The organism is Arsenicibacter sp. R0_47 (assembly GCF_057652235.1).
Genome location: NZ_JBYFCJ010000035.1, coordinates 1 through 56,396 on the forward strand (window position 1 = coordinate 1; position 56,396 = coordinate 56,396).

Consider the following 56,396-nt stretch of genomic DNA (forward strand, 5'->3'; position numbering starts at 1 on the left):
GTTTTAGGTCTGCTTAGTTGCTGCATGATCTTGCGAAGTTAAGCAAGTTCACTGTGCCGATAAATTAGACCATCTCAAGCTTTCAAATTATTTAGGATTGTATTGGCTTTACAATGGTAAAGAGGTGACCTACAGTATAATTTATTATCTAAACCAGCTCCGTTTAGCATGGTTCCAATATTCAATGAATGATAGCCATCCTGTCACTCTTAACCTGGTTAACCGTATCATATCAACCACCGGTAAATTTGAAAACCACCGTATTAGTGCATCAGATGTGACAGAAGGTATTCAAACGGCCTTAATCCTGCGGGATGAAAAAGCGCTGGCCTATCTGGCAAATATACCTGTTTCATTTACGGAACAAAGCAGTCAGGATGACCTGATTCTTGAGATTATGATGACTTTTTATCAGATGCTGGCGAAGGGTAAAGGCAACTCCGACGAGGCACAGGCTACTTTCCAGGCTATTTCAGAGCAACTGGACTGGGAAACGTATAAGCGGTATATCAAGGTTGAAGGGTTTAATCAACTATGGGTATGGGAACGAATTTTTACAGCACGAAAAGAGTATGTAGAAGCGGTCACATTGCCGGTAATTACTATTTACTATCAGATATTTGAAGCCAGTCAAACCGGCTTTGAGGATGCCGTAAGGTTAGCCCTCCATCAATGGAAGACATAATATACCCGTATCCGCATTGATGAAAATCAGGAGGAAGAAGATCGTACGCTTTGGGGGCAAGGATTTCTTTCGTTGCCAATTACGGCGGCTTGCGCATTTGGTTATGAACGAGGATTAACGCTGAGCTCTCTGGAGTCTGATTATATTCCTCAATGGCTTATTGAAGGTGATTTCAACGGTGTAGATTTACTAGTAAAGTAAGTAAAATAAGCGTTCCTCCCGCTCGTCGGGATTTAAAATCCCGACGCCCATAATCGCGGATGTATACATCCGCAGTCAGTAACATCCGGATTTACAAATCCGGATGAGCGGGAACCACCAATATACAAAAGCCCCGCTCGCAGATGCGGGCGGGGCTTATATGAGAAAGCTCAGCTCGTCGGGATTTCCGAATCCCGACGTACATAATCGCGGATGTATACATCCGCAGTCAGCAGCATCCGGATTTACAAATCCGGATGAGCGGCCTTACAGCTGCTCCAGAATCCGCTCCATCGAAACGGCATGGCCGATTTTGGCCTTCAGCTCGCTGATGTGTACGCGTTCCTGCTCGGTTGTGTCGCGGTGACGGATCGTAACCGTGTCGTCTTCCAGCGTCTGGTAATCCACGGCAATACAGTACGGGGTTCCGATCAGATCCTGACGCGTATACCGCTTACCGATGGCGTCGCGCTCTTCCATGATCACGCGGAACTCGCTCCGCAGCGACTTCACGATCTGCTCGGCTTTTTCCGGCAAACCATCCTTACGTACCAGCGGGAACACGGCCGCCTTGATCGGTGCCAGGGCCGGATGCAGTTTCAGGTATGTCCGCTCTTTCTGAGTTTCGCCTTCGCCAACGGTTTCTTTCGTAAACGCATTGCAGAACGTAGCCAGGAACAGACGGTCGGCCCCTACCGATGTTTCCACCACATACGGAATGTAGTTCCCGTATGGCTTACCCGTTTCAGGGTTAATGTCGTTGTCGAAATACTGCTGCTTTTTCTTGCTCAGCTCCTGATGGCTTTTCAGGTCAAAGTCGGTCCGGGAGTGGATACCTTCCATCTCGCGGAAGCCAAACGGGAATTCATATTCAATATCCACGGCCGCGTTAGCATAGTGCGCCAGCTTTTCGTGGATGTGGAACTTCAGCTTTGCGGCCGGCAGACCAATGGCCTTGTGGAACGCCAGACGCGTATCGCGCCATTTTTCGTACCACTCCATTTCAGTGCCGGGGCGTACGAAATACTGCATTTCCATCTGCTCAAACTCCCGCATCCGGAACGTAAACTGACGGGCAACGATCTCGTTCCGGAACGCCTTACCGATCTGGGCAATGCCAAACGGGACCTTCATCCGGCCGGTTTTCTGCACGTTCAGGAAGTTCACGAAAATACCCTGAGCCGTCTCCGGACGCAGATAAATCAGGCTGGCATCTTCGGCCACCGAACCCACCTGCGTGGAGAACATCAGGTTAAACTGGCGCACTTCCGTCCAGTTCGATGTACCGGAGATCGGGCAGACAATGCCTTCGGCAATGATCAGGTCACGAAGACCTTCCATGTCTTCGGCGCCTTGCAAGCGGCCCAGCTCATTGCGTAATGCCTGGCCACGGGCTTCGTCACCGGCTTTCTCGTATTGTTCGGCTTTGCCCTCAAGGAGCTGGTCAGCGCGGTAGCGTTTTTTCGAGTCCTTGTTATCAATCATCGGATCGTTGAACGAGTCAACGTGGCCCGACGCTTTCCACGTCAGCGGGTGCATGAAAATCGACGCATCGATACCCACTACCTCATCGTGCAGCTGGGTCATGGCCTTCCACCAGGCCGTTTTCAGGTTATTTTTCAGTTCAACGCCGTTCTGACCATAGTCGTAAACCGCCTGTAAACCATCATAAATTTCCGAAGAAGGGAACACAAAACCGTATTCTTTCGCGTGCGCGATGATGTCCTGCAACGAGGTTGCCGGTGTCGCTGCTGCCTGCGTCTCTTTGTTATCTGACATGAGGGACTTTCTTTCCGCTGGTTATTGTCAATACATTTCACCGGGCCGAAACCCGAATTGAGCCGCAAAGATAACCGTTGCATTGATAAAGACAGAAATTGCCTGAGTTTCGGTATCTATTTTTCTGTAGCCGGTAATTGTGTGTCATTTATCTTCCAGGAAGTTTTGAACTTCCTGGAAGATAAATGACACACAATTACAACTTCGCCACCATCCGGTCGAATACCTCGCGCTGGGCTTTCATGGACGCGATTTTGTCGGCGGGGTTCGTGTGGCATTCGAGCAGCACCCAGCCATCGTACTTCATGTTGGCCAGATTGGTCAGCAGGGCGGCGTAGGGATAATCCGTGCGGTCAAGCTCACGGACGTGGCAGGTATCACCGAACCGGTCTTTTACCAGATTGAAATTATACTCGAATCCCTGTCCGTTCAGGTCCTGCGGGTTGCAGTTCCAGCAGATAACGGCGTTTTTGTTCGGAGCCGCATCCATGATCTGTTTCGTGGCCGGTAGTTCCTGCGTGGCTTCGCCGTGCACTTCCAGCCGGATTTTCTGCCCGAAATCAGCTGCGTAAATCGCCAGCTCGTTTAACGCTTTTCCGATCTGTTCGAGCGTCTGTTCGGCCGGCACTTCCTTGTGCAACGCGTTCGGCTTCACCTTCACACCGGTTCCGCCCACATCGGCACTCAACCGGATAAACTCCTTTGTACGCTCAATCGATGCCTTTACGCGGTCAGGTTCGATGAAATCATACTGCTGATTGGTACCCAGACCGACCAGTTTCACGGGGCTATCGGCAAACCGCCTCCTGACCTCCTGCCGGGCGGCAGCGCTTAGCTCAGGCATCACCTTGTGAGCATGTTCTACCCGCAATTCAACGCCGAGGATATTGGTGTCCGTACAGTTTTTGATAATCGTCGGCACGTCCCAGTCCTTTCCCCACAGGTAGGTTACGAGTCCGAGTTTCATCTTTGTTTTTTTCCACGATGAAGCATGCGCAACGCTGCTACCAGCGAGGATAGATCCGCCCGCCAGCAGGGAAAGTTCTTTCAGGAATGTTTTTCGGTTAATGGTAGACATACGTAGTCTGGATAAGGGGTTGGAGGAGTTAATACGTTGTACTCCAACAAAGAACCTCCGGCCGGTTTGCTACTGCGACCCTTATCCCTTTATGGCATGATCGGCCTTGACATCCTGCCCCGACCAGATTTTTTTCGCCGTCCAGTCTTCGGCCGGTGCGGTCCAGAAGGGGTCGTCGGCACCGAGGCCGAGCGGCAGGAAGGCTTCGGTGCATAAATACAGGCTTCCGGTCGAGATATAGCCTTCGCCAATCGACGGCTGATGCCCGCACAAGCCGATCTGGAGCCAGCCTTTGGCGTCGAAGGTGCCCGGTGCGTCCATCGTCCGGCGGATTACGGCCGACAGGGCGGCCTTCACCTGTCCGGCGGTTAATTCGGCGGGCAGCTGTTTCTGGTAAGCCATTTGCGCCAGGAGCTGAAACGCGCCGCACCGGTAGGCCAGCGACCGGCCATAGGCCGCAAACGACCCGTCGGGCGCAATCATCCGCTCCTGAATCATGGCGTAGCGTTGTGCTCGTTCCCGCAAAGTTGCCAGCAGGTTCTTGTCGCCTTTTTTCGCATCAACCAGCGTCTGCACCACATCCAGCAGCATCGGCTGAATCACGTAACTGTTGTAATAATCCCAGTGAAAGTCAGGGCCATCACCATAGGCGCCGTCGCCTTTGTACCAGTTCTGGTGTTGCCGGATGGCATAATCCATCCGCATTTCGTCGCACTCGCCCGTAAATTTCAGGAGCGCCGCTTCGACCATCGCGCTGAACAGCAGCCAGTTGTTATAACCCGGCTTAATCACGCGGCTTGCTTTCAGGGCCGCGATCAGGCGGGTTTGGGTTTCTTTATCGAGTTGTTTCCAGAGTTGATCGGGAGCCCGCAGCAGCCCGTGCGCCAGAAAAGCCGCATCCACCAGCGGCTGCCCGCCCTGTGTAAAGTTCAGGAAATCCGGCGACTGCGGATTCACGCCGTTGGCAATGGCCCTGCGCGCCAGATCGCCGTATTTCTGCTGCTGTGCCTTTTCCGCGCCGGTTGCCGGGGCATCGAGCCACGGGGCCAGTCCGGCCAGTGTGCGGCCCAGTGCTTCCAGATGCGAAACACGCCGGCGACCTTCCTCCTGCCCCGGTGCCGATTCGACCGGCATCGTCGCTTTTAACTGGCCTTTTGCCAGGGCATTCAGCACCGGATCGGCCACTTTCAGGAGGGTTTGCAGCCAGTAGGCGCGGTCTGTTTCGGCCAGAATAGCCGGCGCGGTATTCGTGGCAGCGAAACTATGTGTCGTGGTAAATCCGGCCAGCGGAAGCGCCGAAAAAAGGCGGGTAAAATAGCGTCGGTTCATCGGAAACGTTGTCAGATTTTACTTAACAAAGCGGTTCCGGGCCGGAATTCTACTTTTTGAGTCCGTTTAGCCCGTTCCTTGACGGCCATCCGCTCGCCGGCCACGGAAAATCAACACATCTTCCTTTAAAATTCTATTTTTCAATATCTTTACCTTACCTAAGCCGATTGGTATGAAGCCTTCGCTCCTCTTACTCTGTCTGATCTTTTTCCGTTTTCTTACACCGGATGTTCTGGCCCAGTCCGGCACACCGACCACCGTGCTGACGGGTAAAGTCGTTGATGAAGCGACGGGTAATCCGCTGCCTTTTGCCAACGTCTTTATCAATAACACCACACGCGGTACGTCAACCGATGAAAACGGAAACTACCGGCTGCCTAACGTACCGATCGGCACCATCGAAATTGTCGCTTCATTTGTCGGTTACTCAACCATCCGGCAGTACCTGCGGCTGGATGACCGGCCGGCCTACTCAGTGCAGATCAAGCTGAAAGCCGACGCCAGCCAGCTGACGGGGGTTACCGTATCCGCAAAACGCAGCAAGTTCTGGGAGCGCCGCTTCCGTCTCTTCCGTGAAGCACTCCTCGGCGACTCGCCGTTTCAGAGTCAGTGCGTTATCGTCAATTCCGGCGTTGTGCAGTTGTCAGAGGAAGACGGTCACCTCAAAGCCAGTGTCACCGAACCATTGATCATTGAAAACAAAGCCCTCGGCTACCGGATCACCTACGACCTGTCGTATTTCGATCTGTATCAGATGGCTACGTTTTATGCCGGGACCGCCCGCTTCGAAGAGCTGAAAGCAGCCAATCCGGATCAGACCGAACGCTGGCAGCGGCACCGCAAACAGGCGTATGACGGATCGACCCGACACCTGCTGGCCAGTATGATTGCCGGCACCACCGAACGGGAAGGCTTTATGGTATACGAAAGCAGTATCAACGTACCGTCGATGGCGTCAACCCGTGTTCTGCTTAACGACAATCAGTTCCGTTCGAAACCAGTTAAGTCCGACACGCTGTTCAAGCCCGGTGAATTATCGTTCGAGCGGATTATGACAACCAACAAACCGCTCGAAATCTTCTACGCACATCGTTTTTCGAAAACATCGCCGTACCGTGATATGCCCTACGCCTATTCGCTGATGATGCTGCCGAAAGGAACTTGCCAGGTAAACGTTGACGGTACCATTACGCAGGCGCAAGGCATGGAAATCCGTGGTTATCTCGGCAACGACCGGCTGGCCAATATGCTGCCTGCCGACTGGTACCCACCGGTCAAAGGTGCCTCACTGGCGGCGCAGGTACCCAGTGCCGGAACCATTATGAAGGCCGATAAACGCCTTGATTCCCTCACCCGTGCCTGGGAACAGCAGCATACCCGGCAAACACCCGCCGTTTTCCTGCACACCGATAAGGCCCTCTATGCCACCGGTGACCGGCTCTGGTTCAGCGCCTTCTACCTCCATGCCTCCAGCCTGCAACTGATTCCGAACACGTTTTCAGACCTGGACCCATCCATTCATGTGGCCCTTATCGGCCCCGACGGAAAAATCGTCCGCCACGAATGGGTTGCCTTGCACGATGGCCGTGGCAACGGGGACTTTTTCCTGCCGGATACCCTGCGGACAGGGCTCTATCACCTCTATGCCTACACCGAAAGCCAGCGGGTTGACTCATTGCCTGCTTTTCAGCGTACTCTGTCGGTTTATAATTTCTTTCCGGCAGCACAGGCCTCTACCCCACCGGCAGCGCCCGTTAATCCGGCTATACAAACAGGAGCCCCGGTTGCATTGGCTGGTCGCCCGACGATTGATGTACAATTTTTGCCGGAAGGCGGACGATGGGTTACCGGCCTGACCAGCCGGCTGGCTATCCGCGCGGTGGACCGGCATGGCAAAGGCATTGCCCTCCGCGGACGGGTACAGCCAACGCAGGGAGGAGAACCCGTCCGGTTTGAAACGGGCGCGAATGGCATGGGGTTGATTGCGGTAACTCCCGCAGACAACCAGACATTTGTGGCGCACTGGCAAACCGAAAGCGACTCGGGTATCGTTATGCTCCGGCAACCCGATCCCGCAGGACTAACCCTGAAAGCTGACGTCACCACCGACAGCAGCCGGCTGGCCATTTATATCCGCGGCTCAGCGGCCTATGCTAAACAGGTTATTTACCTGACTATTCAAAGCCGTGGCCAGTTGCTGCAGCAGAATAAAATCCAGCTGGAAGACGGCAAGGCCAATCTGGATTTGCTCGTGGCCAAACTGCCGCCCGGCTTGTGCCAGATCACGCTGTTTGATGCGCATGCACGGCCGTGGGCCGAACGGCTGGTATTTATTCCGGAACATTTGCCCCCCGTGCAGCTCAGTATGCAGATGGATCAGACCCGCTACCAGCCACGGCAGCAGGTGCAGCTTACCATGACCCTTACCGATGGCGGCGGGTTTCCGCTGAATGCCAACCTGTCGGCCACTATTACGGATGCCGATCAGTTACCCCCTGACACCCTGTCGACCGATATTTACAGTCATCTGCTGCTTACCGGCGAACTCCGGCGCCCGATGGCTGGCCTGGCGTCGGCACTACGCAGTAATGCCCATGCAGACAAGGTAGTACTCGATCAGGCCCTTATGACAGCTGGCTGGCGACGCGTCAACTGGCAACAGACGCAGTCCGCCGCCACGGAAGACGCCGACACGCTGGGAGGCATTGTCATCAGCGGCCGCGTCATAGACAAAAAAGGGAAACCGGTGCCTAATGCCGAAATCATGTTTACCTCACGTACATCGGGCCGGCCCTTCAACCGGTCAGCCGGCGCTGATAATCAGGGTCGTTTCCGGCTGGGCGGCCTCATGATTACGGATACGCTGACGTTGATGGCACAAGTGTTTGACTATAAACTACAAGCCATCAATGCCACCATTTTGTTCGACAAACCAACGGCATCAATGCCGGTAGATCCGAAAGCGCGCTTTGTGAACGACAGTACACTGGTCGATTGGGTAGCGCTGGCGTCAGCCTTACGGGCTGCAAGGGCCCGGCAGGAAGCAACACCGCAGTTTTACCGCCAGCGAAACGCCAAACTCTTGACCGAAGTGACAGTCCGGGCCGAAAAGCCAAGGGATGTGGAAAGACCGCGCACCACTTCATTGGGGACGCCGGATTATAGCCTCGTCATTGATGAACGGCTATCACAGTATGCCAACGTCTATGAGATGATGATGGGGCGCGTGCCGGGCGTGCAGGTATCACGGGTCTCGCAATCCACCAACGGATACAGCGTTGTCATCCGCGGGGTTGGCACACTCACGGGCAGTGTCCAGCCACTGTATATTGTTGACGGGGTTTATCTGACGGAAAACGAAGAAGGGAGTATCCTGCTCACCCTTGACCCCAATTCCATTGAGCGTATCGACATCATCAAAAATGCCGGTGCAGCAGCCTACGGAGCACGCGGGGCTAACGGCGTCATTATTATTTACACAAAAAAGACAACGGTGAAAGCAAAAACTTCCTCACCCGATGCCGTGGCAACCGAACTGACGGTTATCGGATTTCCGACCGTCCGTGAGTTTTATATACCGGCGTTTGAGGCTATGCCTGACGGCACCAAACCGATTGACCGCAGGGATGTGATTTACTGGAAACCCGTTTTACAAACCGACGCACAGGGACAGGTAAAACTGAATTTCCCGATTTCGGATGTTGTCCGGTACCTGCGGGTATCCGTGCAGGGTGTTACCAATTATGGCCGTCCGGTCAGCGTTGAGCAACTTATCCGGGTGCAGTAAGCTGACAAATCTGCCCGTTTCAGGGCTGCATTCATTTGCCCGGACACGCTCCGTTCGCTATATTCACACGTTCTAGAAGTGAATATTGACGTTTGTGTAATGAAATCAGCTCCTTTACCGGCCAACGAATCCGATCGGCTCAAGGCTCTTGCCTCCTATAATATACTCGATACGCTCCCGGAAGACGTTTTTGATGACGTTGTTCGCCTTGCCTCTGAAATATGCCGTACTCCCATTTCAAGTATCGCGTTTATAGACAAGGACAGGCAATGGTTTAAGGCCAAAAAACGGCTGGCAGATACTGAAACGCCGCGTGATCACGCGTTTTGCGCCCATGCCATCGTTGAGCCCGATAACCTGATGATTGTTCCTGACGCACGGCTTGACGAACGCTTTGCCGACAATCCCTTAACCACTGGCACGCCCTATGTAATCTTTTATGCGGGCGTTCCGCTCGTTGATGAGGATGGCTTTGCGCTGGGTACACTTTGTGTGATCGACAACCGGCCAAGGACACTAACGGACAATCAGCTGCTTTCACTGAAAGCGCTGGCAAAGCTCGCGAATACACACCTCACACTGCGTCGTACCCGGCTGGAACTCGCCGAACACCAGCGTCAGATTGAAACCGTAAAAGAACGGAAAGCCCGTTTCCGGACGTTCATTGCTGATACGCTCGAACCAAACATTCTGTCCATTCAGGCCAACACACAGCGCATGGTCAAACTCGTGACCCGTGAAGACCAGTTATCGCCACTGAACAACATTAAGGAAGCCTGCGAGCAGATTAAAAAAGGGGCCGGCCTGCTACCCTAACCCATCAGCAGTGATTCGCCGCCGTCGATCCAGATCGGTGTGCCGGTGATATGGCTGGCGCGGTCCGAGGCCAGAAACAGCGCCAGTTCAGCTACCTGTTCGCTCGTGCCTGGTTCTCCGTCGGTTAGCGGAATGTTGCCTTCCGGAAACTCAACCGGCTCTTTCTCCGCTTCGATACCCCGTTTTTCGGTGCTTTCGTCGATTTCGGTGGTGATGGCTCCGGGGCAGATGACATTGACCCGGATTTTGTACTTAGCCAGTTCCAGGGCCGCCATTTTTGTAAAGGCCACCTGAGCGGCTTTGGTACTTGAGTAGGCCGTGGCGCCCGTATTGCTGAAGATGCGGGTGCCGTTGACCGAGGCGGTGATGATGATTGACCCGCCTACTTTTTTGAGCAGCGGTATGGCGTACTTGACCGTCAGGAAGGTGCCCGTCAGGTTAATCTGAATTGTTTTTTCCCATTCATCGGGCTCCAGTTCTTCGAGCGGCGCCCAGACGCCGTTGACGCCGGCATTCGCAAAGACAATATCGAGCTGTCCCCAGGCATCTTCGATATCAGCGACCGCCCGCTGCATGTCATCTGGTTTGGCAATATCGGCCAGAATCATGCGGGCAACTCCGCCCCCCTTTTCGATTTCGCCGACCGTTTTGGCCAGCTCGTCTTCTGTCCGGCCGAGTGCGGCCACTTTGGCACCCTCCTGTGCGAAGCGCAGCGCCGCTGCCTTCCCGATTCCTGAACCTGCGCCGGTTACCAGTGCCACCTTGCCGACCAGATCGCCTCGTCCCATTGTATGTATCATACACCTGTAACCCGGAACGAGGTGCCTTGCTGCAAAAAGTTATTTTCTGCCCACGAAATATCATTCCGTGTTACAAACAAAAAAGCCCCGATTGCTCAGGGCTTTTGTAGTTGAATGCTGTATGATTATACCATGTTATGGTACACGTTCTGCACATCGTCGTCGTCTTCGAGCTTATCAATAAGCTTCTCTACGTCGGCCATTTGTTCTTCGCTCAGCTCTTTGGTTATCGTCGGAATACGCTCAAATTCAGCGCGTTTCAGCTCATACCCTTTTCCTTCAAGGTATTTCTGAATGCCGCCGAATGCCGTAAAGCCGCCGTAGATGACGATTTCATTCGCTTCTTCGTCAAACTCAAACTCTTCAGCGCCGAAGTCAATCAGTTCCAGTTCAAGCTCGTCCGCATCAACGCCATCAGCCGAAATCTGGAATACGCTTTTCCGGTTAAACAAAAAGTCATTCATCCCGGAAGTACCCAGCGTTCCGCCAACTTTATTGAAGTAGCTGCGCACATTGGCAACTGTCCGGTTCTGGTTATCGGTAGCGGTTTCAATCACAAAGGCAATGCCGTGAGGGCCGGTGCCTTCGTAGGTAAGCTCCTTGTAATCCTCCTGCTCTTTCGACGATGCTTTTTTAATCGCCCGCTCCACGTTTTCTTTCGGCATGTTTGCCGCTTTGGCGTTCTGGATTACCGCCCGCAAACGACCGTTGGTGTCAGGGTCCGGTCCGCCGCTTTTTACCGCGATAACGATATCTTTACCAATACGGGTGAAGGTTTTTGCCATCTGCCCCCACCGCTTCATTTTCCGTGCTTTACGGTATTCAAATGCTCTTCCCATTTTGTAAAATGAAAAAATTATAAGTCAATTGATGATACGCAAACCTGGACGCGACGAGTTTTTACTCACCGGCCACAGTCGCAGCTTCATTCAGTACAGATAAATTTACTTGTCCGCGCAGGATGTCGTCAAACGTTTCGCGCTGACGAACCAGATACGGCTTGCCGTCGTAGACCAATACCTCGGCCGGACGGGGCCGCGAGTTGTAGTTTGATGCCATGGAGAACCCGTAAGCGCCCGCATTTTTAAACGCCAGCACATCGTTGGTCCGTACTTCCGGCAGATCCCGATCAGTAGCAAACGTGTCGGTTTCGCAGATATAGCCAACCACGTTGTAGCGATGGTGGTCTCCCGCCGGATTCGATACGTTTACGATATCGTGCCATGCGTCGTACATCATCGGCCGGATCAGGTGGTTCAACCCTGAATCGACCTGAACAAAAGTCCGGTTCGGGTTTTGTTTCACCACGTTTACGTTCACGAGCAGATGCCCTGATTCACTCACGAGGAATTTGCCAGGCTCGAAGCAAAGCTCCAGCTCACGGCCGTATCCGGCGCAGAACGCCTGAAATGCCGCCGAGACCTTGGCGCCCAGATCGGCCACATCGGTAAAGTGATCGCCCTCCTTGTAAGCCACCTTAAACCCGCTGCCGAAATCCAGAAACTGGAGGTCCGGAAAATCCGACGCCAGTTCAAACAGCACATCAGCGCCTTTCAGGAATGCATCGGCATTTTTGAAATCAGAGCCCGTATGGATATGCAGCCCGATTACCGACATGCCATACTGCATCACGACGGCCTGAATATCCGCCCGCTGCAACACCGAAATACCAAATTTAGAATCAACGTGGCCGGTCTGAATTTTTACGTTACCGCCTTCCGTGATGTGCGGGTTAATCCGGAGACCAACCGCAACCGAACCGCCGTATACCTCACCGATCTGCTGTAGCAGCGGGATGCTGTCGACGTTCAGCTTCAGCCCCATCCCGATCGCTTCCTGAATTTCGGCGAAGGCGTTGCCGCTGGGGGTAAACATGATCTGCGCCGGTTCGAAACCCGCCAGTAAGGCCAGCCGCGCCTCGTTAACCGACACCACTTCAATGTCGGTCCCCTGCATACGCATCAGCTTCAGAATCGACAGGTTGGTCAGCGCTTTGGCTGCGTACTTTATCTTTAGGTTAACGCCGGTAAAGGACGACCGGAGTACACCGATTTTTTCAATAATTTTGTCGGCGTCGTACACGTACAATGGCAGGCCAAACTCTTCGGCAATTTCCAGTACATCAACGCCCTGAATGGTATAACGGTTTTGTGCTAACTGCATCGACTTGCGGTGTCTTTTCAAAAAGAAGTGCAAATATAATCGTTAAATATTCCTTTTGCTTTGACGGACCGGAAATGCTGACCTGTACATCAACAAATTTGCCGGTTCACTACACTGATGTGACGAACCGGCCGCTAAATCAATTTTTATGAAACAAACGATTCTCCTCTTCCTGTGCCAGCTGCTGCTGGTGGCGGCTCATGCTCAATCCCCGCTGCAATCGGGTCCGATGGTCGGTTATTCCGAGATGCGCGAGGTCATGCTCTGGGCGCAAACCAAAGAACCTGCCCGTGTGCAGATCCGGTACTGGGACCAGGCCGCCCCGAAACAAACCTTCCTGACCGACGAAGTGCAGACCGCCAAACAAACGGCGTTTACCGCCCATTTGCTGGCCGATCAGGTGCAGCCCGGCAAAAAATACGACTACGAAGTGCTGATCAACGGCAAGAAAGTGGCGCTCAACTACCCGACCTCGTTCCAGACACAGACGCTCTGGCAGTGGCGTACCGATCCGCCGGCGTTTCAGTTTGCTGTCGGCAGCTGCGCGTACGTGAACGAGCCGGACGTTGACCGCCCCGGCACGCCCTACGGCGGCAATTACGAAATCTTTACCAGCATTGCCGCCAAAAAACCGGATTTCATGCTCTGGACCGGCGACAACACCTACCTCCGCGAGGTTGACTGGAATACCCGTTCGGGTGTGTTAAAACGGTATACCCACACGCGCTCCCTGCCCGAAATGCAGCCGCTGCTGGGTTCAACGCATAACTACGCCATGTGGGACGACCATGATTTCGGGCCTAACGACTCCGACCGTGCCTACTGGTTTAAGCCGATCACCCTCGAAGCATTTAAGCTGTTCTGGGCCAATCCGAACTATATTTTTAACGAAGGCTGCACCGGGACCTTTTTCTGGAACGACTGCCAGTTTTTCCTGCTCGATGACCGGACCTACCGCACCCCGAATGACCTGAAAACCATGGAGCGCACCATGCTTGGCCAGAAGCAGTTCGACTGGCTGATTGATGCACTGAGCAGCAGCCAGGCACCGTTTAAGTTTGTGATCATCGGCGGGCAGGTTATTAACCCGATGGCGGTCTATGAAACCTACGCTACGTTTGGCGATGAGCGCAACCGGCTGATCAACGCCATTACCGATGCGAAGATTCCGGGTGTTATCTTTATCACGGGCGACCGTCACCACTCGATTGTACACAAACTAGACCGGCCGGGCACCTATCCGCTCTACGATTTCACCATTTCGCCGCTCACGTCAGGGCCGGCCAAACCACTGGCCGAAGAGTTGAAACAGCCGACCGTAATCAACGGAACGCTGGTGACCGAACGCAACTTTGCCATGATGAGCGTCACCGGCCCCATGAAAGACAGAACGCTGAAAGTCACCGTCTACGATAGTAACGGCAAAGAAAAATGGGTGCAGGAGATTAAAGCCAGTCAATTGAAATAGCTTTTTTTCGTTGTATCTGTACTGTTTCCTGACAACCTTACAGAAATTTACCAAGCATCGAGCCGTATGCAACAACTGAAAACTACTACGTTCCTTTCCTTTGTTTTTCTGTTTCTGCTTACTTCATGCAGTCTGTTCCGGTCTAAACCGGAGCCGGTCGTTTACCGGAACCCCGCCCCGAAACCCGGCAGCCGCCCCGGTGCGGTGAAACCGGCGGGTAAGGTTGTCGATGCATCTACCTACCAGCGGCAGTATGCAAAAGACGTTGTGAGTATTGCCCGCACCTATACCGGGACTCCCTACCGGTCGGGTGGTACGTCTACGTCAGGCATCGACTGTTCGGGGCTGCTCTTCGCCGCCTTTACCACAGTCGGGTTGCAGATGCCGCGCATTTCGTGGCAGCAGTCGGAGATTGGTTACGAAGTAGAAGTTGACAAAGTGCGCCCCGGCGACCTGCTCTTTTTTGTGCCGGACAAGGGGAAAGCGGGCTATATTTCCCATACCGGCATTGTCACGGAAGTGCGCGGCCGGAGCGATATCCGGTTTATTCACGCTTCCTCATCGCGGGGGGTGCGTGAAGACAACCTGTTCACCGATTATTTTAAAGGCCGGTTTGTGAAGGCAGTCCGGCCTTTCTGAGCCTCAGTACCTGCCAGCTTATGCCTGGCGGGCACTGAGCCACTTTTTCACCCACTGTAACGTTTCCCGATACGTATGATGCGGCGGGGTAAACCGCAGGGAAGGTGTTTCGCTGTCCATATCCGCCATTACCGCATCCATAGACACCCATTTCAGGTCGGCAACTTCATCCGGCTGCATCTGCAACGCCTCAAGTGGCACATCCACCCGCCAGACAAACACGCCGGCATGTTCACGGTCAATCAGCTGGCAGGCCGGATCAATAGCGACCACATCCATAACGCCCAGGTAAACCAGTTCGCCGTCGGCAGGTTTGATCCCGATTTCCTCCTCCAGTTCCCGGCAGGCCGCCGATTCGTAGCTTTCGCCCGGATCGAGGTGACCGCCCAGACAAACGTCCCAGAAGTTGGGCAGGTATTTTTTGTCCGGGTGCCGGAGGCTCAGCAAAATATCGTTTTGTGGGTTAATGACCACGATTTCCGACGTACGGTGCCAGTCACCGTCGGTATGCACAGCGGCTTTTTCTTTGGTAATGCCAAGCGGCTGATTGGCTTCATCGAATACTTCCAGGAGAACCATAGGCAAAAAAAAATGCCACCTTCCGATGGCAATTGTGTGCTGATGTGTTACTGACCCACGGCAGCCGACTGTATCAACTCCTCCCAAAACTCGCGGTTCCGGTGTTTGAGTTTCATTTCCAGGCTTTGGGCTTCTTTACGTGTTTCAAAACTTTTCGAGAATTTCAGCACCCAGGGCTTCCCGTCGGCCGTAGCCGGAACTGCTTTTGCATTATGCTGCCAAAGCGCGATTTGCAGATCACGAGCCAGACCAATATGATAATTGTCAAGCGACTCGCTGTAAATGATATAGACAGTATGCATGTATCTGACACACGAGAAGTTTCAACCCTTACTCGCTAATTACGTACTTGTAGTTTGCTAAAATACGACTTATCGGGATTTTTTTACAGCAAGATAAACAAAAAAGCCGCTAATCGTAGCGGCTTTTTATTGACTGTATTTGTGGAGATAGTCGGACTTTTTACCGCTGTACTCCACCACTTGCAACGCGGGGCTTATCTTATCCCCTAAAAAACAGCTACTTACCTTTCTGTTTTCCAACGGTTTCATTATCGTTTATACCAAGGCCATACCCCTGCCCTGTGTGTATACCGGTTGTGTTGCACTCGGAAAAAAACGTTTCGTCAACTCTAAAAAATCTGCTTGAAGCTTTATATAAGCGGCTTGTTGATCCATAAACTTCTGCTGAAGCTCTATGTATAATTCCATAGGAACCATAGAACCGTTATCTCTGTCACTCTCAATGTCGGGTTGCTTTATGGGTGAGTCATAGAACTCATCAACATCAAACTTCAATATTTTAGCATACTTATTGAGTACAAGTCTAGATATTTTTTTGGATCGTAATTGCTTGTCTACCGAGTTTCGATGGACCCCTAGTTTTTCAGCTATTCCCCTGATAGAAAAGCCTTTGTCTCTAATGATTGTTTCAAGTTTCTCCCCGTGATTCTCCATACCCAATGAATCAAGTAAAATAAGTTTGACAAAAAGTTTGACAAAAAGGATTGTTTTTGGTTATCATTGTGCGTTCGATATAACGAAAATAAAACACGACACATCGAAAACAGCGTACAAGACCATTTATTTATTATGAAAACAAAAGCGACTCCACAAAAAAGCTCCCTTGGCACTGCTTACGAAACTGCTCAGAAACAACAGAAAATGCGATTTAGCGCGGAATTGCTTGAAGCGCAATTCGCTGATGGTGTAAACTATCTGAAACGATTTCAGCAAACATGGCAATACAAATCAAATACCGGTGAAACGCCATATAAAATTGTAATAGCGGCCATAAAACACTTAGGCTTCAACCCTAACCCTTAACCTTTCTGTCACACCGGCAGCACCGCTATGATTTGTATAAAAGAGATTGATTTAATCACGACTACAACTATTAAGCACATTTTTAGGCAATGAGCAAGGCAGGGGATAAAGTGCCAAAATTCGTACTGATTCGGGATTACTTATCGAGTAGGTACGATTTCAGATTCAACACCGTAGCGGTGGATCTGGAGTATAAGGCCAAGGCAGCTACTGACTATAAACCGTTAGACCCTGCTGTACTTGAATGCGAGCTATTTGAGCAGGGATTCACAGGTTTTGAAAAGCAACTTACCGCGATGCTTAAAAACCCTGATTTTGTCGAGCGTTACAACCCGATCACACATTACTTTGAATCGCTGTCGGCATGGGACGAACAAACAGACTTTATAAACCTGCTGGCTTCTTACGTAAGAACTACCGACGATGGATTTTGGCAAGCACAATTTAAAAAGATGCTTGTACGTATGATTGCACAGGTATACGGCACCATATCTTTTAATAAGCAATGCCTAACGTTGTTTTCGAATCAGAACGATGGGAAAACATACTTCTGGGAGTTTTTGGTACATAGCACACCACTTTGGGACTACTACAAAAAGAATCCTGACATCATCGGCAAAGAATCTAAACGGGCCTTAGCGGAGAATTTTCTACTGAACCTTGATGAACTGTCTGCACTAACAAAACAAGACGTTAACCAGGTCAAAGCCACGTTCTCTGAGTCACAAATTAAAGTTCGTTTACCATACGACAAAAAAGACTCGCTGATGCTCAGAAAAGCGTCATTTGTTGGCTCCACCAATAAGCGTGAATTTCTTGTCGATGAAACCGGAAATGTCAGATGGGTAGTATTTGAAGTACTTCACATAAACCACAACAACGGGGAGCCGGGGGGCTACGTAGATGTTGATATTAACAAAGTTTGGGCGCAAGCCTTTTTCTTGTTTCAGAATAATTATCCCGTTCAGCTCAGCAAAGAAGAACTTGCACATTCTGAACAGAATAATGAGAAATACGGCCAAAGGACTGTTGAATATCAAATGCTACTTCAACACTTCATACCATGCGAAAAAAGCGATGGTGGCGAGTTTTACCAGCCTTACCAATTAGCGCAAATACTCACCATAGAGTCTGGGAACACTATTCGCATTAGCTCAGAACAAGTCGGACGGGCATTAACCAAAATGAAGGTCGAACGAAAGTCGCACAGAATAGGACAAAGTGTAGCTTACGGTTATTGGTTAAGACGATTACTTCTGAATCAGGAAAACCAACCAGCAACCCCAATTTTAGTGCCATTTTAAAAAATACTCTTTCTGATATTTTTACTTACAACACTTACAACATTCAACAAAACATACTATATATCAGTGATTTACATGTTGTAAGTATTTCTTTTTTCTCTTACAACAACATACAACAAATTACAACATTTAAGGGTGTAGGTTTGAAAGTGTTGTAGGTTGTTTTTATGTGATAGTAGTTGGTAAGAGGGAGCAAATCAGTCTGTTGTAGTCAAATGTTGTAAGTAGTAAGTGTTGTACGATGTTTTTTGAAAACTTTTAAAAAGATCTTTTCTTGAACCGTCGCTTTTTCTTTAGCGGCTAAAATAAAATTGTATTATGCCGCTAAAGAAAAAGCACAAAACCAAAAATTAAATGATTGATCAAACTATAATAGAGCAGGTTAAACAAGTGCCTATAACCTCTTATTTACTGTCAAAAAACTTCTTTCCCGCAGCCAAGCAGGACGGCAAGAATCAGTATTCGTATTGCTCTCCAATTACGAACGAAAGCACCGCTTCGTTTTTCGTCAACGAAAAAGAAAATGTATTCAATGACTATTCTTCAGGTGAGAAAGGCGATATAATCAGGTTGGCAATGATACTTGAACGTATCAATTTTCCCACGGCCATTAAGCGATTGCAATCCTTTATGGGTTCTGCATTGGTTAATTTTGACACCGCCAAACCGGCTGGCGCCACAATTAACGATACTTACGACACAACTGTGATAACGTTCATTCGAACACTTCAACACCCTGCATTATTGAACTATGCCGAACTAACCCGTAAAATTCCGTTCTCGTTTATCTCTCCTTATTGCCGGCAAATCCACTTTCAACGGGCCGATAAGAAAACCGGCATGTCAAAGAATTACTTCGGCATTGGATTCCGAACTGATGCCGGTAGCTGGGCGGTACGATCTGAAAATTATAAGTCTTGGGTAGGTCAAGCCACCATTAGCACCTTACCGATTGAAGGCTCTACATGTATCAATCTTTTTGAAGGATTCTTTTCCTTCCTGTCGGCTTGTGTATGGTTTAAGACAACCAAAATGCACAATACTACCATTGTCTTAAACTCAGTTTCACATCTTAACCATGCTCTACCGGCGCTTAAAAACGCTCACACTGTATTTTCCTTTCTGGATAATGACAGCGCCGGACGTAAAGCTTTGGACCGACTACGAAAAGAGGGCGTTAATGTCATTGATAGGTCAAAGCTTTATGCTCCGCACAAAGACTTTAACGAGTTCTTACAAACCCTATAACAATATACGCTATAGCTTTCTAATGGCTTTTAAAGGGCTTTAAACAGGCTTTTCTATTTTTTCACTCAGGCTTTTACAAGGCTTTAATCAACTATCACAATGCAAAAGACAATCATTATCGGGAACGTCGGAAGTCCGGCTATTGCCCGTCAATCAGAAAACCGTATGTTCCTTGCCTTCACTATTGCCGTAAATGATCGGTATACAGACCGGAACGGACAACAGCAGGAAAACACTACCTGGTACAACTGTACCTATCCGGTTAAAACGGATGCACTCGCACAGTACATTACAAAAGGCTCTCAGCTATATCTAGAGGGATTATTAAAGCCAAAACTCTATACGAACCGAGACGGTGGGCAAAGTATTGATTTGGCCCTTTATGTAAATGAGTTAAAGCTATTAGCTGTAAAGGAAGATTGACACATACTTTCAGAAACGATAAACCCCGGCCTACACAGACCGGGGTTTATTATTTATAACCATCCACAAAACTAAATCTCCATGACCTTCACATTCAAAGGCTGTCCTATATGCTCAATAATCCGTAAGGCTGTTTTAGGTGGGAATATTTGTTTGCCAGGCTTCCATCCTATTTCTCCCCTTATATCTTCAATCCATGCTTCAAACGTTGACATTCTTACCCCTCCATACATTACAAGAAAGTCCTTTTTGGTAAAACTGCCTTGGGTCCGAACTAGATAATTTTGGCTCATACCTACGTTTTTATGCGTTAACACTCAAATATAAACACATAGATACGCAAACCAAAAAGCACCCTAAAAAGCACACCATATTTGTATCAAACTTAATTGCAAAAGCAGAATGGCCGATACAAACGCAACATATACAGGTACTGGCGATTTCACAGACCCTGATATAGTAATTGCCCGTATTCCCGGCGGCTTTTGGCCCTGGTCGCCTAAAAAGTCGATTTACTTACCGGATGAAATACGGACGGCCATACGTCAGACAAACCAACAGGCAATTGATACAGTAAATGCGGTTAAAGTAGCTTACACCGGCAGCACGGAGGACGAACGGGCAAAATGGTTATCTGACCGAATTGCCGCTATTAATGAACGCCTTTTATTTATCAAGGCACGTACAGATGCATTACTTGATAATTTAAAAAGCTCAGGACAAAGCGGCTACGATGTTGCTTTACGTTTAATGACCTCCGTGCTATCGGCTGTCCCTCTGGTTGGTTCATTTGCCAGTTATGCAGTTGGTAAAGAACAAGCCGCCGAAGCTGTAGAAACAGCCAAAACACAGCAACTAATCCAATCTTATGCTCAGGATGTCAAGATGTTAGTTGCCCTAAGAGACACCTTCACAGGTGAACTAAAAAAAGTACAGACATCAGTTACAACAACTACGACTAGTAATGCCCCAACCGTCTCAAACACAACGCTTTTAATAGGTGGCGCTGGTTTATTGGCAGCATCATTAATCTATGCAAAAAAGCGCTCTAAGCAGCGTAAATGAAATAAAACCCCGCCCGACCGGCCCGGCACTAAGGGTAATATAAACCCGATAGACCGGGCCAACCCAAAGAATTATGAAAAAAGGCTTTATCATACTCGCAATTGTGCTGATAATCAGCCTGTACATACTTAACAAGGTTAGTACGGCAAGGCAGTTAGAGTTTTCTGTTGGAGTACCTAAGAACGTAAGTTTACGGGGCGGCTCGCTTACGTTTGACCTGCCATTAACTGCCCGTAATGTGGTCAGTGGTTCAGTAAGGGTAAAATCTGCTGACTTCGATGTAATGAGCGCCGGAAAGTTCTTAGGTAAGGCCATATTATCCGACGCAATTACAATTGCTCCTAATGGCCAAACCATTTTACCTGTTCGTGTAACAATTGCCTATTACGACCTTATTACGGCCGCTGGGAGCATTTTTAATGCCCTTAAGAGTGGTAAAGTAGGGCTTACCATTGACGGGTTAGTCTATGCAGAAGGGTTTCAGGTTCCTGTTTCTCAATCGTTCGACTTCACTTTACCCCAATTCTAACAATGGCTTTTTTTGACCCTTACTCGCTCTGGGATTCTTCTGTTACCCCTCCTACTAATGCCGAAATACTGGATTACCTTGATGAAATCGGTTATTTCGATGAAGCGGATACATTGACAGATACCCGTATGACGGCTGATGTAACAGCGGCTAAACAACAGGCAACAACAACCGGTAATACAAAGCTGGCCAATACCCTTGATTTCATTTTGAAATATGGTGATAAGGCACTTGCTATTCTTGTACGCAACGGTGTTTTGAAAAACCAAAATCTGTTGCTGGCAGGATATACCAACGTCACGGATACGACCGGACGTTATGCAGCAGATAAAGACACTGCAACAACTACAACCAGTAACGCACCGGACACGACTAATCGGGTGTTTAACATCGACTTCACAGACCCTAAAGTACTGATTATCACATTCTTGATATTACTGATTCTGGGGTATTTCCTATTTCTAAACCCTTCTAAAAATGCCAAACGTTAGAGTTGCCCAAATCGGGCAAACAGGTCTCAACCGTCCAATTTTCGAGGTTGTCCATGAAACCCGGCGGTATGTGATGACAGGAGACGAAACCGGCCGGGTACGGTTACGAACCCGGCAGTTTCTGAAAAGCATTGGTGTCTTTTCGTCTGTTGCAAACAAGTTTTCTGATGAACCAACACCAGCCTTCGCTACTGAATTAAAGTTCGCGTCTGACCAATCTACCACATTGGACGACCGCTTTAACGTGCAGTCGTTGGGTAGTGGCTTAAAATTCGTCAGTGACTTTACACCGGATAAAGGTTGGACCAATCTTAACCCTGTTTTCTCCCGGACAATTTAATTTTTCAATCATTCTTTAACCTTTTCCTTTTTCACAATGGCAATTGTACAAGTCGGCTTTTTAGGCCGTACCGGCCCCGTTTTCGTAGATGATGCTACTGTCGCCGGCAAAAAAATCATTCTTGTTGGTGATCTGAATTTAGGTAAGCTGCAAGCTAAACAGCCCGCTTTTGCTGATAACCTACGAGGGTCTACCGCAGGTGCAAACTTTGTCTTTGATTACGCTTCCGCAGATTGCGCATTAGGCCCATACACTGACAATCAAATCGTTGGCAACATTCCCGCCTACAAGCAGCCATCAACAGGCATTGCATTTGACTATTATATTGATGTTGCGGGGGATTGGGTAAGTATGCCTGCTCCTACAGGTGGCACAGCAACAACCACAACCGGCACAACAACCACAACCGGCACTACAACTACAACCGGCACTACCACAACAGACACCAAGTATTCAGCACCAACGTTCATGGAGCAAGTACAAACATTCCTGTCAAACTACTGGTGGCTCGTTGCACTTATTCTGCTCGCTGTTCTCTGGAAACCGTTTATCGCTCCGGCCCTTGGAATGGGCAAGCGGAAACGCCGGTAATCGTATACAAAATATTTTGGTTGCCCAATCTGTATGGGCTTGGGCAACCATAAAAACACAGTTCTACCCCTTAATCAATTTGCTACAATGGCAAAGTATAAGAAGTACCCAAAAAGCCCGAAGCAATCAGCGAGTAAAGAAGTTTGGGCGCGTCACGTTGAAAAATGTAAGGATGTTGACAAATACAACGCGCAGCTTGACAAGGACAAAAACGCAAAAAAATCACTGATCGCTACGGCGAAGAAAATCAAGGCAAAGCGATAACATAAAGCCCGGCGGGCATAGCTTTCCGGGCAAGTTTCTACTCATAACCGAATCCTAAACTATGGACACTGTAGAAACCGCTATCGAATATCTACGGCATAACCAGACCGCATATTGGTGGGTATTCTCAGGTAATTCAAAAATTGCGGAATGCACGAACACCGATAATGTAGAAGATAGTATTTCAAGGTTTCGGGAAGCATCTCGTTTTTGGCCATCTGGTTCTTACAAGCTGGAGTGTTCCGACAAAGCGGCCAATCGGTCAGGTTCCTTTAAGTTTCCATTTTCAAAAGGCCAGGGACAACCAACCAGCCAATCCCCTACCCCAATGGCACAAAGTAATAATGCCTATGGCATACCTGATCATGTGCTTTTACAAATCCAGAACGAAACTCGCCGTACCCTGCTCTTTGAGCAAATGCATGACAAATTCGGGCCAATGGTGGATCTGGTTAAAGATCTGGAAAAACGCGTCGAAAAGCTAGAAAAAATATTGGCAGATGAAGACGAAGACGGCACACCTGACATTCTGGAAATGACACGTAAAGGCGCTGAACTGGCTAAAGCAGGCAGCGAAATTAAACGAGTATTTGAGGGCGGAAAGTTATTCTAAACCCTTTCCCCGTAGACCCCAAACCCAACTTCTACCATTATGGCAAAAGAGCTTAATCAACCTGATAATCAAGCACAGGTAATAACCAAAGAGTATGTACAAACGGTTTTGGCTGATCTGTTCTACTCGCTTACTGATGCAACCGGCGATGCCGTTACGGCAATCACAGTACTTGAAGAACTTCGGGACGGCGTAAAAGCAGACCCGGCATTTAGCCGTATGATTTTTACACCTGACAACATCCGTAAAGCTATCCAGCTTAAGGAAAAAGCACAAACAAAAGGCGGGTTGAAACCTGCTGATTTTGAACAGGCATACCCTGAACTTACAAAGCAAATTCCGTTTTGGGGTGTCTTAAAAACCTTTATCTAAATGGAAAATGACCGGCTTAAGAGTCTCAATGACGGGGGATACAACAATCTGCTTTTGATTGGCTTAGGAGCAACGGCCGTATATCTGTTAGTAAATGGTGTCAATAAGACCCGGCAACAACTGTACTTAGAGCAAGCTGGCATTGACAAACCAACACAACAGGCGCAGGCTTTACGCGATGCCATGAATAAATCAGGCATCAGTTATCTAATGTCTGTAGATGGAACTGATGTTGATTTAATTATGCAAACAGCATCGGCCATTGAAAGCTACCCGGCTGTTTCAGACGCATATAGAACACTTTACGGTTCTGAGTTGACACTTGATTTGCAGAATGAATTAAGCCGGACTGACCTGCAAAAGTTTTACGACATCGTATATAAGCGAAACGGACAAGGTAGTACAACGACAACAACTACTACAACCAGTAATGGCACCGTAGTAACTAAGACAAAGTCGGTTGTAGCGATTCAAACCGTTAATATACGCTCTTTTGAAAAGCCTACGGTTATCGAGCGTCAGGCAAAAAAAGGGGAAACCATCGGGACATTTGATAGTGAACAAGACTTAATGGTTACCGGCACCAAAACCCGTTTCGTTGTCGTCAAAACCGCACACGTTTTTGACTGGCTTTACGATGTGAAAGTATACGTCCACAAAGCATCTATCAAACTGGTTTAACATGGCCCTTGCATATGAAAGCATGGTTCCGGCATCTTACCGGACTGCATTTATCGAAAAAGTAAAAGTGATTTCGGCCCGTCTGGGTATTAAGCCTGATTGGCTAATGATTGTAATGCGGTTCGAGTCAGCCGGGACATTTTCGCCATCGGTTAAGAATCCGAATGCAAATGCCTATGGCCTTATCCAGTTTACCCAAGTGGGGATTAGCGGCTTAGGGGTGACATTAGACCAATTGCGTAACATGGATGCTATTACTCAATTGGACTACGTAGAAAAGTACCTAAAGCCTTATGTCGGAAAAATGACAGATGTGTACCAAGTATACATGGCGGTATTCGCTCCTGCTTATGTCGGTCGCCCTGACGCACAAAAAGTTTACGGTAGCCCATCTGTTCAATACACGGCAAACAAAGCACTTGACACAAACAACGATGGAGTAATAACCATCGGTGAAATTAAACAGGTAATAAGCCGGTACATCCCGGCAGGCACAGATACAGGCCAAACCGTAACCCAAGCATACGGTCCGATTTTGGGCGCTATTATAATTGGTTTTATACTTTTCAAAATCTCCTAACCCAAATGCCAAAGTTATTTATTCCTATCTCTGAAGACAAAACTGTTACCGCCAAAGTCGGAGACAAAACAACGATTATCAATACTGGTACATCCTCTGTTTTTGTAACAGATGCTGATACTGACCAAGCCCTGGAAATCCTAGAATATGGGCCAAAGCAAAGCGTACTGAATGCACTTTTCGCATTGAAACCAGGCGAAACACGTTCGCTAAAAACAGGCACTTACAATGTGTCGATTACACAAGGCTTTGGCGGTTCTGCTGTCCTATTCATTGAAAATTAAGTAACCCCGATTTTAACTAAAATGGTAAAAAGCTTTGTGTCCCGGTCAACATTCCGGCTATTGACGTTGGCCCTAAATACACCTCAAACAATAGCCATTGAGGGAGACGAATGTCTTGCGCAGGTTTTGACAAGTGGGCAATCAGTTCAGATTACTCGGCAGCGTGAGGCTACTATAGTCCAGACGTTCCCGACTCATACAGCGGTAACGGCTGCAAACTCGACACTGGTAAAGCCAATTATTGATGCAACAATGGGAATGGTCCGACTTGACAGTAACACAACTGTTGCGAGTTTAAATAACTCGCTGTCTCCTTACCATTCATCTGTTGGGATGAAGGAAAATGTAACCTTCAACATGTACACAGGAACCGGCACCGTTGATGTGTTAATCGAAACCCGGCATTATGTTCCCGCCGACGAACTGACGATCTAAGCACACGACGATCCAAACCATTACGGGCCGGGGCAACGTCCCGGCCCTTTTTGTTCACCTTGACCCTATCCCCTAAATGAAATATTTCCTACTGATGTTAATGCTGCTGGTAACATCATTGTCATTTGCTGGCAGTCAAAACCATTCCCATTACCGGCCCAAAACTCTTCTATACGCCGAATATGTACCAGCGCCTTATCGGGCAGCATTCATCAGTGAAGTAACAGAAATGGCAACACGCTTAAAGGTGCAACCCGAATGGTTAATGGTTGTAATGCGCTTTGAAACTGGCTCCAGCTTTAGGCCCAATATTCGTAATAAATACAGTGGTGCCGTAGGGCTTATCCAATTCATTCCGACAACAGCAAGCCACCTTGGTACAACTACGGGGCATTTATCCGGGCTGTCAGCCGTCGAACAATTAAAGTGGGTAGAAAAATATTTCAAGCCCTATTGCGGCCGAATGAATAACCCTTATGACGTTTACATAGTGGTTTTTGCTCCGCGCTTTTTGGGCTGTCCTGATCATACCGTTTTGTATCGACGCCACGGCAAAACGGCATTAGACAGGCGGCGCTATTCCTACAATCGTGTATTAGACACCAATCGGGACGGGCTAATAACAATTACCGATGTTAAAAGCCAGATACGACGGTTTGTTCCCGAAACAACTTAACCATTCATTATCATGGAATTACAGGATTTTGATAAAGAAGCGGCTGACTTAAAAGCTAAGTTAGATGAAATTGAAACCCAAAAACGGGCAGCAATTGAAAGGCAACGCGCAGAGCAGTTAGATAAGCTGGCAGAATTTGAAGAACTAGGCGAAAGCTACCGGAACCAGGCAGAAAAAGCGGCTATTGCTGATAAAGCGCTTTTGTATCGTTATGCTGATGATGCAGACGAACAAGCCTTTCAGCTACGGAAAGAATTAGGGATTTTACCCGAAAATGTAAATACCCCTGATGAACGCGGGAAAGCTGAAAGTTTACGTTTTCACCGTCGAATCAATTCTTTATTTTTTGCCAGCTTCTTTTCTCTTATAGCATACTTCCTGAGCGACTTTACGGCAGGTCAAATAGAAACGGGGTTTATATCCTATTTGCTCAAATACGGGGCATTAATCCTTTTCAATATTTCGGCCGCTTGTGGTGGTGTCTGGTTAGCATCTATCGTATTGCAACGATTTATGCCAAGCTATACACCAGTAAACTTTAAGGCTGATTTTTTTGCTGTTAGTCCAGCTGTTCGCCTGTCGATCATTGCCGCCGTTTTTGCCGCAATTCTTTACTTCTTATCATCTGCTTTACCTCATGCAAACTAGCCTGATACTTTCCGAGCCGTTTAACAGTTGTGTCTACCAGCGCGATAAAAACGGCTTTGCTTTCATCCCGGTTGCTGGTAGTGGAGCAGTTGGATTAGATACCGTAATTGCCACGTTTACACCGGTAAACGGTGGGCAAAAAACGACACAATCCATAGCAGTAGATAAGTCAGGCAATTTTGCCGGCACTGTTGGGGTTACTGGTGGATGGTATTCGCTGGTGGTTAATGGGAAGTCTGTTAACGCTGCGAACATTAACCGTGTGGGAAGTGGTGAAGTCTTTATAAAGTTCGGCCATTCTTACATGGATGGTGGGCACGATCAGATTAACCAGAAACCAGCCAATGACCCAAGGGTAATTACATTGCTTGATACAATGGATAAACGGGCTTATGAGTTCGGGCCATTGACACAGCGTATTGGGCCATTTAATACCGTGCCTGATGCCTGGGGAGTATTTGGTGACAATCTGGTAAAACGTATAGGTGTACCGGTATTGATCTACGGCGTTGCTTATGGTGGTTCAAGTCTTAAAATGACTTACGAGTTACTAGCCGGGAAACAACGTTCTTCCTTGCCGCCGGGTACAACAGAACCAGCATCCAGAATGCCTTATGCCCCGCTTGAAACAGTGCTGGAACAATATATTCCGCGTACCGGTTTACGGGCAGTTCTGGTAGAACATGGATATAATGACAGAGGTACGAGCCGCCAAGATTTTACAGAACAAATCAAGTACGTTTTTACGGCTATCCGGGAACGCTACAAGATGCCCAATTTAGCCTTTGTATTGGCTCAGGAGCAATTAACGGCCGTCGCTGGCTCGCTATATGACATCCCTACAGCACAGGCCCAAACCGACGTTATTAATGCTTTTCCTGATGTCTGGAAAGGAGTTGATTTTAATAGCTCTTACTGGCTGTCAGCATTCGGACAACATGACCATTTATACGGTTTAATGATTGACCAATACGGCACCGATTGGGCAGACTCATTAACCAATCAATTCTTTGTCGATAGTACGCCTTATGGGCCATCACTGGAAACAGAAGTCTTACCCGTTGTGCTTTACGCGGCACCAGGCACCATTAAGACATTTGATTGGGTGCTGCTGATCCTAACTGCCTTTGTGCTGATGCTGATCTTTATTAAGCGTTCAAAGTACCTTGTCATTGGCTTTTTACTACTTGGGCTTTTGGCATTGGGCAGGGTAACAAACAAAATATAATTCTGTCCCGAATGGGCATTTTGGGCCTGAGGGACGCTGATCGCTCCAGGCTCCTGCAATGGCCAAAGCTATCACAAGCCAAAAAGTTACGGACTGACCAAATTTAATTCTGAATTGTGCTATGATTGCCGATTTGATAAACGCAGGATATTTCAGACAGATAACGACCGAAGGCCGGAAAACACTGGTTTTAAGAAATCCGGTACAGGTGGTTATAAAGTCATCTGTCTTGCGCGAACTAAAAGCGGCATATCCGCTACATGAAGAAACGGGGGGAATACTCTATGCTTATGCTGATGGTAAAGGCGGATTGATCATTAACCAATGGCGGCAATTGACCAATACGTTGACAACAGTAGAACGCAAAACTGCATATAGACCGGGTAACTTTAATGCAGCTGTAAACGACGCCTTGAATGCAGGGGCCTTACCGATCCGGTTTCACTCGCACCCTGTCAGTATTTACGAAAATCCATATGACCGGCAACCGCTTACGTTCTTCCAGAAAACCAGCGTTGCCGACCGGCATAATAGCTACATGCCCTTCAATGTCGGTGGTTATACAATTGCGCTACCAGATGGATTATTAACGGCCAACGACCGTAGTGGTAACGATATTCGGTTTTACCTATATGGAGGCTTCGTTGCTCCCGACTCATTAAAGGCGTTATTGACTGCCGAAAAGGTCTATGTGTACTTCGCTATTTCCCTGATTCTATTTGCGTATCTATTCGGTGGATACAGAAAAGCAGGCTTAGTTTTCATACTGTCTGCTATTGCATCATTGTTCGTATTTATAGCCGAAAAGCGGCCTACAGGTGTACGCAACGCTGACGGTGATTTAATCATATCAATTCCTTAAATTCTTAACCTCAATGAAAAAAAGAGATTATATAGGGCTTGGCTTATTTGCCATTCTGATTTATCTAGCTTGGGATGCCAGAAAACGAATAACAGAATTAGAAAGCACCCAAAGAGTAACTGTCAATTACGTTAACGCTTTAAATTAAAAACCAATGGGTAATCTCACACAAGATCAAGCACAGACTTTTTTAGCATTTAAGGAAGTAAAAGAAAATTTTACGGGCATAAATGTAAAACGTTTTGGGGTTAAAGTTGGTGAAAATTTAACGGCATTAGCTATTGGACAAAATTTAAAAAGTCTAAACAATGCACTTGATTCAGGTGAAAAGCTTTTTATACCTGATGGTGTAATAAATATTGGTGGAACTCTCAAAGCCAGAAACTTACCTGTCTCTATAATTGGGAACCCAAATAGTAAAATCAGGCAGTTTGAAGATGTAAATCTATTAGAAATAGACCAACGTTTTGGGCTTCATACTCCTTACCTACAAAATATTACACTTGAAGCCGTCCCATCGTGTAAAGTAGCTACCGCCCTTACAATTTATGGTTTCCCTAACCAAGCTTCAAACGATGTATTAAGGCATAAACAGTTAGGTTATTTGTCAAACATAACAATAACTGGATTTGACGCTTATACGGCACAGCCAAGAAAAGGAGGCTTTAAAAGAGGCATTTACGTAGAGACCCCAAATCAAATGACCTTTAGAGACATTCAAATAGAAGGGTCTGGAGCAAACGTAGATGATATTGGGTTTGAATTATATTCAGCAAGGGCGGCCGTTGACTCATTCATGCAAAATATCAAAATTGGTAATGTCAGCGTAGGTATTAAAGTAAGATCATCGGCAGCAAAAGGAATTGAAGGTCTCCACCTAAATCATTGTCTTGTGACAGGCTCTGATATAGGAATTGATATTGAAAGTTTAATGTATGGGGCGCCCTTTTATGTAATCGACGGTTGTCATATATCAAGTCGTAAATTTAATATTCGACTTGTTAATGTTCAGCAAGGAAAAATATCGAACTGTTTATTCTATAATAGTGGCTCGATAATACCAAATGACGTTGTATCTTATTTACTTCTCCATAATATATCAGATTGGCATATCTATGATAATTCGGGCTTATTTTTAGGCGACTCCAATGTAGTTGATCCTTATGGGATATTGCTTTCTGCAACAGGTGATATAATGTCTGTAATGAATAAAATTCATGATAATTATTTTGCACTAAAAGCAGGATCAAATAAGGATATGGTTTGGCAGCAAGGGCAAGCCTGTGTTAATAATGAAATATATCATAATAGACGAGAACAAGGAAATTTAAGTGTACGTCAAGAAGCTAAAGAGAATTTTGTTTGGTCAAATTACCCCAAAGATCAATCTGATTCATTACAGGAAATTACTTTAAAATATATTGACCCAAACAATAAACCTCTTGGATGCGAACTTGATCTATATTATTTACGTGCTGGAAATGTAATAGTAACGAGAGGTAATATTACAGAATCGACGCCTAAAATAACGCGCATTAAAATGCGTACAGGTTTACAGGCAAATTTACAATTCTCAGAGACAATGTATTTGTCAAATTCGGCTTCTTTATCCTTGATGCAAGGGGTACATGAGACATACCAGCAAGGTGAAGTGATTACCGTTTTAGCCCTAGACGAAACAAACATAAAACAAATTGGAGAAAGCAGGAAGCCAAGAAAAACGCTTTATCTTGACAGTAATCCAGCAATACCTGTTGATCCTAAACAATACGATTGTATTACAATAAATAATACGACCGCTCAGGCAATGAACATTCCTATTTCTATTATTGATGTTAAATCCGGCACTGAGATTGTATTTAAACGATATGATAATACAAGTACAGGTCCAATTAATATTAATATGACAGCACCAAATCAAATACAACAAATCAATGGTGCATTTAATACTACTATTTCTATACCGACCGATCCCGGAATGAGACAGCTAAAATACCGTTTAAATACAGGTGGTAATTTCGAATTAATTGGCTATTAAATAAATCAGCTAAAATCGTGAAACTAACAAAACAAGAACTTGCAAATGTACCGGGCGCAAATAGTCGCCGTGGGCTATTGGTTGAAATTGCTGTTGATTTACTAATCAATTTGGCTGAATCAGCCTTTGAAAAAGTGATAGAACATGTAAAAACAAAAAGAGCCGAAAGGCTGAAGAATAAAACATCTTAATGGTAGAATAGGATAACGCCGGGCCATTGGTCCGGCTGTTTCTCATAACGCTAAACATAAATCTTTTCAATGGGAACTAAAGACTTTTTCTATCTCAGTGTTTTAGCGATCCTGCTTTATCTGGTATGGGATAATAACCAACGTATAGCGACATTGACTAAAACGATAAACTCACTTAATCCGGGTGATCAAGTCGCCAGCGCAAGTCAAGAAATAACATTCTAATTATGGAACGCTTATTCATTGAAATAAATAGCCTTCGTACATTTATTGTAAAGAAACTCAATACTTTGTACTTGTTACTGGCTGATAAGCAGGGCAAAAATGATATAATTAGCGCTACAAGAATTTCAGGTCGCTTAGCTGAGTCAAATATGCCTACTTCATTTATAGCAAGTAATATAGATGAAGCTACAATTGATGCGGCCAAGATTTTCGCGACAAACAGAACAAACCACACAGGGTTACAAGCAGCAAATACAATATCAGACTTTGACGCTACTGTCAATGCAATAATTGATTTTCTAAAAGGCAACTCTAACGGCCTTGCTCCATTAGGTTCAGATAATAAAATACCGCAGATACATCTACCCGCAATTACAATTGGTGAAACCTTTACAGTTTCTTCCCAATCTCAAATGCTGGCGCTGGTAGCCCAAAATAATGATGTAGCAATAAGAAGCGATATTGGAAACCGAAGATTTTTATTGACAGGCGGTAACGCTACACTTCTTAGTAACTGGGCGGAAATTGGCGGGGCCGGAAATATTGTAAGTATTAATGGCCGTACAGGTGCTGTCGTTATTTCTAAGTCAGATGTAAGTCTTGATAATGTACCAAACGTTGATGCAACTAACCCTGCAAATATTGCGCAAAGTACAGATTATAGATTTACGTCCGATGTAGAAAAAAACTCTTGGAATAGCAAATTTGGTGTACTAGAGGTAGGTGATAGACAGTGGTTGAGCACAACAAATAAAACGACTATTGTCGCAGCAATAAATGAACTTGTCACACTACTTGGGCAAAAAGCAACGGCATCTACTGCAACTAAACGACAGGTAATTGATTTGTTAGACCGGTCTACAAACTATAACCTTGACATCACTAACTTTGATGAAACAGATTTGTATTTGAATTTAAAAGCAAACATTACAATCAACATTGTTGGCGCAGCCCAAGGTAAGAAAATATATATACGTGCTGTTCAAGGTACTCCGGGAAACTTCACATTAGACATTACTCCATCCGTAACTTATCCAAGTTCGGTAATTATGAATACGGTTGCCGGAAAAGTTAATACTTACGGCATTGTATGCGCATCAAACACAGTTTTAGACGGCAACTGGACTAAATACCAATGATTTCAGTATTTAAAGAACAGGCAGGCAAAAACGATCCTTATTGGGCACAGACTCATTTATTAATAAAAAATTCCGGGATCAACGGAAGTAATAATAATACTTTCGTTGATAGCTCTTCTAATGCTTTATCTATAACAAGAAACGGAAATGTGTCACAAGGGAAATATGGTCCTTCAAATGAATTAAGCAGTGGTTACTTTGATGGAAGTGGCGATAGCTTATTCGTTCAGGCTTCAAGCTTACTTTCTTTTGGTTCAAATGACTTCACTGTAGAAATGTGGGTTAACCCTTCGGGCCTAAATGGTAGTCAGAACTATAGTACGCTTGGAGATGGAAGTTTATTTTCAATAAATGGAAATCAATCGGATTGGAAAACAAACGGTGGCTACCTTTCTTTAAGGTCAACATATATAAATTACCTTTCCTCTAGCGGGACGGAATATAGTTCTTCAGTATTCGTTGGTGCTAATGTTGGGGTATGGACTCATTATGCTTTAGTAAGACAGAGTAATGTCATTAAAGTTTATATCAATGGAATAATTGCATTAACCATCAATAATGCTGCATCTAATTACGGAAACTCTACAAGCCAAATTGGGATTGGAATTTTTGATAATAACAATGGTGGAAGGGCGTTTTATTATGGATATATTTCTCTTTATAGAGTATCAAAGTTGGCTAGATACACAAACAATTTTACACCTTCAACAAAGTATGGAAGTGACTCAAACACTATACTATTTTTAGAATTTAACAATGCATCTATCTTTGATGCTACACGAAAAAATAATATTGAAACTATTGGTTCTTCACAAGTTAGTACAACCAATAACATATACAACCAATCTATTATTGATTTTAATGGTATCAATTCTGGTTTGAGCATCCCACATAATTCTTTATTTAATTTAACTAATCAAAATTTTACAATTGAGGTTTGGCTAAGAACAAAATCAACTATACCAGATGGGGCTGTAATAAGTAAAAGAGCAAACGGAAGCTCATTCGGGCCTTTTTTAATTTGGTTAGGTGGGACGAACGGGACATTATATTTCTTTGCCTCAAGTAATGGAACCTCATGGGATATATCTTCGGGCACTTCATTCCAAACCCTATCAGTTAATACGGATTACTTTGTACAAATTATTCGCAATGGAAATACATTTTATGGCTATTTAAATGGGGTCCAAAGGTGGACTTTCACTAGTACAGCATCTTTAATATCAAATACAATTCCATTAACTTTAGGACATAATAGTGACGGTTTTGCTAATATTCGAATAGTTGATTTCAGGTTAACCGTTGGTGTTGCTCGTCCTAATTCTGTACCAATAGTTCCTTTCCCAACTTTTTAAATAAAAAGCCCGGCCAATTGGCCGGGCTTTTTTGTTGACTGCTTATATTATTTACTACTTAGTAGCCGTAATCACTGATTCTTTTTTTATATCCTTCGTGTAGTTGAAGGATGAACCCGTAGGCGCAATATAAGTTGATGTATTGGTATTTGCAGAACGGGTAATTTTAATCGTTCGTGTTGCAGTCGTGCCCGTTCCTTTCTGATAACCGTAATACTTGACTTGATTAAGATAAGTATAATCCGGCACCTCCTGAACTGTAAAACCTCCGTTGTTATGATACGTCATATACCCTAATTCGGTCGTGCTATAACGCTCGATGAAATAGTATTGCCCTTGGGCGTTTCCAGCAAATACGGACAATGTGCCTGACAATGGCGAAGTAGATTTTACACCATCAATGGTGTACGAGGTTACTCCAGACATTGAGTATTCGCCGGGTATTGGGTCTACAGGTGTAACCGTCTCTTGTTTTTGACATCCAAACATAAGAGAGAGGGTTGCAAGGGAGAGAGAAAAAACGAATTGTTTCATGGTGTTATGAATGGTTAAATACTAGACAAACTTATCATATATTTCGTTACTGGCATAAGCTGACAACCGGCGTAAGTAAATTTCCATTGTTCTATGCTCAGTAAAACCGTTCTGTATCTGTAAGGTACGTTCATTGATCCCCAATCCAACGGCTCTAATATTTCCGGTATGCTTCCACCCATAAAGCGTGTATTTTCCTACTATTCCCAACTCATTTAAGATTTTCTTGTGCCGGTAGTAAAAGCACCCTTTACCTACCGGGATTGCTCCTGGTGTTCCTTCTGACCCAAATACATAAAAGTGAGACGCATAATTGCGGACCCCCAATGCGTTTATTAACTCTTCAAGTGGTTTAGGTATAGTAGGGGTTTTTATACGTCTGGTCTTGCTGTTCTCGGGCTTTATTACAATAGCCCTTGGCTTTATATCTCCGACCTTCAATAATCTAACCTCTTTACCTGGCCTTGAAAAGGTATAATGAATCATGTAGATGTATAGTAACAGGTAGTAATCTTGTTTTTCAATGACCTTGCCAAAAATATCAGCAACCTGCTGTTCTGTATAAGGTTCATGTAATACAGATTCAACCTTTGGTACTAGCTTTAAATGCTTCGCTGGACTGTCTTTAATCTTTGCCCAACCGGGGTCTGTAAGTTGATAAAAGAAGCTCTTGAATTGAGCAATTTCCTTGTTTCGGGTAGTAGGGTCTTGATACTGTTTAAGCAAGTGAATCCTATACTGTTCACACATAACCGGCGTAAACTTTTTGGCAGGTAGATCACTCCAACCCTTTTCTAACAGGAACGCTTTAAAGTTGGCGCCACTGTTTCGGTACACTTTGTAACTGTCAGGTCTTAGGTAGGATTCTTTGTACGAAAGGTATTCTTCCAAGTCTTGTAGGATGGTGGTCATTCGAAGAATTTTATTAATCGCGGAATATTTAAACACAAAACGCCCGTCAGGGGTTACCTGACGGGCGTTATCTTTGCAAAATGCAAATGGTGGAGATAGTCGGATTCGAACCGACGGCCTCTACAATGCCATTGTAGCGCTCTAGCCAACTGAGCTATACCCCCGCGTTTTGTGGGTGCAAATATGAGGAATTTGTTGATTCCTGTCAACTTTCCTCCTAAACTTTTTGCATAAAAAAAGGCCCTGAAAGGCCTTTTTACTCAAATTCAGCAGGTTATCGGTTATTGCTCCAGCATTTCGGCATCCGCAATAATATAATTCAGTTCGTAAATATTATCGGCGTTCAGCTTCAGCGTACCGCGGAACGTACGACGCTCATCGGTTTTAAACTTACGGCCCGATTTCTTAAACTTCAGGGCCACGACTGACTCCGGTCCGGCACCACCGCAGAAGAAACAGGCACTGTACGGGAATGCCGACAATACATATAAATTCGCTTCCAGGTCAACCGGCAGTACGTATCCTGTCAACTCTACAGGCTTTCCGTTCAGCTTCTGCACACTCGGCCCGAACGTTGGATACAACATATAGACTGACTCTTCGGGATACCATTTCTTTTTGAAAGTCACATCACGCAGAGTTTCCCAGGTCAGCTTAACCGGCTCGAACGTTGCCGGACGGAAACCAGTCAGAAAAATTCCCAGAAGGGTTGTTAAAAGCACTAAACGCTTCATAGAGTTATCAAGGTCAGCTTGTTCAATGAGTACGTAAAAATACAAAGCTTGGTTCCAAAGCGAAAACTTTCGCCGCCGCTATGCCGAAAAATTAAGAACTATTTTCAAATTGCTGTAGTTTTATGGGCATAACCGGCCCGAAAGCCGGTTTTTCAGCTTACCAATTAATAGATAAAGTTGATAGATTTTATAAACTAAACCACAGTTCATTATGTCACTCCGCTTAGGCGATATCGCTCCTGATTTCAGCGCCGATACAACACAAGGCCCTATCAATTTTCACGAATGGCTCGGTAACTCATGGGGTCTTCTTTTTTCACACCCGGCCGACTTTACGCCGGTGTGTACGACCGAACTAGGCAGAACTGCACTTTTGAGAGGCGAATTCGAAAAACGTAATGTTAAGGTAATCGCCGTTTCTGTTGATGATCTGGAATCGCACAACCGCTGGGTACCGGATATCAATGAAGTCAATAACACTGAAGTTAACTTCCCGATCATTGCCGACGAAAACCGGCATGTGGCCACGTTATACGACATGATTCACCCGAATGCCAGCGAAAAGGCAACGGTTCGTTCGGTGTTTATCATCGGTCCGGACAAAAAAATCAAGCTGACACTGACGTATCCTGCCTCTACAGGCCGGAATTTCAACGAGATCCTGCGCGTAATTGACTCGCTTCAGCTGACTGCCGACTACCAGGTTGCGACACCGGCCGACTGGAACGAAGGGGAAGACGTGATTGTGACGCCGGCCGTGTCAAACGATCAGCTGGAAGGTAAATTCCCGAAAGGCGTTACGTTTGTGAAGCCCTATCTGCGGGTTACCCCTCAGCCCAATAAATAACCGGTTGTGTAATCCGGTTGTATGAAAGGTGAGCGAATGGCTCACCTTTTGTATTTTTAGGGCCCGAAATTGCTCATTCATGAAAAGCCGCGTACTGACCCGCATTCTGGCCCGCCGGAATGCCTTCTGGATTGCCATCTTCCTGCTGATTCTGTCGGCCTGGTGGCTACTGCGGTCATGCTTTGGCGAACCCAATAAAGACTGGCGTTTTGTTAAAGCCTTCGGTATTAAGATGCCGATGCACTTTGCGCTGCATGGCATTGATGTCTCTAAACACAACCGCCGGATCAACTGGACCAAAGTGAAGAACATGGAGGCCGGTGGCGTAAAGATTCATTTTGTTTTCATCAAAGCCACGGAAGGTGCCACGCTGAGTGATAAACAGTTCAAGACCAACTGGAAAGAAGCTAAAAACGCTAATATTTTACGGGGAGCCTACCACTTCTACCACCCGACCCGCGACCCGATTAAACAGGCAAACAATTTCATCAAGCTCGTTTCCTTGTCGAAAGGCGACTTTGCGCCCGTGCTGGATTTTGAAGTAGTCAATGGCGTTCCCGACGACGAACTGGTTGATGGCCTGAAAACCTGGCTGGAGGCTATTGAGGAGCATTACGACATTAAGCCGATTATTTACACCAACGCAACATTGTATAAACGCTATATCAAAGGCAACTTTGATAAGTACCCGCTCTGGATTGCCGATTATTCAAATACCCACCTTAACAAATACGACGAAGACCAGCTCTACATCTGGCAGCATAACCAAAGCGGCTGGGTTGACGGGATTCGCGGGAAAGTTGATTTTAATGCATTTGTCGCTGAACCCGACCGGATTACGGAGATTTGTCTGTAATTTCTTTTAAACCACAGAGTACACGGAGTGATGGCACAGAGTTACACAGAGAATCTTTTACCTTTCCTGATGTCCTGATTGTCCTTACCGTTTTCTCATGGCACAGATGCCGGTCCCCATTTCACTCTTTATCTCTTTCACTCTTTATAAAACGCCGAAAGCGTCCTGCGAAAAACAGGGCGCTTCAGGGTGGTGTAGAGTAATCGGAGCGTGGATAAGCCGGCTATTGATGCCTGCATTGCCGATTCATTTTTGGTATGGATTTTAAAGAATCAGCAAAACTTGCTAAGTTGTGTTGTGCTTTAAAACTTGTTACAAATTTACATCGGTGCGTATTAACCAATATCCCCTACCCTGGGGGTATTTAGCCTTATACGTAACCGTGCTTACTATTTTATGCAGCTTTTTACCGTTGATGAGGAATACAAGCGTATCCAGACATTTGTAAATACCCTTTACCCAAATCCCGATTCGTTTCAAAAAGTTATTTCGCCCGAGCAACAGGCCGGGGAACTTACCAAACTAAAACAAGGCCTGCGCACAGAGCAATTCTTTTTCGTCGTTGACTTTGTTACCCTGACGCTATCACATGCTACCGGCCTCGGTGCTCTTGGCTACAGTGATGACAGCTTTACTTTCCGGAAATACCTTAGTATGATTCCCAATGGCGGTATGTTGCAGCTGATTACGTTACTGGGCAAGCAGACATTCCGTATGGCCGATAATACCTCAACGTCTTTCCTGAGTCCGAAACTCGTTTCCAACATTCCGCTGCAACATGCCCGCGGCCGAACGCTGTTGCTGAAACGAACCATTTCGCCCTGGCAACTGAATCAGGACGGTAAAATTACGGCTTACCTCTCTGAATTTGTTATTCTTAAGGATTACGAGGGTGAACCACTGAATCCGCGGTTCCTCGACGTTGATCCCGTCAAAGAGGAAGCCTATAATCAGATTATCCGGCAGTTGTTTGCAAACCTTCCTGCCAAACAGAACCTGTTTTCTCCGAAGGAAATGGAGATTCTCCGGCTTTATGCCGCTGACCAGCAAGGTGCACTTACGGCAAAAGAAATCGCCCAGGCGACGCAGACACAACCCATGACGATTCAGGGGTATCACAAAACCATTCTGACCAAAGCCAAGCAAATGTTCGGGGAAGACCTGCCGGTTAAAACCGCCCGCGATGTCAGTACATTTCTGCAGAAAAACCGGCTGTTATCCTAAAAACCGGGTATGGGCCAGCGGTTCGAGAATAAATTTCCGGACCATGGCCCGTACCAGCCGCGTACGCATCCGCCGGATGGGGGTAGTATAAATTTCAAGGAGCTTTCCGTTGTCATTCGTCAGGCCACTACCGGTAAACACCTCTCCGTGATAGAATGAATTTGACATAACCATTTTCTGGAGCCTCTTGACTTTTTTCTCAATACTCCCGCCCATTAGAACCGTTTTGCCGGTTCCGATAGCCAGTTGTCTGGCCTGATTCAACATCACAAGGTAGAATTGTAACTTCCGGCGGAGCGGCAACCCCGGCTTCAGCCAGTTGCAACACGACTCAACAATGTCGGCGGCATCCAGATCACCGGCATCCAGCAGCTTTTCGGCCAGACCGGGTTTGAGGTAGGAAAAGTAACGGAGCGGCTGCCGGTCGGCGGTATTCAGCACAAAGCCACCGACGCATTCCCAGCCGCGGTAAAACTGGATGACATGCGCCGCCCGAAGATACCTCATCGGTACGTCATTACCCGACATGCGCCGGTAAGCGTCACGGAAGCGGATCAATTCCGATTCGGTGTCCACAACAGCAACGTAGGACGGAAGCGGCTGAGCCCGTTCAGTCGCATAATTATCAACAAAAATTTCAGGAAGAACAGGTAGTGCGTAGGTGTTTTCCATAGGCATCCAGTGCAGGCGTTCAATGTAGATTTGTGTGAGAAGGTGGGGTGAAATGCCCCTCGTTTAGTACACTAAAATACGTATTTTTTAGCGTTAAAACAAGGTTTCCGGGCTTCTCAGAGCACTTTTTCCGACATTAAACCCGTTCTTATCCGACACATTTTCCCGGCTTCAATGCCGTTATTTATACCGGTCTGAGCAGCAGTACGCTTCTCGTTACCGGCAAAATTCCGATATTCGCCCATCAAACAAACCACTGAATTTAGCCCATGCTTACGAATCATTCCTTTTTGAACCTGCCGGCCTATGCGCAGCTGAAAAGCCATTTTGCCGACATTGAGCCGCAACACCTGCGCGATCTGTTTGCCGGAAACCAGGAGCGCTTTGCACAGTTCTCACTGCGTTTCGAGGATATGCTGGTCGACTTTTCGAAAAACCGGATTACGGCCGAAACCCATACCCTGCTGGTTCAATTAGCTGAACAGGCCGGGCTGAGCGAGGCAATCGGCAAAATGTTCGGCGGAGATGCCATCAACGCCACCGAAGGAAGGGCAGTTCTGCATGTGGCCCTGCGCAACCGGTCTGACCGGCCAATCCTGGTCGACGGCAAGGATGTAATGCCTGACGTAAATGCGGTGCTTGCCCAAATAAAGACCTTCACAGAACGCATTGCTTCCGGCGACTGGAAAGGCTATACCGGCAAAGCCATTACCGATATCGTAAACATCGGAATCGGCGGATCGGATCTGGGTCCGGTCATGGTAACCGAAGCGCTCAAACCGTATGCTTTACCGAACCTGAACGTCCATTACGTATCCAACGTCGATGGCGTACATATTTACGAAACACTGCAAACCGTTAATCCGGAGACGACGTTGTTCATGATTGCGTCGAAAACCTTTACCACTCAGGAAACAATGGCCAACGCCCACTCGGCACGGAGCTGGTTCCTCGAAAAAGCCGGTGACGAATCGGCCGTGGCGAAGCACTTCGTAGCGATTTCGACCAATAAAAAGGAAGTGGAAAAATTCGGCATCGATCCGGAAAACATGTTTGGTTTCTGGGATTGGGTCGGCGGCCGCTACTCCCTGTGGTCAGCCATCGGGCTGTCGATTGCCTGCTACATTGGTTTTGATAACTTCATTGAGCTGCTGGATGGTGCCCATGCAATGGACGAACACTTCCGGACCGCCTCTTTTGAGCAGAATATTCCGGTAACACTGGCCTTGCTTGGCATCTGGTACAATAATTTCTTCGGTGCCCAGTCGCAGGCTATCTTACCGTACGATCAGTATATGCACCGTTTTGCGGCGTACTTCCAGCAAGGTGATATGGAAAGCAACGGCAAATCGGTCGACCGCGACGGCAATCCGGTCGATTACCAGACCGGCCCGATTATCTGGGGCGAACCGGGCACCAACGGGCAGCATGCGTTTTATCAGCTGATCCATCAGGGCACAAAACTGATCCCGTGCGACTTCATTGCACCGGCCGTCAGCCACCGCCCGATCGGCGAACACCACAAGCTGCTGCTGTCGAACTTTTTTGCACAAACCGAAGCATTGATGAATGGCAAAACTGAAGAAGAGGCGGCTTACGAACTAAAAAAAGCCGGTAAATCACCGGACGAAATTGCGTTCCTGGCACCCTTCAAAGCCTTCTCCGGCAACCGCCCGACCAACTCCATTCTGCTCAAAAAGATCACGCCGCGGTCCCTTGGCAGCCTGATTGCGATGTACGAACACAAAATTTTTACCCAGGGTGTAATCTGGAATATTTTTAGTTTTGACCAGTGGGGCGTTGAGCTTGGTAAGCAGCTGGCAAACCGTATTGTACCTGAGTTAGAGACAGATGACACGATCAGCTCGCACGACAGCTCAACCAACGGTTTGATTAATTTTTATAAGCAGATGAGAAATTTTTAAAACATTGCAACTTACTGCTCTGTTAATGGGGTGTGATCAGCTGATCGCATCCCTTTTTTTTTCGGCTGATCCGCTTAGCTAACTTATCAACTCAACAAACGTTATGAACGCTATGAAAAAGTCAGTATTTGCACTTTGCCTGTTGGGCGCCGGTGCCGTGTATGGTCAGACCATGAACTCTTCGTCGACAACAACAACAACGACGACAACCTATGATTCGACAAACCGTGCGAATAACGGGGCAACCATGAGTACGCCGATGTACAACAACAACACATCGGCTACCGGAACGACTACATACGACAATGGCATGAACAACACAGGCTCGTCGAACATGAACTCGCGGAACAGCTACAACAGCACGACCACGACAACAACAACGACGTCAGATTACAACAGCGACTCAAAAGACCGGACAGGCACACGTGCTGACGGCAAGCAGGGACGTTTCGGTGTGTATGCCGGTGTGAACCTGTCACGCTTCATCAATGAGCCGATTCCTGACAACGCTTACCGCGCAGGCTGGCAGGCAGGTATCTACGGTCGTTCGGGTGGTACAGTATTTGGCCAGATTGGTCTGGAATATCGTAACTCTACCTCGAACCTGGTTCGTACCGGAACCGGCACAACGCCAGGCTCGGTAGCAAACGAAGTACGTGGTAAAATCGATCAGCACTTCCTGGCCATTCCTGCCTATGTAGGTCTGCGTGTGGGTGGTGTAGCTGGTCTCCGTATTCAGGCAGGTGCCGAGCTGGCATCACTGGTAGCGATTGGCAACAACAACTTCCAGCTGGGTAAAGACGATCTGAACCGTACGATCCTGAACGGTCTGGTAGGTGCCGGTGTAAACCTCGGCCCGCTGACACTGGATGCTGTGTATAACCACGGTTTCGCCAATGTATTCGACAATGGTGCAGATACAAAACGCCGCCTGTGGGCATTTAACTTAGGTTTCCGCTTTTAATAAGCGTGCCGGATTATACTTCATCGCTGGCTGCCCGCAACAGGGCAGCCTTTTTTATTGCTTTTCGCTGGAACCAACAAACAATACAGGCATATCCCTGTTAAATTGATAGATTAACTCAATACGTTATGAACAACAAATGGACACTTTTACTGCTGGCAGCAACAACATTCGGTTTATCGGATGCTGCTTTCGGGCAGCGCTCGTATGACTCAAACCGCAACGGACGCGGCTATGAAAACGATTACCCGCGCCGGTATGACGACCGATACGACCGCCGGAATGACAACTACCGCTCACAGCCGGACGGACGTGAATTACAACGGGCTTACGATGAAGGCTATCAGGACGGCAAGCGCGACGCCAGAGAAATGCTGCGGTCAGACTACAACCGTGATCGGGAACGCGATCAGGCGAAAGAAAAGGATAACCGCAAGTCAGACTATAAAAACTTTACCTTCGGAATTTACACCGGCGCGAACTCTACCCGGTTTGAAGGTGAAGACGTAAACGGCGATGCCCTGCGGGGGCGTCTGGGCTGGCAGTTCGGGGCATTCGTACGCGGCGGCGGCCGGCTGTACGGGCAGCTGGGAGCCGAGTATCTGACGTCGAGTTCGGACTTCTATCAGGCCGGTGACGGCGCTTCGGTAGACGACATTACTTCCCGCATCGACCTGCGTTATGTACATGTACCGGCTTATATCGGCTTCAAACTGGCCGAATCAAAGCGGGGTGTTTCAGCCGTACGCCTCCAGCTGGGTGCCGAATTTGCGACGCCGGTCGGCAATAATAACAGCAAGGACTTTGGTTTCGAACGCAATGATTTTCAGAATGCAACGCTGAGCGGGCTGGCCAATATCGGCTTTGATGCAGGTCCGCTCTTCCTGGATCTGGTATATCACCACGGATTTGCCGATGTACTGAAAGAGCAAAGCAACTCAAAACGCCGGATTCTGGGCGTAAACGTCGGTCTGAAGTTTTAACCAACACATTCCGGATAAGGCAACTGGTCGGTTTATGGCTAAGGTAGTTTATCTTCCTAGCCGTAAACCGACTATCTTTGTTTTATGAACACCTTATTTCCCATCTTTGTCAAGGCTGAACAGCTCCGGATGCTTATTGTCGGGGGCGGGTATGTTGGTCTGGAAAAAGTAACGGCTGTGCTGTCTAATGCACCGGCCGCACCGGTAACGCTGGTTGCCCCCGAAATTCGGGACGAAATCCGCGAGCTCGCCTGCCAGTATCCGAACCTTGAGCTGGTTACAGACCTGTACCACAAAAACTATCTTGCGGGAAAGGATCTTGTTATTGTCGGCACCAACGATAAGGCCGTTAATCAGCAGGTTCAGCAGGATTGTAAGGCGCAGAAGATTCTGGTAAATGTTGCCGATACCCCTGCCCTATGCGACTTTTACCTCAGCTCGGTGGTCAAAAAGGGAGATCTGAAAATTGCCATATCAACCAACGGAAAGTCGCCTACCTTTGCCAAGCGCTTCCGCGAAGTGCTGGAAGAAATTTTACCCGACAGTCTGCAGGAAACGCTGGACAATCTGACGCAGATCCGCAATAAGCTAAAGGGTGATTTTCAGGAAAAGCTTGAGCGGCTCAACGAGATTACCCGCGTCATGAAATAAGCTACCGGTTGCGCAGGATAAAGAAGTAAATAACGCCGGCGAGTGCTACGTAACTGATTACTAACCACTTTTTTTTCTGGTCAAATTCGATCGGCTGGTGGTAATAGTCATATACCATTGACGTCGACAAACCTAATACCATCAGAAAGAACGAGAACACGCCGAAATCTGTTCGGTAGACACTGAAGTCGTGCATGAACCGTGCGCCCGACACGATGTAGAGAAGCCAGAAACCAAAACCAAGCCGGTATAGGTAAACGCTCAGACGACGGTCATTTTTTATATCGAAAAGGTCACTTGAAAATCGTTCTGACATGGCATCCGGTTATTCTTTTTGGTGAAGTTACTAATTTTACAACGTAAAAACAACCATTTTATGCTTGATTCCCAAAGTGTTGATACACCAACCGAATATAATACGATGACGGTTGAACTAGCCCGCGTGGACGATGCCTTTCATTTTGCTGCGACCGGCGTGTCGGGTGTTGCGCTGGATATTGATGCAGCAACTGACATCGGCGGCCACAATGCCGGTGCCCGTCCGATGGAGATGTTGCTGATGGGTCTGGCCGGCTGTTCGGCCATCGACGTGATCTTGATTCTACAGAAACAAAAGCAGGTGATCGAAGATTTTAAGCTGTCGGTATCGGGCAAACGGGAGAAAGGGGCTACGCCTGCTCCGTTTAAAGCGATCCACATTACGTACCGGCTCAAAGGCCAGCTCGACGAAACCAAAGTAAAACGGGCCATTGACCTGTCGATGGATAAATATTGCTCAGCCACGGCCCAGCTCCGGCCAACGGCTGATATTACCTACTCATTTGAGATTACCGCTTAAGTTTCATGCAACAATACCACGACCTGCTGCGCTTTATCCTGAAGGAAGGTACCCGCAAAACCGACCGCACCGGCACCGGCACAATCAGTGTGTTCGGGTACCAGATGCGGTTTAACCTTCGGGAGGGCTTTCCGCTGGTAACCACCAAAAAAGTACACCTGAAATCAGTTATTCACGAGCTGCTCTGGTTTATCAAGGGCGACACGAATATTAAGTACCTCAAGGACAACGGTGTGTCGATCTGGGACGAGTGGGCCGACGAAAACGGCGAACTGGGTCCTGTATACGGTAAGCAGTGGCGCCGCTGGGAATCCCCGACGGGCGAGACCATCGACCAGCTGCAGGATGTACTGAACCAACTCAAAAATAAACCGGATTCGCGCCGGATTATTATTTCGGCCTGGAACCCGGCCGAGGTGCCCAACATGGCTCTCCCCCCCTGCCACGCGTTCATTCAGTTCTACGTGGCACCGGCCGACCCCGAAAAAGGCGAGACCAAAGCCAAACTGTCGTGCCAGCTTTACCAGCGCAGCGCCGACGTATTCCTGGGTGTACCGTTCAATATTGCGTCGTACGCGCTCATGACGATGATGATTGCGCAGGAATGCGGGCTGGAAGCGTACGAGTTTATCTGGACCGGCGGCGATACGCACATCTACCTCAACCACCTCGATCAGGTGGAAACGCAGTTGTCGCGTGAACCACTGCCGCTGCCAACCATGCGGTTAAATCCGGACGTAACGTCAGTTTTTGATTTTACGTACGCCGATTTTACCCTCGAAAATTATGATCCGTATCCGGCCATCAAAGCCCCTGTAGCCGTTTAATATAATGAAAGCGGACACCGTTTCCCGGTGTCCGCTTTGCGCTTAACCTTATGTTCGAATTTCATAAAGACCGTATTGCGTATTTTCACCAGCAAACGATCAATGCCGAGAAGTACGTCATTCCGTTTATCGAAGAGACCTTTGCGCTCCGGCCGGGCATGCGCGTTATGGAGGTCGGTTCGGGTGAGGGTGGCGTACTGAAAGCCTTTACCAACCGCGGCTGCATCGGCGTCGGGGTTGAGCTTGTCGCCAGTAAGGTCGACATTGCCCGCCAGATGATGGCGGAAGAGATTGCGGCCGGCAAGGCGACCTTTTCGCAAAAAGACATTTACCTGGTCGACATCAGACAGGAATTCGGCGACCTCTTCGACCTGATTGTGCTGAAAGATGTGATTGAGCATATTCACGACCAGGAGCGGTGTCTGCAACTGCTGAAAACGTTTCTGAAGCCGGGCGGTGCCATTTATTTCGGATTTCCGCCCTGGCAGATGCCGTTTGGCGGCCATCAGCAGGTTTGCCGTAATAAGCTGTTGTCTACGCTGCCCTATTATCACCTGCTGCCGCGTCCGGTATACGCGGCCTTTCTGCGGGCCTTCGGCCAGGAGCCACGGGATCTGCTGGAGATCAAAGATACCGGCATTTCCATTGAGCGCTTTGAACGGATTGTAAAACGAACCGGCTACCGGACTGCTAACCGCCGCCATTACCTGATCAATCCGATTTACGAGTTTAAGTTCAAGCTGAAACCCCGTGAACAATTCGGCCTGATCACCCACATTCCGTACCTGCGTAATTTCGTAACGACCTGCGTATATTATCTGATTCAACCGGTGTAAATCCGGTTGAATCACCCCCATAAGCCTTTTACCCTTAATTCCTCTAAACCTTTATGCACATCCGGTACATGGTAATGGCTGCCTTGCTGGCAGCTGGTTTTACAGCTTGTCAGCAAGCCCTTAAAGACAATGGATTATCCCTGAAAGGCACCTGGGAGCTGGTAGATGCCACAACGATTGAAAAGGATTCTTCCTATTCGACGTTTGATACCACACACAAGATGATTAAAATCATCAACGACACCCATTTCGCCTTTCTGAACCACAGCGCACAGCCCCCTGCCGACTCAGCAAAGCATTTCTTTTCGGCCGGCGGCGGAACGTATACGTTACAAGACAGTACCTATACCGAGCACCTCGATTATTTCAGCGATCCGGCCTGGGAGCACCATACCTTTGCTTTTACGGTAACCCTTCGTAACGATACCCTGATCCAGAAAGGCGTCGAGAAGGTGGAGAAGCTGGGCATCGACCGGGTGATTATTGAGAAGTACGTGCGGAGTAAGTAGCTTTCAACTACAAAGGCAGTAAGAAATGAAGCAGCACGAATGTTTTCTTTGTGTATCTTTCCAATCTTAGTGCCTTTGTGGCTAATCTCACTGGATATGAACACACCACTCAACAAATTCGATCAGGAAGAGCTTAATGACTGGATACTGGCTGTAGAAAAATCATTTGGGATTGAATTTGCCGAAGGGGAAATCATGGCGACAACCGCTGATGAGCTACACGCCGCTATTATGGCAAAGCTTCCGGAATGGTCAGACAATAGTTGTACATCACAGCAAGCCTTTTATAAGCTCCGGCAAGCTCTCCGTACGGTTTCGTCTCACCACGACATACGGCCATCGACAGCACTCAGCATGATTTTCCCAAAACAGGAAAGGCACGCGGCCGTCCGGCAGCTGGAGCATGAACTCGGCATTTCGGTACACCTGCTGAAACCTCCGGACTGGCTGGTAACCTGCCTTTTTCTTTGCCTGCCGGCATCACCTTTGCTGCTGTTTATCAGTGGACCTCTGTTTGTTACAGTATTCTTTTCGGCTATAGGAGGCCTTTACTTTGCACAAAGCTTGGGCCGGCAGCTGTCAGTAAACACCGTCGGCGACCTCACCAAGCGCCTTTGTCAGGAGCATTATCAGGCTTTTCGCCGGAAGCCGGGAACTATAAACAGGCAAGAGGTGGATATGATCTGCCGGCAGTGGTTCACGAAAGACATCGCAGTTTAACCGCCGGAAGCGTTCAGGTAATCAGGCGATCAATTGCTCCGTAGGAGCACAACAGCGCAGCGTCGGTAACGCCCCAACCGCCACGTATCCATTGCTCCGTAGGAGCATAACAGCGCAGCGTCGGTAGCCCCCCCCCCAAAAAAACGCCCCGCATCAATCCGCCCTGTAGGGGCGGTACAAACGCCGGTTTCGAACCTACGGCACGAGACGGTGATTGGGAACCTCACGGGCGGGCTACCCACGCTCCGCTCTCTTGTCCCTGACGGGACAATTATCCGACAATCCGCTCCATAGGGGCGGCACAAACGCCGGTTTCGTACCTACGGCACGAGACCGTGGCTGGGAACCTCACGGGCGGGCTACCCACGCTCCGCTGTCTTGTCCCTGACGGGACAATTATCTGACAATCCGCTCCGTAGGAGCACAACAGCGCAGCGTCGGTAGCCCCCCCCAAACGCCCCGCATCAATCCGCCCTGTAGGGGCGGTACAAACGCCGATTTCGTACCTACGGCACGAGACCGTGGCTGGGAACATCACGGGCGGGCTACCGACGCTGCGCTGTATTGCCCCTGACGGGACAATTATCCGACAATCCGCTCCGTAGGCGCATAACAGTGAATCGTCATAGAAACTACTGCCGCTGCGACAGCCGGTCGTACTCCCGTTCAATCATGCTCTTTTCATCGCCGCCGTGGTAGACACTGAAATAATGGGAAGCCAGCCCGATCCCCCAACCCAGCGTTGCCCAGATCGGCCACGGATAGATGAAGCCACTCTTATTGAAAAACAAGCTCGTTACTAACCAGATCGACCATAAACCGGCTAACACGATAATGTAGGTGCGGAAGTGCATTTTAAACCCTACGCGTGCTTTAGCCTGACGCCAGATGTATGGGTCGTGTGACATATTGGTTGATGGAGTTTCCATGACTTCGGTTCGTTTAGTAGTTTGGCTGACAGCCTGTTGGCGTGTCATTGATGCATCAAAGGTAGCGTACGGCCCGGCCCGCAGCTATCAGATTCTGACCAATTGCCTAACTTGCGGAGTAAACAGGCTTTTTACCATGACAAACGCTGATATTGTCGATATACTCGAACAAACCACCAAATTGCTGGAACTTCACAACGACGATCCGTTCAAAATACGCTCGTATCAGTCGACTGCCTTTAATCTGGATAAACTTACTGACGATATAACCGGCCTGCCCGCCGCCGAACTTACCAAACTACCTGGTATCGGTAAAAGTATGGCCAACAAAATCCGCGAAATCATTGATACCGGCCACCTGACTGAGCTGGACACCCTCCTGTCACAAACACCTGAGGGTGTGCTGGATATGTTCCGGATTAAAGGCATTGGCCCGAAAAAAATCCGTACGATCTGGCAGGAACTGGGCATCGAAAACCTGCGTGACCTGCAACTTGCCTGTGAAAACGGTCAGATCGCTAAACTCAAAGGATTCGGGGCCAGTACCCAGGAGAAAATCCTTGCCTCAATGGAGTTTCTGCAAAGCCAGAGCGGTAAAATCCGGATGGACAAGGCCGATGCCCTGGCGAATGTCCTGCGGGATGCCATTGCTCCGCAAGTCGACCGGGTAGAAATCAGCGGGCAGGTCCGCCGGAAAGCGCAGGAGGTGGATACCATTCAGCTGCTGATCGGCACCAGCCAGCTGCGGGTTACCATGAACGCCCTGAACACCATTCCGTTTCTGCACCAGAACGAACCTGAATCGTCGCCGTTTGCCTGGCGCGGCACCATGGACGGCACGGACGTGCGCATTGAACTGCTGCTTTACCCGACCAGTCAGCTTGACCGCCAGCTGTTTATGCACACCGCCACCGATGCGCATCTGAAGCAGGCGGGGCAGACAGGCCAAACCTTGTTGCAGGCTGCGATGGCCGGCGACGATGCCACAGAAACCGCCATTTACGAACGGGCCGGTCTTCCCTACATCGTGCCTGAAATGAGGGAGGATGCTTTTGCCTTCCGGTGGTCAGCCTACCACCAGCCGGATGAGCTGGTGACCTGGAACGATCTGCGGGGAACGCTGCACAACCACAGTACGTGGTCAGACGGGAAAAACACGCTCGAACAAATGGCCGATGCTGCCCGTGGGCTGGGTCTAAGCTACTTCGGCATTGCCGACCACTCACAGACCGCAGCCTATGCCAATGGCCTGAAACCCCAGCAGGTGCGGGAGCAACACGCCGACATCGACCGCCTCAACGCACAATACGGCCCTGATTTCCAGATTCTGAAAGGTATTGAGTCAGATATTCTGGGCGATGGCTCACTGGATTATGATACCGAAACGCTCGCGCTGTTTGACTACGTGGTGGCATCGGTGCACCAGAACCTGAACATGGCCATTGATAAGGCAACGGCGCGGCTGATTAAAGCGATTGAAAACCCCTATACCACCATGCTGGGCCACCCGACCGGCCGGCTGCTGCTGGCCCGCGCCGGTTACCCGATTGATCACAAAGCCGTGATCGACGCCTGTGCGGCCCATAATGTCGTGATTGAGATCAATGCCAGCCCGTACCGCCTCGACATCGACTGGCGCTGGATTGATTACGCCATGCAGCAGGGTGTTATGCTCAGCATTAATCCTGACGCGCATAGTACCGACGGATTACAGGATATGCAGTATGGTGTGGCCGTTGGCCGCAAGGGAGGGCTGACGAAAAACATGACGTTTAACGCCCTGACGCTGCCGGAAATCAAAGCCTGGCTGATTAACCGTAAACAGCAGAAAGGCGTATAAAACTAACCTTACCCATAGTTTACCATAACGCTTCAACTATAAACAAATTGGTATTTAATTAACTTTTAATAATCCTCAGTGGACAGAATGGTGCTGTAAAACGAAAAATTTGTCTTTTATTTAGGTTATTTTATTTCCTAAACGCTCCTGACATGTTTGTTTTTCAGCCGGATAAGCCCTGCCAATCAGGCAATTGGCGGGCTATTATCCTTCTGATTGCTGTTCTTTTTCTGACAGGTCTGCACGGTATTGCCAATGCCCAGACAACAGCACACACCATTGCCGGTTATGTGCGCGAGACCAATACCAATAAGCCACTTTCCGGGGTTACCGTATTCGTGCAGGAGACCCGTCGTGGTACGACTACCGACAAAGACGGCTATTACCTGATTAATATTCCGGCCGGAAATTACAGCCTGCTGATTACGTCGGTTGGTTATCTGAAACAGACGCAGAAAATCAAGGTCCCGCCCAGCGTTTACGAAAACAATATCCTGCTCTCGCCCGACACAAAACTGCTGGACGAGGTTACGGTCAGGACTGAAACCGTAGACCGGAACGTCAAGAAAATTGAAATGGGGGTAACCCAGATGTCGATCCGGAATATCAAACGGATGCCGGCCCTGATGGGTGAGGTCGATATTGTCCGCAGCCTCCTGCTCCTGCCCGGTGTCTCGACCGTAGGCGAAGGTGCAACCGGCATCAATGTGCGCGGCGGCAGCATTGACCAGAACCTGGTCCTGCTCGACGATGCGCCGATTTATAACTCGTCACACCTGATGGGCTTTTTCTCGGTGTTTAATCCGGATGCGGTGCGGGACGTAACGCTGCAAAAAGGCAGTCTGCCCGCCCGTTATGGTGGCCGCGTATCGTCAGTGCTGGACGTACGTTCTAAGGAACCGGACAACGAAAAACTGACCGTTAGCGGTGGCGTTGGCCTTATTTCCAGCCGGTTAGGCATTGAAGGCCCCCTGTCCCGCAAAACAACCGGTCCGCCGAAGCTTACCTTTCTGGCCGATGCCCGTCTGTCGGCCAACAGTTTTCTGTTCCAGCTCGGGCCGCAGAGTATCCGCGATACCCGTGCCAGTTTCTACGACCTGACGGCCAAGGTAAAGTACCTGCCGAATGAAAAAAATACGGTCTGGCTGTCGGGGTATGCCAGCCATGATTTTATCCGCTTTCCCTCTGACTCCCTGCTGTCGCTCGACATCAACTCCTCGCGGACCGATTTTTATTACCAGACCACCAACGGATCGGTTAAATGGACCCATACGTTTAAGGACAATCTGTCTTCGACCATTACAGGTGTGATGGGACACTATTCGGCAGCCCTTGCCGGCCCAGACTCGAGTAATGCCTTCCGCCTCCAATCAGATCTCTGGACAAACATTGTTAAGGCCGAACTCGATTATACCACCGGCAAACATAAGCTGGCGGGCGGTCTTCAGGCAACCATGTACCGGCTTTCGCCCAATTCGCTGATTCCGGGGCCGCAGTCAAACGTATTGCCGGTCATTCTGCCACAGGAACATGGTCTGGAAGCCGCTCTGTTCGTAGAAGATGAAATAGCGCTGACCAAAACGCTGTCGACCATTGCGGGGCTGCGCTACAGCCAGTTTTTTAATTATGGTCCGGCTACGATACTACAGTATACCGGCTCCGGCGGATTGCTGGCCGATAATGTCAGCGGCGAAAAAACGTATGGATCCGGCAGTGTAATTAAAAGCTATGGAGGGCTGGAGCCCCGTCTGGCATTCCGCTGGAGCAATCAGCCCGAGAGCTCGGTAAAACTGTCGTATACGCGGATGCGCCAGTACCTGAACCTGATTTCTAACACCACCGCCGCCCTGCCAACGTCGCGCTGGAAACTCAGTGATACATACACTAAACCGCAGATTGCCGATCAGCTTTCGCTGGGCTACTTCCGGAATCTGGACAATAACACCTACGAAACGTCGGCCGAAGTCTATTACAAAAACATTCAGAATGCGGTTGATTACCGCGATGGAGCCCAGTTGCTGCTTACCCCGAATCCTGAAATGGAGCTGCTTCAGGGCAAAGGCAAAGCCTACGGGCTGGAGCTGATGGTGAAGAAAAACAAAGGCTTCCTGACCGGCTGGTTCAGCTATGCCTACAGCCGCAGCCTGTTGCTGATCAATGGTCCGACACCGGGCGAGCGGGTGAATAACGGCAACTGGTTCCCGGCCAATTTCGACAAGCCGCATACCGTCAATGCCGTCGCCATTTACCGGCCGTCGCTGACGTTTAACGCATCCTTTAACTTCACCTACAGCACCGGCCGGCCGGTAACAATTCCGTATGCCAAGGCGCGGGTCAACGGCGTAATTGTACCGATTTACCTCGACCGGAACCAGCAACGGATTCCGGATTACCACCGGCTTGATCTGTCACTTACCTGGGAAAAACATCCCGAAAAATCGAAGAAATACTGGTATAGCTGGGTTTTCTCTATTTACAACCTGTATGGACGTCAGAATGCGTACTCTGTCTTTTTCAAACTGCGCAGCAGCTCTTTCAGCGACGCCTACAAACTATCTATTTTTGGTGCCCCACTCCCTTCGCTCACGTACAATTTCAAGTTTTAATCCGGCGAATTTGACGTAGCTGTTCCTTTATCCTATGAAATCAACGATCACCTATAGTATCTATTTCGTTCTGCTGTTTCTGGGTTCCTGCATCAAACCCTACAATCCGGATATTCCGTCAATGGAAGGCCTGCTGATTGTGGATGGACTGGTGACAGACTTTCCGGGGCAGACCTTTGTCTCCCTGACCCGCACCGCCGACTATACGGCCAGTGCGCTGAATCTGACGATCCAGAAGGCACAGGTCACGATCACTGACGACAAGGGGCAGAAAACCCCGTTGCTGGAAGTAGGCGCCGGCTTGTATAAACCGGCGTTATCTACCTGGGCAGGCATTGCCGGCAGAGCCTACACCCTGACCATTACCACAACCGACGGCAAAACATACCGGTCACAACCAGACCTGCTGAGCGCCGTTCCGCCGATTGATACGCTTTACTACACGTACAGCCGCAAGGCAACGGCCGGTTCAAACTTTGTTGATAAAGGATTTGATGTCTATATTGATACCAAAGACCCTGCCACACCCGACAACTATTACCGCTGGAGCTGGCAAGCCTTTCAGCGGGTACTTTTCTGCGAAATTGAGGTAATCCGAAACCGGTTCACAGGAGTTGAAACACAAATTCCGCACTCGTGCTGCACCGACTGCTGGGATATCAACCGGTGTTATTCGTGTGTGACAACCACCTCCGACAAACTCATTAACGGGCAGAAAATCAGCCGGCAGCCTGTGCTGCGGGCCCCTTTTGAGTCAATTGCTCCCTATTACGTGGAGGTAACCCAATATTCGATCAGCAAAGCCGCATTTGATTACTGGAAAACGGTGAAAAGTCTGGCCCAGAATACCGGCGGTATTTTTGATTCGGCACCCATTACGCTGGGTGGTAATGTCAGCAATGTAAATGATCCGGCAGAGCGTGTCTTTGGCTTCTTCGGCGCATCGGGGGCATCGACCAAAGCGTTGCTGATCAATCGCGCCAATACCGGCGACACGCCTAACCTGCTGCCGCCACCGCCGCCTGTGCCATCAATGCCACCACCTTGCCGCGTCTGCGCTGAAAGCATCTACCGTACAGCCGTCAAACCACGCTGGTGGACTGATTAACATTAGGGAATCACTCATGAACCCGGCGATATCTGCTTATCTTTGCAGCGTATGCCGAAGTTTTTGATTATCCGTTTTTCGTCCATTGGCGATATTGTCCTGACTACTCCTGTCATCCGGTGCCTGAAAAAACAGGTGGCCGGCGCTGAAGTTCATTACTGTACAAAACATTCGAATAAAGTCCTGATCGATGACAACCCGTACATCGACAAGCGGTTTTATCTGGAAGGGTCATTAAACGAGCTGATCCGGCAATTGCAGCAGGAGAAATACGATTATATCATTGACCTGCATAACAACCTCCGTACCAGTATTATTAAACTGCGGCTGGGCGTAAAATCCTACAGTTTTGATAAGCTCAACTGGCAGAAATGGCTGCTGGTCCGCTGGAAAATCAATGTCATGCCGGCGGTTCACATCGTTGACCGGTACATGGCTACCGTAACGCCGTTTGGTATTAAGAACGACGATAAGGGCCTTGATTACTTTATTCCGTACAAAGATCAGATTGAGCCGGACTGGCTTCCGGATACGCACCGGCGCGGCTACATTGCCTATGCTATCGGCGGGCAGCATACGACCAAAAAACTTCCGGTGCCGCGCATGATTGAGTTATGCCGGAAAATTAACTACCCGATTGTTTTGCTGGGTGGTAAGGAAGATGCGGATGCCGGAGAACTGATTGAAAAAACACTGGGCAGCCGGCTGATTTATAATGCGTGTGGTAAGTACAACCTTAACCAGTCGGCCGACCTGCTGCAACGGGCCCGCGTCGTTTTCAGCCACGACACAGGCCTGATGCATATTGCAGCGGCGCTGAAGAAAAAAGTCTATTCTATCTGGGGGAATACAACACCACTGCTGGGGATGTACCCGTATCAGACGCCGTTTATCGTACTGGAAAATAACAATCTCGGTTGCCGCCCCTGCTCAAAAATCGGCTATAAGGAATGCCCGCTGAAGCATTTTAAGTGCATGAACGATTTGGCACTCGACTTTGACCTGTCTCAGTAGTCGTACATAAAGACCGTGCCTTCCCGGAACGACAGAATGACCTGAAAGCCGCTTTGTACCGGTACGCCATCAACTTTAGCCGGTTTCCAGGCCGGCATAATGCCGATTGAATCTGCTACCTGATGAAACAGGTCACGGTCAGGCGCCGGTCGTTTCACATAAGCAGTGCCATCCACCCAGACATTGCCTTCGAGCGTAACAAAAGCCGGTGTCTGCGCGGGTTTAACGTGTTTCAGCCGGTCGCGCAGAAAAGCCAGAAACTTATCGCGTCCACCGGGAAAATCAGCCCGCTGGATAAACGGCTCGCATTCTACCCGTTCACCTTCGGCAGAATAACACTGTCCTGACTTCACATAACCCCACTTGTACAATTCTTTCCGTTTCAGCGAACCATCCTGATAATAGGAAAAAAACGGCCCGTTGATCTGATTATTATTAAAATCACAAGCCCAGTGCAGCTGCCCGTTAGGGTACCAGAACTGTGTGCGGCCGTGTTTGACCTTTAACTGATAATTACTGTAATGCTCCTCGGAAAGCCGGCGACCGTCTTTAGTATAATAGCGTACGGTTGCATTTTCTTTCCGGCGATCATTAAATGTTATTTCTTCAATCCCGTCGAGGTATTCTTTCCGCTGT

General features: G+C 48.2%; 61 protein-coding genes and 1 tRNA gene (1 of these 62 running past the window's edge). 45 read left to right on the top strand and 17 right to left on the bottom strand.

Going from position 1 to position 56,396, the window contains the following annotated elements:
- Positions 1-184 precede the first annotated feature (184 nt).
- Complete coding sequence (locus AC23NW_RS31405) at positions 185-685, top strand: hypothetical protein (RefSeq protein ID WP_487454524.1); 501 nt, start codon at positions 185-187, stop codon at positions 683-685.
- A 468-nt stretch (positions 686-1,153) separates the two neighbouring features.
- On the opposite strand, the gene AC23NW_RS31410 is transcribed toward AC23NW_RS31405, so the two are convergent.
- The 3 genes from AC23NW_RS31410 to AC23NW_RS31420 all read right to left on the bottom strand — a co-directional run bounded on the left by AC23NW_RS31410 (position 1,154) and on the right by AC23NW_RS31420 (position 5,072).
- Positions 1,154-2,665: a glycine--tRNA ligase gene (locus AC23NW_RS31410; protein ID WP_487454526.1), complete on the bottom strand. Its 1,512-nt coding sequence runs from the start codon at positions 2,663-2,665 to the stop codon at positions 1,154-1,156.
- A 196-nt stretch (positions 2,666-2,861) separates the two neighbouring features.
- On the bottom strand, positions 2,862-3,743 hold the full coding sequence (locus AC23NW_RS31415) for a sugar phosphate isomerase/epimerase family protein (RefSeq protein ID WP_487454528.1): 882 nt from the start codon (positions 3,741-3,743) through the stop codon (positions 2,862-2,864).
- Positions 3,744-3,824: 81 nt separating this feature from the next.
- Complete coding sequence (locus AC23NW_RS31420) at positions 3,825-5,072, bottom strand: DUF2264 domain-containing protein (protein WP_487454529.1); 1,248 nt, start codon at positions 5,070-5,072, stop codon at positions 3,825-3,827.
- A gap of 172 nt (positions 5,073-5,244) precedes the next feature.
- Between AC23NW_RS31420 and AC23NW_RS31425 the strand changes: the two genes are divergently transcribed.
- Positions 5,245-8,859: a carboxypeptidase regulatory-like domain-containing protein gene (locus tag AC23NW_RS31425; protein ID WP_487454530.1), complete on the top strand. Its 3,615-nt coding sequence runs from the start codon at positions 5,245-5,247 to the stop codon at positions 8,857-8,859.
- A gap of 99 nt (positions 8,860-8,958) precedes the next feature.
- Complete coding sequence (locus AC23NW_RS31430; RefSeq protein WP_487454532.1) at positions 8,959-9,675, top strand: GAF domain-containing protein; 717 nt, start codon at positions 8,959-8,961, stop codon at positions 9,673-9,675.
- Here the strand turns inward: AC23NW_RS31430 and AC23NW_RS31435 are convergent.
- The 3 genes from AC23NW_RS31435 to lysA form a co-directional block, all read right to left on the bottom strand.
- Complete coding sequence (locus AC23NW_RS31435) at positions 9,672-10,475, bottom strand: SDR family oxidoreductase (protein WP_487454533.1); 804 nt, start codon at positions 10,473-10,475, stop codon at positions 9,672-9,674. The genes AC23NW_RS31430 and AC23NW_RS31435 overlap by 4 nt on opposite strands.
- Before the next feature lie 125 nt (positions 10,476-10,600).
- Entirely contained in the window at positions 10,601-11,314 is a 714-nt protein-coding gene (locus tag AC23NW_RS31440) for a YebC/PmpR family DNA-binding transcriptional regulator (RefSeq protein WP_293841767.1), read from the bottom strand.
- A gap of 61 nt (positions 11,315-11,375) precedes the next feature.
- Positions 11,376-12,638 (bottom strand): diaminopimelate decarboxylase, encoded by a 1,263-nt coding sequence (gene lysA, locus AC23NW_RS31445; protein ID WP_487454535.1) that lies wholly within the window; start codon positions 12,636-12,638, stop codon positions 11,376-11,378.
- Positions 12,639-12,786: 148 nt separating this feature from the next.
- On the opposite strand from lysA, the gene AC23NW_RS31450 reads away from it, so the two are divergent.
- Both AC23NW_RS31450 and AC23NW_RS31455 read left to right on the top strand, forming a co-directional pair.
- Entirely contained in the window at positions 12,787-14,106 is a 1,320-nt protein-coding gene (locus AC23NW_RS31450; protein WP_487454537.1) for an alkaline phosphatase D family protein, read from the top strand.
- A 66-nt stretch (positions 14,107-14,172) separates the two neighbouring features.
- On the top strand, positions 14,173-14,745 hold the full coding sequence (locus AC23NW_RS31455) for a C40 family peptidase (RefSeq protein WP_293841773.1): 573 nt from the start codon (positions 14,173-14,175) through the stop codon (positions 14,743-14,745).
- An 18-nt stretch (positions 14,746-14,763) separates the two neighbouring features.
- Here AC23NW_RS31455 and AC23NW_RS31460 read toward each other — a convergent pair whose 3' ends face one another.
- From AC23NW_RS31460 to AC23NW_RS31470, 3 genes are all read right to left on the bottom strand, one after another.
- Positions 14,764-15,324: an NUDIX hydrolase gene (locus tag AC23NW_RS31460; RefSeq protein WP_487454539.1), complete on the bottom strand. Its 561-nt coding sequence runs from the start codon at positions 15,322-15,324 to the stop codon at positions 14,764-14,766.
- Between the two features lie 47 nt (positions 15,325-15,371).
- The gene (locus AC23NW_RS31465; RefSeq protein ID WP_293841779.1) at positions 15,372-15,626 is read right to left on the bottom strand and encodes a GIY-YIG nuclease family protein; all 255 of its coding nucleotides are present in this window, start codon (positions 15,624-15,626) and stop codon (positions 15,372-15,374) included.
- A gap of 255 nt (positions 15,627-15,881) precedes the next feature.
- Positions 15,882-16,280: a hypothetical protein gene (locus AC23NW_RS31470; protein ID WP_487454541.1), complete on the bottom strand. Its 399-nt coding sequence runs from the start codon at positions 16,278-16,280 to the stop codon at positions 15,882-15,884.
- A gap of 135 nt (positions 16,281-16,415) precedes the next feature.
- On the opposite strand from AC23NW_RS31470, the gene AC23NW_RS31475 reads away from it, so the two are divergent.
- The 24 genes from AC23NW_RS31475 (at position 16,416) to AC23NW_RS31590 (ending at position 34,231) form a co-directional block, all read left to right on the top strand.
- Positions 16,416-16,649 (top strand): hypothetical protein, encoded by a 234-nt coding sequence (locus AC23NW_RS31475; RefSeq protein WP_487454542.1) that lies wholly within the window; start codon positions 16,416-16,418, stop codon positions 16,647-16,649.
- 89 nt (positions 16,650-16,738) lie between these two features.
- Positions 16,739-17,953, top strand: coding sequence for a VapE domain-containing protein (locus AC23NW_RS31480; protein ID WP_487454543.1), 1,215 nt, complete (start codon positions 16,739-16,741; stop codon positions 17,951-17,953).
- A 354-nt stretch (positions 17,954-18,307) separates the two neighbouring features.
- Positions 18,308-19,201: a CHC2 zinc finger domain-containing protein gene (locus tag AC23NW_RS31485; protein ID WP_487454545.1), complete on the top strand. Its 894-nt coding sequence runs from the start codon at positions 18,308-18,310 to the stop codon at positions 19,199-19,201.
- 99 nt (positions 19,202-19,300) lie between these two features.
- Positions 19,301-19,624, top strand: coding sequence for a single-stranded DNA-binding protein (locus AC23NW_RS31490; RefSeq protein WP_487454547.1), 324 nt, complete (start codon positions 19,301-19,303; stop codon positions 19,622-19,624).
- Between the two features lie 402 nt (positions 19,625-20,026).
- Positions 20,027-20,689 carry a hypothetical protein gene (locus tag AC23NW_RS31495; protein ID WP_487454549.1) on the top strand — a complete coding sequence of 221 codons (663 nt, stop codon included), beginning with the start codon at positions 20,027-20,029 and terminating at the stop codon, positions 20,687-20,689.
- A gap of 73 nt (positions 20,690-20,762) precedes the next feature.
- Positions 20,763-21,218 carry an LEA type 2 family protein gene (locus tag AC23NW_RS31500; RefSeq protein ID WP_487454551.1) on the top strand — a complete coding sequence of 152 codons (456 nt, stop codon included), beginning with the start codon at positions 20,763-20,765 and terminating at the stop codon, positions 21,216-21,218.
- A gap of 2 nt (positions 21,219-21,220) precedes the next feature.
- Positions 21,221-21,709 (top strand): hypothetical protein, encoded by a 489-nt coding sequence (locus AC23NW_RS31505; protein WP_487454553.1) that lies wholly within the window; start codon positions 21,221-21,223, stop codon positions 21,707-21,709.
- The gene (locus tag AC23NW_RS31510; RefSeq protein ID WP_487454555.1) at positions 21,696-22,049 is read left to right on the top strand and encodes a hypothetical protein; all 354 of its coding nucleotides are present in this window, start codon (positions 21,696-21,698) and stop codon (positions 22,047-22,049) included. The genes AC23NW_RS31505 and AC23NW_RS31510 overlap by 14 nt, the downstream gene beginning before the upstream one ends.
- A 36-nt stretch (positions 22,050-22,085) precedes the next feature.
- Positions 22,086-22,640: a hypothetical protein gene (locus tag AC23NW_RS31515; protein WP_487454556.1), complete on the top strand. Its 555-nt coding sequence runs from the start codon at positions 22,086-22,088 to the stop codon at positions 22,638-22,640.
- 87 nt (positions 22,641-22,727) lie between these two features.
- Positions 22,728-22,904, top strand: a complete 177-nt coding sequence (locus AC23NW_RS31520) for a hypothetical protein (protein ID WP_487454558.1) — start codon at positions 22,728-22,730, stop codon at positions 22,902-22,904.
- 61 nt (positions 22,905-22,965) lie between these two features.
- On the top strand, positions 22,966-23,517 hold the full coding sequence (locus AC23NW_RS31525; protein WP_487454560.1) for a hypothetical protein: 552 nt from the start codon (positions 22,966-22,968) through the stop codon (positions 23,515-23,517).
- Positions 23,518-23,556: 39 nt separating this feature from the next.
- Positions 23,557-23,889 (top strand): hypothetical protein, encoded by a 333-nt coding sequence (locus AC23NW_RS31530; protein ID WP_487454562.1) that lies wholly within the window; start codon positions 23,557-23,559, stop codon positions 23,887-23,889.
- Entirely contained in the window at positions 23,890-24,570 is a 681-nt protein-coding gene (locus tag AC23NW_RS31535; protein ID WP_487454563.1) for a hypothetical protein, read from the top strand.
- A gap of 1 nt (position 24,571) precedes the next feature.
- Positions 24,572-25,150, top strand: coding sequence for a transglycosylase SLT domain-containing protein (locus AC23NW_RS31540; protein ID WP_487454564.1), 579 nt, complete (start codon positions 24,572-24,574; stop codon positions 25,148-25,150).
- Between the two features lie 5 nt (positions 25,151-25,155).
- Positions 25,156-25,434, top strand: coding sequence for a hypothetical protein (locus tag AC23NW_RS31545; protein ID WP_487454566.1), 279 nt, complete (start codon positions 25,156-25,158; stop codon positions 25,432-25,434).
- Between the two features lie 511 nt (positions 25,435-25,945).
- Entirely contained in the window at positions 25,946-26,545 is a 600-nt protein-coding gene (locus tag AC23NW_RS31550) for a transglycosylase SLT domain-containing protein (RefSeq protein ID WP_487454567.1), read from the top strand.
- Between the two features lie 12 nt (positions 26,546-26,557).
- Positions 26,558-27,193 (top strand): hypothetical protein, encoded by a 636-nt coding sequence (locus AC23NW_RS31555; protein ID WP_487454568.1) that lies wholly within the window; start codon positions 26,558-26,560, stop codon positions 27,191-27,193.
- Positions 27,183-28,421 carry a hypothetical protein gene (locus AC23NW_RS31560; RefSeq protein WP_487454570.1) on the top strand — a complete coding sequence of 413 codons (1,239 nt, stop codon included), beginning with the start codon at positions 27,183-27,185 and terminating at the stop codon, positions 28,419-28,421. Before AC23NW_RS31555 ends, AC23NW_RS31560 begins: the two co-directional genes overlap by 11 nt.
- 121 nt (positions 28,422-28,542) lie before the next feature.
- Positions 28,543-29,283, top strand: a complete 741-nt coding sequence (locus AC23NW_RS31565) for a hypothetical protein (RefSeq protein ID WP_487454572.1) — start codon at positions 28,543-28,545, stop codon at positions 29,281-29,283.
- A gap of 13 nt (positions 29,284-29,296) precedes the next feature.
- Positions 29,297-29,431, top strand: a complete 135-nt coding sequence (locus tag AC23NW_RS31570; protein WP_487454573.1) for a hypothetical protein — start codon at positions 29,297-29,299, stop codon at positions 29,429-29,431.
- Between the two features lie 6 nt (positions 29,432-29,437).
- Entirely contained in the window at positions 29,438-31,321 is a 1,884-nt protein-coding gene (locus AC23NW_RS31575) for a hypothetical protein (protein WP_487454574.1), read from the top strand.
- 17 nt (positions 31,322-31,338) lie between these two features.
- Positions 31,339-31,512 (top strand): hypothetical protein, encoded by a 174-nt coding sequence (locus AC23NW_RS31580; protein ID WP_487454575.1) that lies wholly within the window; start codon positions 31,339-31,341, stop codon positions 31,510-31,512.
- 227 nt (positions 31,513-31,739) lie between these two features.
- Positions 31,740-32,876, top strand: coding sequence for a hypothetical protein (locus AC23NW_RS31585; RefSeq protein ID WP_487454577.1), 1,137 nt, complete (start codon positions 31,740-31,742; stop codon positions 32,874-32,876).
- On the top strand, positions 32,873-34,231 hold the full coding sequence (locus AC23NW_RS31590) for a LamG-like jellyroll fold domain-containing protein (RefSeq protein WP_487454579.1): 1,359 nt from the start codon (positions 32,873-32,875) through the stop codon (positions 34,229-34,231). The genes AC23NW_RS31585 and AC23NW_RS31590 overlap by 4 nt, the downstream gene beginning before the upstream one ends.
- Before the next feature lie 54 nt (positions 34,232-34,285).
- Here the strand turns inward: AC23NW_RS31590 and AC23NW_RS31595 are convergent, their stop codons facing one another.
- The 4 genes from AC23NW_RS31595 to AC23NW_RS31610 form a co-directional block, all read right to left on the bottom strand.
- Positions 34,286-34,765 carry a hypothetical protein gene (locus tag AC23NW_RS31595; protein WP_487454581.1) on the bottom strand — a complete coding sequence of 160 codons (480 nt, stop codon included), beginning with the start codon at positions 34,763-34,765 and terminating at the stop codon, positions 34,286-34,288.
- 21 nt (positions 34,766-34,786) lie between these two features.
- The gene (locus AC23NW_RS31600) at positions 34,787-35,677 is read right to left on the bottom strand and encodes a tyrosine-type recombinase/integrase (RefSeq protein ID WP_487454583.1); all 891 of its coding nucleotides are present in this window, start codon (positions 35,675-35,677) and stop codon (positions 34,787-34,789) included.
- Between the two features lie 87 nt (positions 35,678-35,764).
- A tRNA-Ala gene (locus tag AC23NW_RS31605) sits at positions 35,765-35,841 on the bottom strand.
- A gap of 117 nt (positions 35,842-35,958) precedes the next feature.
- On the bottom strand, positions 35,959-36,411 hold the full coding sequence (locus tag AC23NW_RS31610; protein ID WP_487454585.1) for a DUF3299 domain-containing protein: 453 nt from the start codon (positions 36,409-36,411) through the stop codon (positions 35,959-35,961).
- Between the two features lie 211 nt (positions 36,412-36,622).
- Here AC23NW_RS31610 and AC23NW_RS31615 point away from each other — a divergent pair, with 211 nt between their 5' ends.
- The 3 genes from AC23NW_RS31615 to AC23NW_RS31625 all read left to right on the top strand — a co-directional run bounded on the left by AC23NW_RS31615 (position 36,623) and on the right by AC23NW_RS31625 (position 39,338).
- The gene (locus tag AC23NW_RS31615; RefSeq protein ID WP_293835100.1) at positions 36,623-37,258 is read left to right on the top strand and encodes a peroxiredoxin; all 636 of its coding nucleotides are present in this window, start codon (positions 36,623-36,625) and stop codon (positions 37,256-37,258) included.
- Positions 37,259-37,337: 79 nt separating this feature from the next.
- Positions 37,338-38,114, top strand: a complete 777-nt coding sequence (locus tag AC23NW_RS31620; RefSeq protein WP_293835102.1) for a glycoside hydrolase family 25 protein — start codon at positions 37,338-37,340, stop codon at positions 38,112-38,114.
- A 396-nt stretch (positions 38,115-38,510) separates the two neighbouring features.
- Complete coding sequence (locus AC23NW_RS31625; RefSeq protein WP_487454588.1) at positions 38,511-39,338, top strand: hypothetical protein; 828 nt, start codon at positions 38,511-38,513, stop codon at positions 39,336-39,338.
- Here the strand turns inward: AC23NW_RS31625 and AC23NW_RS31630 are convergent.
- Entirely contained in the window at positions 39,330-40,010 is a 681-nt protein-coding gene (locus AC23NW_RS31630; RefSeq protein ID WP_487454590.1) for a hypothetical protein, read from the bottom strand. The two genes, AC23NW_RS31625 and AC23NW_RS31630, sit on opposite strands and share 9 nt — an antisense overlap.
- Before the next feature lie 269 nt (positions 40,011-40,279).
- Between AC23NW_RS31630 and pgi the strand changes: the two genes are divergently transcribed.
- The 4 genes from pgi to AC23NW_RS31650 all read left to right on the top strand — a co-directional run bounded on the left by pgi (position 40,280) and on the right by AC23NW_RS31650 (position 44,533).
- Positions 40,280-41,935, top strand: a complete 1,656-nt coding sequence (gene pgi, locus AC23NW_RS31635; RefSeq protein ID WP_487454592.1) for a glucose-6-phosphate isomerase — start codon at positions 40,280-40,282, stop codon at positions 41,933-41,935.
- A 112-nt stretch (positions 41,936-42,047) separates the two neighbouring features.
- Positions 42,048-42,899 (top strand): porin family protein, encoded by an 852-nt coding sequence (locus AC23NW_RS31640; protein ID WP_293835109.1) that lies wholly within the window; start codon positions 42,048-42,050, stop codon positions 42,897-42,899.
- 128 nt (positions 42,900-43,027) lie between these two features.
- Positions 43,028-43,882, top strand: coding sequence for a hypothetical protein (locus tag AC23NW_RS31645; RefSeq protein ID WP_487454594.1), 855 nt, complete (start codon positions 43,028-43,030; stop codon positions 43,880-43,882).
- 84 nt (positions 43,883-43,966) lie between these two features.
- Complete coding sequence (locus AC23NW_RS31650; RefSeq protein ID WP_487454596.1) at positions 43,967-44,533, top strand: precorrin-2 dehydrogenase/sirohydrochlorin ferrochelatase family protein; 567 nt, start codon at positions 43,967-43,969, stop codon at positions 44,531-44,533.
- Position 44,534: 1 nt separating this feature from the next.
- Here the strand turns inward: AC23NW_RS31650 and AC23NW_RS31655 are convergent, their stop codons facing one another.
- On the bottom strand, positions 44,535-44,849 hold the full coding sequence (locus AC23NW_RS31655) for a hypothetical protein (RefSeq protein WP_293835114.1): 315 nt from the start codon (positions 44,847-44,849) through the stop codon (positions 44,535-44,537).
- Between the two features lie 60 nt (positions 44,850-44,909).
- Here AC23NW_RS31655 and AC23NW_RS31660 point away from each other — a divergent pair, with 60 nt between their 5' ends.
- From AC23NW_RS31660 to AC23NW_RS31680, 5 genes are all read left to right on the top strand, one after another.
- Positions 44,910-45,371: an OsmC family protein gene (locus tag AC23NW_RS31660; protein WP_293835116.1), complete on the top strand. Its 462-nt coding sequence runs from the start codon at positions 44,910-44,912 to the stop codon at positions 45,369-45,371.
- A gap of 5 nt (positions 45,372-45,376) precedes the next feature.
- Positions 45,377-46,198, top strand: coding sequence for a thymidylate synthase (locus tag AC23NW_RS31665; RefSeq protein WP_487454599.1), 822 nt, complete (start codon positions 45,377-45,379; stop codon positions 46,196-46,198).
- Between the two features lie 50 nt (positions 46,199-46,248).
- On the top strand, positions 46,249-47,034 hold the full coding sequence (locus tag AC23NW_RS31670; protein WP_293835119.1) for a class I SAM-dependent methyltransferase: 786 nt from the start codon (positions 46,249-46,251) through the stop codon (positions 47,032-47,034).
- Positions 47,035-47,087: 53 nt separating this feature from the next.
- Positions 47,088-47,543 carry a DUF4488 domain-containing protein gene (locus tag AC23NW_RS31675; RefSeq protein ID WP_487454600.1) on the top strand — a complete coding sequence of 152 codons (456 nt, stop codon included), beginning with the start codon at positions 47,088-47,090 and terminating at the stop codon, positions 47,541-47,543.
- A 96-nt stretch (positions 47,544-47,639) separates the two neighbouring features.
- Positions 47,640-48,263, top strand: a complete 624-nt coding sequence (locus AC23NW_RS31680; protein ID WP_487454601.1) for a hypothetical protein — start codon at positions 47,640-47,642, stop codon at positions 48,261-48,263.
- Between the two features lie 632 nt (positions 48,264-48,895).
- Here the strand turns inward: AC23NW_RS31680 and AC23NW_RS31685 are convergent.
- Positions 48,896-49,192: a 2TM domain-containing protein gene (locus AC23NW_RS31685; protein ID WP_293835126.1), complete on the bottom strand. Its 297-nt coding sequence runs from the start codon at positions 49,190-49,192 to the stop codon at positions 48,896-48,898.
- A gap of 136 nt (positions 49,193-49,328) precedes the next feature.
- Between AC23NW_RS31685 and AC23NW_RS31690 the strand changes: the two genes are divergently transcribed.
- From AC23NW_RS31690 to AC23NW_RS31705, 4 genes are all read left to right on the top strand, one after another.
- Complete coding sequence (locus AC23NW_RS31690; RefSeq protein WP_487454602.1) at positions 49,329-51,032, top strand: helix-hairpin-helix domain-containing protein; 1,704 nt, start codon at positions 49,329-49,331, stop codon at positions 51,030-51,032.
- A gap of 152 nt (positions 51,033-51,184) precedes the next feature.
- Positions 51,185-53,638, top strand: coding sequence for a TonB-dependent receptor (locus tag AC23NW_RS31695; protein WP_487454604.1), 2,454 nt, complete (start codon positions 51,185-51,187; stop codon positions 53,636-53,638).
- Between the two features lie 34 nt (positions 53,639-53,672).
- Positions 53,673-54,746, top strand: a complete 1,074-nt coding sequence (locus AC23NW_RS31700) for a DUF4249 domain-containing protein (protein ID WP_487454605.1) — start codon at positions 53,673-53,675, stop codon at positions 54,744-54,746.
- A 51-nt stretch (positions 54,747-54,797) separates the two neighbouring features.
- Complete coding sequence (locus tag AC23NW_RS31705; protein WP_487454607.1) at positions 54,798-55,760, top strand: glycosyltransferase family 9 protein; 963 nt, start codon at positions 54,798-54,800, stop codon at positions 55,758-55,760.
- Here AC23NW_RS31705 and AC23NW_RS31710 read toward each other — a convergent pair.
- Positions 55,754-56,396, bottom strand: the 3' portion of a protein-coding gene (locus AC23NW_RS31710; RefSeq protein ID WP_293835134.1) for a toxin-antitoxin system YwqK family antitoxin. 95 nt of this gene lie beyond the right edge of the window; only the last 643 of its 738 coding nucleotides appear in the window; its start codon lies beyond the right edge, outside the window — the gene reads right to left on this strand; the stop codon is at positions 55,754-55,756. The two genes, AC23NW_RS31705 and AC23NW_RS31710, sit on opposite strands and share 7 nt — an antisense overlap.

What these genes read in the sequence shown, in the direction of transcription:
- AC23NW_RS31405 (WP_487454524.1), top strand. Translation starts at nt 185, where the DNA reads ATGAATGATAGCCATCCTGTCACTCTTAACCTGGTTAACCGTATCATA.
- AC23NW_RS31410 (WP_487454526.1), bottom strand. Translation starts at nt 2,665, where the DNA reads ATGTCAGATAACAAAGAGACGCAGGCAGCAGCGACACCGGCAACCTCG.
- AC23NW_RS31415 (WP_487454528.1), bottom strand. Translation starts at nt 3,743, where the DNA reads ATGTCTACCATTAACCGAAAAACATTCCTGAAAGAACTTTCCCTGCTG.
- AC23NW_RS31420 (WP_487454529.1), bottom strand. Translation starts at nt 5,072, where the DNA reads ATGAACCGACGCTATTTTACCCGCCTTTTTTCGGCGCTTCCGCTGGCC.
- AC23NW_RS31425 (WP_487454530.1), top strand. Translation starts at nt 5,245, where the DNA reads ATGAAGCCTTCGCTCCTCTTACTCTGTCTGATCTTTTTCCGTTTTCTT.
- AC23NW_RS31430 (WP_487454532.1), top strand. Translation starts at nt 8,959, where the DNA reads ATGAAATCAGCTCCTTTACCGGCCAACGAATCCGATCGGCTCAAGGCT.
- AC23NW_RS31435 (WP_487454533.1), bottom strand. Translation starts at nt 10,475, where the DNA reads ATGATACATACAATGGGACGAGGCGATCTGGTCGGCAAGGTGGCACTG.
- AC23NW_RS31440 (WP_293841767.1), bottom strand. Translation starts at nt 11,314, where the DNA reads ATGGGAAGAGCATTTGAATACCGTAAAGCACGGAAAATGAAGCGGTGG.
- lysA (WP_487454535.1), bottom strand. Translation starts at nt 12,638, where the DNA reads ATGCAGTTAGCACAAAACCGTTATACCATTCAGGGCGTTGATGTACTG.
- AC23NW_RS31450 (WP_487454537.1), top strand. Translation starts at nt 12,787, where the DNA reads ATGAAACAAACGATTCTCCTCTTCCTGTGCCAGCTGCTGCTGGTGGCG.
- AC23NW_RS31455 (WP_293841773.1), top strand. Translation starts at nt 14,173, where the DNA reads ATGCAACAACTGAAAACTACTACGTTCCTTTCCTTTGTTTTTCTGTTT.
- AC23NW_RS31460 (WP_487454539.1), bottom strand. Translation starts at nt 15,324, where the DNA reads ATGGTTCTCCTGGAAGTATTCGATGAAGCCAATCAGCCGCTTGGCATT.
- AC23NW_RS31465 (WP_293841779.1), bottom strand. Translation starts at nt 15,626, where the DNA reads ATGCATACTGTCTATATCATTTACAGCGAGTCGCTTGACAATTATCAT.
- AC23NW_RS31470 (WP_487454541.1), bottom strand. Translation starts at nt 16,280, where the DNA reads ATGGAGAATCACGGGGAGAAACTTGAAACAATCATTAGAGACAAAGGC.
- AC23NW_RS31475 (WP_487454542.1), top strand. Translation starts at nt 16,416, where the DNA reads ATGAAAACAAAAGCGACTCCACAAAAAAGCTCCCTTGGCACTGCTTAC.
- AC23NW_RS31480 (WP_487454543.1), top strand. Translation starts at nt 16,739, where the DNA reads ATGAGCAAGGCAGGGGATAAAGTGCCAAAATTCGTACTGATTCGGGAT.
- AC23NW_RS31485 (WP_487454545.1), top strand. Translation starts at nt 18,308, where the DNA reads ATGATTGATCAAACTATAATAGAGCAGGTTAAACAAGTGCCTATAACC.
- AC23NW_RS31490 (WP_487454547.1), top strand. Translation starts at nt 19,301, where the DNA reads ATGCAAAAGACAATCATTATCGGGAACGTCGGAAGTCCGGCTATTGCC.
- AC23NW_RS31495 (WP_487454549.1), top strand. Translation starts at nt 20,027, where the DNA reads ATGGCCGATACAAACGCAACATATACAGGTACTGGCGATTTCACAGAC.
- AC23NW_RS31500 (WP_487454551.1), top strand. Translation starts at nt 20,763, where the DNA reads ATGAAAAAAGGCTTTATCATACTCGCAATTGTGCTGATAATCAGCCTG.
- AC23NW_RS31505 (WP_487454553.1), top strand. Translation starts at nt 21,221, where the DNA reads ATGGCTTTTTTTGACCCTTACTCGCTCTGGGATTCTTCTGTTACCCCT.
- AC23NW_RS31510 (WP_487454555.1), top strand. Translation starts at nt 21,696, where the DNA reads ATGCCAAACGTTAGAGTTGCCCAAATCGGGCAAACAGGTCTCAACCGT.
- AC23NW_RS31515 (WP_487454556.1), top strand. Translation starts at nt 22,086, where the DNA reads ATGGCAATTGTACAAGTCGGCTTTTTAGGCCGTACCGGCCCCGTTTTC.
- AC23NW_RS31520 (WP_487454558.1), top strand. Translation starts at nt 22,728, where the DNA reads ATGGCAAAGTATAAGAAGTACCCAAAAAGCCCGAAGCAATCAGCGAGT.
- AC23NW_RS31525 (WP_487454560.1), top strand. Translation starts at nt 22,966, where the DNA reads ATGGACACTGTAGAAACCGCTATCGAATATCTACGGCATAACCAGACC.
- AC23NW_RS31530 (WP_487454562.1), top strand. Translation starts at nt 23,557, where the DNA reads ATGGCAAAAGAGCTTAATCAACCTGATAATCAAGCACAGGTAATAACC.
- AC23NW_RS31535 (WP_487454563.1), top strand. Translation starts at nt 23,890, where the DNA reads ATGGAAAATGACCGGCTTAAGAGTCTCAATGACGGGGGATACAACAAT.
- AC23NW_RS31540 (WP_487454564.1), top strand. Translation starts at nt 24,572, where the DNA reads ATGGCCCTTGCATATGAAAGCATGGTTCCGGCATCTTACCGGACTGCA.
- AC23NW_RS31545 (WP_487454566.1), top strand. Translation starts at nt 25,156, where the DNA reads ATGCCAAAGTTATTTATTCCTATCTCTGAAGACAAAACTGTTACCGCC.
- AC23NW_RS31550 (WP_487454567.1), top strand. Translation starts at nt 25,946, where the DNA reads ATGAAATATTTCCTACTGATGTTAATGCTGCTGGTAACATCATTGTCA.
- AC23NW_RS31555 (WP_487454568.1), top strand. Translation starts at nt 26,558, where the DNA reads ATGGAATTACAGGATTTTGATAAAGAAGCGGCTGACTTAAAAGCTAAG.
- AC23NW_RS31560 (WP_487454570.1), top strand. Translation starts at nt 27,183, where the DNA reads ATGCAAACTAGCCTGATACTTTCCGAGCCGTTTAACAGTTGTGTCTAC.
- AC23NW_RS31565 (WP_487454572.1), top strand. Translation starts at nt 28,543, where the DNA reads ATGATTGCCGATTTGATAAACGCAGGATATTTCAGACAGATAACGACC.
- AC23NW_RS31570 (WP_487454573.1), top strand. Translation starts at nt 29,297, where the DNA reads ATGAAAAAAAGAGATTATATAGGGCTTGGCTTATTTGCCATTCTGATT.
- AC23NW_RS31575 (WP_487454574.1), top strand. Translation starts at nt 29,438, where the DNA reads ATGGGTAATCTCACACAAGATCAAGCACAGACTTTTTTAGCATTTAAG.
- AC23NW_RS31585 (WP_487454577.1), top strand. Translation starts at nt 31,740, where the DNA reads ATGGAACGCTTATTCATTGAAATAAATAGCCTTCGTACATTTATTGTA.
- AC23NW_RS31590 (WP_487454579.1), top strand. Translation starts at nt 32,873, where the DNA reads ATGATTTCAGTATTTAAAGAACAGGCAGGCAAAAACGATCCTTATTGG.
- AC23NW_RS31595 (WP_487454581.1), bottom strand. Translation starts at nt 34,765, where the DNA reads ATGAAACAATTCGTTTTTTCTCTCTCCCTTGCAACCCTCTCTCTTATG.
- AC23NW_RS31600 (WP_487454583.1), bottom strand. Translation starts at nt 35,677, where the DNA reads ATGACCACCATCCTACAAGACTTGGAAGAATACCTTTCGTACAAAGAA.
- AC23NW_RS31610 (WP_487454585.1), bottom strand. Translation starts at nt 36,411, where the DNA reads ATGAAGCGTTTAGTGCTTTTAACAACCCTTCTGGGAATTTTTCTGACT.
- AC23NW_RS31615 (WP_293835100.1), top strand. Translation starts at nt 36,623, where the DNA reads ATGTCACTCCGCTTAGGCGATATCGCTCCTGATTTCAGCGCCGATACA.
- AC23NW_RS31620 (WP_293835102.1), top strand. Translation starts at nt 37,338, where the DNA reads ATGAAAAGCCGCGTACTGACCCGCATTCTGGCCCGCCGGAATGCCTTC.
- AC23NW_RS31625 (WP_487454588.1), top strand. Translation starts at nt 38,511, where the DNA reads ATGCAGCTTTTTACCGTTGATGAGGAATACAAGCGTATCCAGACATTT.
- AC23NW_RS31630 (WP_487454590.1), bottom strand. Translation starts at nt 40,010, where the DNA reads ATGGAAAACACCTACGCACTACCTGTTCTTCCTGAAATTTTTGTTGAT.
- pgi (WP_487454592.1), top strand. Translation starts at nt 40,280, where the DNA reads ATGCTTACGAATCATTCCTTTTTGAACCTGCCGGCCTATGCGCAGCTG.
- AC23NW_RS31640 (WP_293835109.1), top strand. Translation starts at nt 42,048, where the DNA reads ATGAAAAAGTCAGTATTTGCACTTTGCCTGTTGGGCGCCGGTGCCGTG.
- AC23NW_RS31645 (WP_487454594.1), top strand. Translation starts at nt 43,028, where the DNA reads ATGAACAACAAATGGACACTTTTACTGCTGGCAGCAACAACATTCGGT.
- AC23NW_RS31650 (WP_487454596.1), top strand. Translation starts at nt 43,967, where the DNA reads ATGAACACCTTATTTCCCATCTTTGTCAAGGCTGAACAGCTCCGGATG.
- AC23NW_RS31655 (WP_293835114.1), bottom strand. Translation starts at nt 44,849, where the DNA reads ATGTCAGAACGATTTTCAAGTGACCTTTTCGATATAAAAAATGACCGT.
- AC23NW_RS31660 (WP_293835116.1), top strand. Translation starts at nt 44,910, where the DNA reads ATGCTTGATTCCCAAAGTGTTGATACACCAACCGAATATAATACGATG.
- AC23NW_RS31665 (WP_487454599.1), top strand. Translation starts at nt 45,377, where the DNA reads ATGCAACAATACCACGACCTGCTGCGCTTTATCCTGAAGGAAGGTACC.
- AC23NW_RS31670 (WP_293835119.1), top strand. Translation starts at nt 46,249, where the DNA reads ATGTTCGAATTTCATAAAGACCGTATTGCGTATTTTCACCAGCAAACG.
- AC23NW_RS31675 (WP_487454600.1), top strand. Translation starts at nt 47,088, where the DNA reads ATGCACATCCGGTACATGGTAATGGCTGCCTTGCTGGCAGCTGGTTTT.
- AC23NW_RS31680 (WP_487454601.1), top strand. Translation starts at nt 47,640, where the DNA reads ATGAACACACCACTCAACAAATTCGATCAGGAAGAGCTTAATGACTGG.
- AC23NW_RS31685 (WP_293835126.1), bottom strand. Translation starts at nt 49,192, where the DNA reads ATGGAAACTCCATCAACCAATATGTCACACGACCCATACATCTGGCGT.
- AC23NW_RS31690 (WP_487454602.1), top strand. Translation starts at nt 49,329, where the DNA reads ATGACAAACGCTGATATTGTCGATATACTCGAACAAACCACCAAATTG.
- AC23NW_RS31695 (WP_487454604.1), top strand. Translation starts at nt 51,185, where the DNA reads ATGTTTGTTTTTCAGCCGGATAAGCCCTGCCAATCAGGCAATTGGCGG.
- AC23NW_RS31700 (WP_487454605.1), top strand. Translation starts at nt 53,673, where the DNA reads ATGAAATCAACGATCACCTATAGTATCTATTTCGTTCTGCTGTTTCTG.
- AC23NW_RS31705 (WP_487454607.1), top strand. Translation starts at nt 54,798, where the DNA reads ATGCCGAAGTTTTTGATTATCCGTTTTTCGTCCATTGGCGATATTGTC.